We start from the raw sequence: 44,790 nt of genomic DNA on the forward strand, positions 1-44,790 counted from the left end.
TACGATATTTCCACCTACAATATCCAAATCTGGATATGTTCTTCTGATCTCAGAAATTTTATCTAAAACTCCTTTTGAATGTCCGTGAGCAGAATCGATACCGATGATATCTACTCCAGCCTGAACCAAAGCAGCAATTCTATCTAACGTATCTTCACCAACGCCAACTCCGGCTCCAACGATCAAACGACCGTTTTCGTCTTTGTTTGCATTCGGGTATTCTAATTGATTGTCAATATCTTTAATGGTAATTAAACCAACCAGTTTATTGTTTTTATCAACGATAGGAAGCTTTTCAATTCTGCTTTTCAGAAGAATTTCTTTTGCTTTTTCAAGATTGGTATCTTTATCAGAAGTGATCAGGTTTTCTTTCGTCATGATCTCCTCAACTTTCATATCAAGGTTTTCCTGATATTTCACGTCTCTGTTGGTGATGATACCGATTAATGTATTTTCAGCATCTACAACAGGAAGACCGGAGATTTTATATTTCGCCATTGTTTCTTTAGCCTGAGCCAAAGTATGATCTTTAGAAAGCGTAACAGGATCTGAAATCATTCCGTTTTCTGAACGCTTTACACGATTAACCTGTGCAGCCTGTTCAGCGATCGTCATGTTTTTATGAATAAATCCTAAACCGCCGACTCTTGCCAATGCAATCGCCAATTCAGCTTCCGTCACCGTGTCCATCGCAGCAGAAACTATGGGAACATTAAGCGTAATTTTGTCGGTAAGTCTTGATTTTAATGAAACCTGGTTAGGTAAAACTTCAGAATAAGAAGGAACTAGAAGCACGTCATCGAAAGTGATGGCTGTCTCTACAATTTTGTTATGAATAGACATCTTTACTTTCTTGCAAAATTAAGACATTTTGGCGAGATACGAAAATCGATTTTGATAGTTTAAATAAAACTTAATAATCAATAACTTAAATCGAAAAACCGCCCTTAATTCAGGAACGGTCTTCTTGTACAAAATAAAATTTAGTATATGATTTGAATATGAATGTGCTTATTTGTCTGTTGCCGAAGCAATCATTTTTGAGATATCATCTGCCGTGAAACTGCCCTTTACATCTACAAAAACCAACTCTTTGTCTGAGTTTACAGTGATGAGCATATTTTTGATCTCGTCCCCTTTTTGCTTTACCCGAATATTTACATTATCGCCGTCATGTTTTATGGTTGCCCAATCTTCGTAATTGTTGTCATTTAAATAATTAGCAAAATCTTTCAACATTGTTCGATCCCCATTTTCTACTGTCAAGACCTTAATTTTCGAAATTTTTCTAATCATCTGAATAATTTCCTCATTATCTTTCCCATCTTCCCGCAATGCTTTTTTAATAACAGGCTTTGCTAAAAACATCGGAACATTGATGCTAGTAAATCTTGCTCCTTTAAAATCGTTTCCCGAGTCTGAAAAGTAAGCCATATTCGGTCTTCCGGAAACAATGCAAGACTGCATCAGAAACATCGTACACACGATTAGAAAAATGTTTTTAAATATTTTCATAGCAAGTTGGATTTAGTGTTAAAAATTTTTAATCAATTTGTTTTAAAGATCCGCCAGACATTTTGCTGATATCAGAACTGATTTCCGGATTTCCTTTATATCTAATCAAACCTCCTGAAGATGCTTTTGCCTTTAATTTTTGAACTGCATTTACAGAAATACTTCCTCCTGAAGTAGATTCTACTTCCACCTGATTCACGGTGAAGTTTTCCCCTTTAAAAGCTGCGCCGCTGCTGATTTCGAAAATCGCTGTTCCGGCTTGTCCTCCAATGTTTGTATTTGATCCGCTTGAACCTTTGAACACAAAACTCTTAGAATTCACCTCAACTTTTACGTTCGTTCCCGAAGTCGCTTCAACATTGGTATTATTTGAAATATTGAATTTCCCTTTCACCACAGAAACCTGAAGAGGCATCGATTGTAAGATTATTTTCATTTACAGAATTAACTGTTGTAAAAGTCGCTCCCGAAGATGCTTTAAGATTATCCATTCTTGGCGAAGAAACATTAACGCTGATATTTTTGAACTTCAAATTTTTCTGTCCTTTATTATCAACATACACCTTCAAAACTCCGTTTTCCACTTTCGTGATGATATATTGAAGCTTGTCTGCATCAGCAATTACTTTCACATTGGTCGGGCTTTCCTGTTTGAAAACCAGATTCACACCCGTACTCACTTGAATTCCCGAGAATTCGCCAACACTTCTAGATTCACCATTCAGATAAGATGGATTATTTTCTGACGTGATGTTGTTTCTTATGTTGGTAACAGGATTAATCTTTGTCTCAGAAGAATTCACAATTCTGCTGATATCATCCATCGACAGTTTCCCGTCTAGTTTTACCAGAATACTTTCTTCACCGCCACTGTCAATACTTAACAACACATCATCCAAAATCCCGTTTTTTTCTTCTGCAGAAAGGAATTTTATTTTCGCACCACCGCTGTTCATAGTCATGATTTCGCTGTAGTTCAGATGACTCAGGTAAGAAGAAATATCTTTGTTGATTTGTGCTAATTTCTGACCTTTAACAGATTTTCCGTCTGTAGATTTTTCAGCAATTAAAACTTTCAAACCCGTAATTTTTGCTAATAAAGGCTTTATCTGATCCAATTCTGCATCTCCAAGATCCAAACTGCTCAACATTCCGAACATTGGTTTTGCAATTTTGATGGAGGTTACGCCTTCCACTTCCTGATATTTCTCAAAAAGCTGGTCTAGTTTATCCTTCTCCTGCCCATATACATTGAAAAAGGGGGAAAGAGCAAGTGCTAATATTATGATTATTTTTTTCATGAGTCAATTTTTATTTATTTGATTATTGCCTGATCAATGCATAATCTTTTTTTAAGGTTAATTAATAATCGTCGTCCACGACTGTAGGTTTTGCTAGTTTTTCACTTACGTTATTTGCAAATATTTGGAATGAATACTTAGTCACATTAATGGCTTCTTCTACATTTTCGATTTTTTTCCCGTTCACGATTACGTAAGAATCTTTGTAGCCTGTAGAATCTTTTGGAGCTTTATTATAAGAAGAATTGTACACAAATTTTGGTTTTCTTTCTTTCTTCAATCTTCCTCTTTTCGGTAAAATTTCATCTAAAACATCTCTTTCGGCAACCGTACTTTCCTGGAAGATTGAATCTTTTTTCGCTCCGGAAATAGAATCAGAAGCATGATTCAAAGCTACCTGTTCCTGATGATCGCTGTTTTCTTCAATGAAATTATTTTTCTGCTTTTTAATCTGATTTTCAACCAACTGCGCTTTATCTTCTACATCAGAATTTTTATTCTCATTAAAAATAAATCCTATACTCAGTAACAAAGCTACGCTTGCTGCCATCCAGAACCATTTCGGAAACGAAGGTTTTGTTTTCGTATCGATCGGGATAATCGGCGCTTCATTCTGAACCTCATCTTCTTTTCCTTCTGCTTTTTTCAGGAAATCTTCAAAATCCCAATCCATTTTTTCTTCCTTAATATTCTGGAAGATCTCATCGTATTTATTTTGAAATTTGTCGTTGCTCATAATTCATCAATTGTGAAATTTGTTCTTTTACTTTTTGTCTGGCTCGCATAAGATTTACTCTTACTGCATTTTCTTCCATTTCCAGCATTTCTGCTATTTCCGAGACTTCATATTCTTCTACATCTTTCAAATGGATCACTGTCTTTTGTTTTTCCGGAAGCTGATTGATGAAACCGATAATATGTTCCTTCAAATTATTCACTTCCATACTGTAAAGCTCTGAGCGATGAAGTTGCATATCTGCAAAACCCAACTTTACATCGTGATGCTTCAATCTGTTCAGGCATTCGTTCCGGACGGATTTCAAAGCATAGGATTTCAAATTCCCGAACTGCTCCAGCTCTTCCCTTTTCTGCCAGAATTTTATCATCAGATCCTGCACCACATCTTCTGCTTCATCACTGCTCATGACAAACCTTTTCGCAAAGCGATACATCTCATTTTTGAGAATAAATACCGTATTCTTGAAAATTTCCTGAGTCATAAGTTTTGTTTCTATTAGTAAGACAATCAGTTTTTACATTTCATTACATCAAAAACAAAAAAACTTCAAAAAATATTGAAGTTTCTTTTATCATTACGTTAATATGTATCAAAAATATATTTAAAAATAGCCTTATCATCGTCTGTTAAAGGCACTTTTCTTCTTGCCATTGCTTTTTCTGCAACTTCGTAGGCTTTGTCTAATTTAAATCTTTCATCATCTTTAAATCCGCCCCACGAAAAATTTTCAATCAGATTAGGAGGAAAACCTTCTTTAAAAACATTGGAAGCGACGCCTATTACCGTTCCCGTATTTAATTGAGTATTAATCGCCGTTTTAGAATGATCTCCCATAATTAACCCTGCAAATTGCAACCCTGTATCTTCAAAAGATTTCGTTCTGTAATTCCAAAGTTTTACGTGACCATAATTATTTTTAAGATTGGAAGAATTGGTATCTGCTCCGAGATTACACCATTCTCCGATCACAGAATTTCCTACAAAACCGTCGTGACCTTTATTAGAATAGCCGAAAATAATGATATTATTAACCTCTCCCCCAACTTTACAATGAGGACCAATGGTCGTTGCGCCATAAATTTTTGCGCCTAAATTAAATTTAGATTCTTCACACAGCGCGATCGGACCACGAAGATTACAGCCTTCCATCACCTCAGCATTTTTGCCGATGTAGATCTTCCCGGTTTTGGTATTGATGGTTGAAAACTCAATTTGAGCGCCTTCTTCTATAAATAAATCTTTTTTATCTCCCAAGAATCCGTTGGTTGAAGAAAGTTCCTGCGATGTTTTTCCTTTTGTTAATAATTCAAAATCAAAATCGATAGCTTTATCATTATAAGTGAAAAGGTCGGTCGGCTTTTTAAAGAAAACAAGCTCTTCCTTAATATCAGTCATTTTTTCAATCTGATTCAAAGAAAAACCATCCATATTAATTTTTGCAGCCACTAATTCATCTTCATAAACCAACGCTTCTCCTTGTTTCAGGTCTTTTATCTGTTGGATAATATTTTCCGTCGGTAAAAAATTCGTCACCAAAAAAAGGCTTTCTTTCTTTTCAGGTTCTTGGAATTTGTTTTGAAGATAAGCTTCTGTGAAAAAAGAAATTTCTGTGTTTTCTAAAATTTTCTGCCATCTTTCGGAGAAAGTAAGAATTCCGCATCGCATTTCTGCAACAGGACGGGTAAATGTAAGCGGAAGAAAATCTTCCCAATATTGTGCATCTGAGAATACAAGTTGCATTTGAGTAAAGTTTTAGGTTTGCAAGCTGGATGATGGAAGCCGGGAGTTTACAATCCCCATATATTTCCAAAATCTGCTTTTTACAAAAATACAAATACTAGGATTAATTCAAATTTTAATTATGATTAAATCCACAAAAAAAGTCTCCCAAAAAATTGGAAGACTTTTATTATTTTTAATAGCAAAAAATTACTTAGCGAATTTTTTGTATTTGTTCATGAACTTATCAACTCTACCTGCAGTGTCAACTAATTTAGTTTTTCCTGTGTAGAAAGGGTGAGAAGTTGAAGAGATTTCCATTTTGATCAATGGGTACTCTTGTCCTTCGTACTCGATACTGTCTTTTGTTTCTGCAGTAGATTTGCAAAGAAACACCTCGTCGTTACTCATATCTTTGAAAACAACAAGTCTATAATTTTCTGGGTGAATTCCGTTTTTCATAATACAATTTTTTAAAAAATTAAGGTTTGCTTTCGAAATAGTAATGGATATTTCTCTGCTAATTTTAGGGTGCAAAAATACAATTTTTTTTTTAATTTCCAAATATGCTTCCAATATTTTTTTCTAGATAAGAAATTCAAAGTATTTTCGTTAAATTTGAAATCTATTTAAACTTTAATTTCGATGAAATTCAAATTATTACTGGCTTTTTCTTTTTGGATGCTTCTCATGGCTGTATCTTGTAATAAGGACGACATTAATTTTGATGCGCCTTCTCAAGAGTTAAGCTTTTCAAGAGACACGGTTTTTTGTGACACGGTTTATCATCAGGTTCGCTCTGAAACATATGCTGTAAAGGTATATAACAATGAAGACAAGGATATTCTGATCCCGAGAATTCAGCTTGCAAAAGGGGCAACTTCTTTATACAAGATCAATGTAGACGGAAAACCGGGCTATGATTTTAAAGATATTCCTTTAAGAAAAAAAGACAGTTTGTATATTTTCGTGGAAATTGCTCCGGAAGCTACAGGTCCGGAAGCGATTGCGGAAGATAAAATTCTGTTCCAAAGTCCTTTCGGGCAACAACAGGTGGTTTTATTCTCTGTCGTTCAGGATGCAGAATTCTTTATCCAAACTCCTTCAAACCCGAATGTTATTACTTCTAATACAACATGGACGAATAATAAAGCCAAAATCATTTACGGGAATTTGACGATTGATCAAAATGTTAACTTAAATATTCAGGCGGGAACAAAAGTTTATTTCCATAAAAACAGCGGAATGAAGGTCTCGACCGGAGCTACTTTAAATATCAACGGAACGTTGGCAAATAACGTAACTCTGCGAGGTGACAGAAACGATCCGGCTTATGATACGATTCCTAAAAACTGGAATTCTATTAAAATGGATGCAGGTTCTACCTTAAATATGAATTACGCAAGGCTTTTCGGAGGTACAAAAGGTCTGGACATGAAACAGGCGAATGCTACAATCAATAATTCTTTCATCCATACTTTTCAGGAATATGGAATTTATGCAGTTGCTTCAACAGTTACTGCTAAAAATTTAGTCATGAACAACTGTGGCGAATCTGCGATTGGCATTTTCAAAGGCGGAAACTCACAATTATACCCATTCAACAATTGCCAATTATTCTGATCTTCTGAACTCATACAACAGAAACGGGATTTTCGCCACCAATGAATGGAAAAACGAAACCAACCAGACAGAACAAGGTGCTTTGATTCTTAATGTAAGAAACAGTATCGTCTATTCTGATCGTGATAATGCTGTAAGTTTTGAACAGACTCCCGGACAATTATTTAATTTTACGATTCAAAACTGTTTAATAAAATATTCCAACACTTCAGAAGCAGGCTTCGATTTTGACACCAATACAAGTGTAACGCAGTCGCTTAAAAATCAGGATCCGTTGTTTGTTAATTATTTTGCGGCTCAGATGAATTTGAGGGTGAAACAAAATTCTCCTGCAATCGGAAAAGGAAGTACAACCGTTGCTGCAACAGTTCCTACAGACATTGCGAATGTTTCGAGAACTTCAAATCCGACCATCGGAGCTTATCAGTATTTTTAAAAATTTATATTTAAAAAATGGATTTTAATATTACAAAAATCGGAGGTTTTATTGTATTGATTTTAATTTATCTTCTTGTCAGAAAGTTTTTCAAAAAGGTTGCTGATGTTACTGAAAAGATAGGAGAATCAACCGAAAATACAGAAGAATTGAATAGATTAAAGACAAAAATCATCCTTCTGGAACAAAAGATCAACAACAACCCATAATGGAAATTACAAATCTGCAGCAGCAAGTCGATGAATGGATAAAAACCATTGGTGTTCGTTATTTCAATGAACTGACCAATATGGCAATGTTGACGGAGGAAGTCGGTGAAGTTGCAAGAATTATTGCAAGAAGATATGGCGAACAAAGTGAAAAGGAAAGTGATAAAAGCAAAGATCTGGGTGAAGAATTGGCAGATGTACTGTTTGTAACTTTATGTTTAGCCAATCAAACCGGAGTGAATCTGCAGGAAGCTTTCGACAAAAAAATGAAGATAAAAACTGATCGCGATAAAGATCGTCATCAAAATAATGAAAAATTAAAATAATGCAGGAAGATGGATGACAGAAGCCGGAAGTTTAGAATATTTAAAAACTTCCAGCTTCCTACCTCCAACTTCCCGACTTAGAAGAAAACAATGAAGAAGCTAGAAAAATCAAAATTAACAGGAAATAAAACCATACAAATCAGCGGTTCGAAAAGTATTTCGAATCGTTTGTTGATTTTAGAAAGTTTGTTTGCAACCATACAAATCGGGAATCTTTCCAATTCTCAGGATACGCAATTGCTAAAAAAAGCATTGTCGGAGAACACAGAAACGGTCGATATTCACCATGCGGGAACGGCGATGCGTTTCCTTACGTCTTATTATTCTATTCAGGAAGGAAAAACTACGATTCTTACCGGCTCAAAAAGGATGAAAGAAAGACCGATTAAAAATCTGGTCACTGCTTTACAAAATCTGGGCGTAGAAATTGAATATATGGAAAATGAAGGTTTTCCACCTTTGAAAATTAAAGGAAGAAAAATCACTGAAACCAAAGTGGATGTTCCGGCAAATATTTCGAGCCAGTTCATCACTTCTCTCCTACTTATTGCCGGAAAATTAGAAAACGGATTAGAGATAAATCTTGTTGGCGAAGTCACTTCACGGTCTTATATTGAAATGACTTTGAGCATTTTAACTAATTTTGGAATTAAAAGCAGTTTCATTGGAAATACCATCAAAGTTGAACCTTTTACCAACAATCACTCATCGATTGTGAATTACGAAGTGGAAAGTGACTGGAGTTCTGCATCATACTTCTACTCTTTTGCCGCATTGGGAAGAGAAACCATGCATCTGAAAAGTTTTTACAAAGAATCAACTCAGGGAGATTCTGCGATTGCAAAAATTTATGATGAATTCTTCGGAATTAAAACAACTTTCACAGAAGACGAACATCAATTAACGCTTCAACCGGTTGAAAATTTTCAGTTTCCGGAAAAGATTGTCTTGGACATGAATGATTGTCCAGACATCGCTCAAACGCTTTGCGTAACGGCTGCAGCGTTGAAAATTCCGTTTGAAATTTCAGGGCTGGGAACTTTACGCGTCAAAGAAACCGACAGATTGTTGGCTTTATACAACGAATTAAAAAAGCTCGGAACAGAGACTGAAATCACAGATTTAACGATTAAATCCATCAGTTTTAATGATCCGGAAGATAATATTTCAATTAAAACCTATCAGGATCACAGAATGGCGATGAGTTTTGCGCCGTTTTGTTTAATTAAAGAATTGAATATTGAAGAGGAAGATGTTGTGGAAAAATCTTATCCGATGTTTTGGGAGGATTTGGAAAATTTATTAATTAAAGAATAAATGAAAAAGTTTTCCATTTTAATCTGTTTTTTAATTCCACTGTCATTTTGGGCACAATATCTTTTGCCTAATGAGGAAATCATTTATTCATTCGACACAAAAAACGGAAAAAGAATGTCTTTGGTTAAAGACAAAACGAATAAATATATTCAATATCGTTTTGGAACTAAAAACAAAATTGAAATCGAATTTCCTAAAGAACGAACAAAAGAAAGCTGGAAAAAATTTCATTACAATTCATATTGGCGAGGCGGAGGTGTACAGAATGCGGGAATGGAAATAGATAATCTTCAATTTAAAAATAATGGTTTTGAGTATTTATTGTTCAGAACATATCATGCAGAAGGGGAAATTTATTCTGCCGGAATCATAATTACAGACAGCAAAGGAAAAGAAACCAGAATTTCGGGAAATTATAACACAGTAAAAGGTTGTATTTGTGATCTTCAAGACACAAAAATGATTGAAAAAGAAGACATCGGCTTAAGTTTTTAAATTAAAATAAAAAAAATTGAATAAAACTATAATCATCACAGGAAACCTCATCAGGAATCGGTTTCGTATTAGCAGAATATTTTGGGAAGAAAGGTCATAAAGTGTACGGTTTGAGCCGAAAACACACCGAAAGTCAGTATTTTAAATCTATTCCGACGGATGTTACGGATAATGATGCGGTACAACATGCGATCGCAGAAGTTTTGAAAACAGAAACCAGAATCGATGTGCTAATCAACAATGCAGGAATGGGAATGGTAGGTTCTGTGGAAGATTCTTCAAAAGAAGATATTTTAAAATTATTCAACCTTAATTTGGTTGGTGCCGTTCAAATGATGAGTGCGGTGATGCCAAAAATGCGTGAAAATAAATTCGGACAAATCATCAATGTTTCCAGTATCGGAAGCGAAATGGGATTGCCTTTCCGTGGATTTTATTCGGCTTCAAAATCGGCTTTAGATAAAGTAACTGAAGCGATGAGATATGAAGTCTATCCTTGGAACATCAATGTTTGTTCGCTGCATTTAGGTGATATAAAAACCAATATTGCAGAAAACAGAGTACGAACAAAAGTTTCTGAGCCGTATAAAAATGTCTTCGACAAAGTGTATGGTTTGATGAATTCTCATGTTGGTGACGGAACCGAACCGTTGGAAGTTGCAGAATACGTAGATCAACTTTTAACTAAAAATAAATGGAAAGCTCATTATTATTTTGGTAAATTCGGGCAGAAAATCGGAGTGCCTTTGAAATGGATTCTTCCGCAGGGAACTTACGAGAATTTAATGAAGAAATATAATAAACTGGCTTAGTTTCAGTTAAACTTATTAAACTTTTTATTTTTAATTACAAATCTTCTTAAATAAAACAGCATTTTTGTCATTCCGTAGGAATCTATGCAAAATTTAACGTAAATAGTTAATATTCCTACGGAATGACAAGCAACCGGATTTTTTTAAACTCTGTATTAATTGAAGTTAATTTTAAAAATATTTTTTGTCCTGTTTTGCGTTTTTGTACAAGCGCAGAAGAAACATTATTTTCTTATCGACTCTGAAACTAAGGTCAGAAAAAAGGTGAAGGATTCTACTTCTGCCGTGAAATTTCTGGATTCTCTGGCTCAGAATAATTACTTTTTCACTCAGCTGAAAGAGGTGAAGAAAATTGGCGACAGCACGGAAATCATTTATGATAAAGGAAAAAATTTCAACGAAACGTACGTGAATCTTTCCGATTCAATTTCTCAGAGAACTAAAATTCAGAAGGAGTTTTTTACTAAAAATTTAGATTCGACCAAGAAAACAATTAATAAGACTTATATTGATGACGGTTTTGCGTTCAGCAGGATTAAGACGAAATATAAAGGTCAGAAAAAAGGCTATCCGATCGTAGAACTCGAGATTAATAAAAATGATAAGAGAACGATCGATAATTTCGTAGTAAAAGGCTACACCAGTGTTCCTAAAAGGTTTATGAAAAATCTTGAAAAAGAATTCAAAGGAAAAACTTACGACGACAAAAACCTTATTGCTATTAATAAATCTTTCCAGGGTCATCAGTTCGTCACGTTGGAAAGACCTCCGCAAACGCTCTTTACGAAAGATTCTACGAGTATTTTTCTGTTTATGGAAAAGAAGAAAACAAACAGTTTTGACGGGGTAATTGGTTTCGGAAATGATAAAACGGATAAATTCACGTTAAACGGAACGCTGAATGTGAATTTCAGAAATATCTTCAACAGTTTTGAAACGGTGAATTTATATTGGCAGAGAAACCCGGATAAAGGGCAGACTTTTGATCTTCAGGCTGATGTTCCTTATCTTTTTAAATCTAATGTCGGTTTGAATATGAAGGTGAATATTTTCAGACAAGATTCTACGTATGCCAACGTGAAAGCGCTTCCTGCTTTCTATTATCACATTAATTCGAGAAATAAGATTGGTTTTAGAGGAACCTTCGAAAGTTCAACCATCATCGATACGCTGTATGTTCAGGGGAAAGATTACAACAAAAAAGGGCTTGGAATCTGGTATGAAATGGTAGAAACCGACTGATATTGATCTTTTCCTCTACAAAACAAAGATCAGTGCAGGATATGACTATCTTACAACAACTTACACGAAAGACAATATAAAATCTCCGCAAAATCAGTTTTATTTTTTCGGGGAACATAATTATCATATCAACGGAAATCATTTCCTCAACATAAAAGCGGAAGGCGCAATGATGGACTCAAAGATTGATTTCTCCGCCAACGAACTCTACCGTTTTGGAGGCTGGAATTCTATGCGGGGTTTCAATGAAAATTCCCTCGCCGCCGACTTTTATTACTACGGAAGTTTAGAATACCGATACCTTATAGGAAATCAGGCTTTCTTTGATGTTTTCGGACAATACGGACAACTCAACAACAAATCTCTGAATGTAAAACCCAAGCTCTACAGTGTCGGACTCGGTTTCAATTTCTTCATTCCGATCGGGTTGATGAGCTTCCAGCTTTCCAATGGTAACGAATTTGGAAATCCTTTTAAATTTAATGATATAAAAATACACTGGGGAATTCTCAGTAGATTCTAGCTTAAAAAGTATCATCAATCCTATATAATAATACCTTTTAAAAAACTAAAAATTTGTGAACCTACCACAGTTTTTTCCTTTATACTTGTATTAACTTTTCTTATTGTCTCACCATGAAATGATATATTTATCGTAATATCCTATTAAAACTGAGGTAACAAAGCCGGGCTAAATTTGTATTCAAAAAAATGAAGAAGACTTTAGCTACTTTTGCAATTCTATTGCTCCCCCTCTATCTTACCGCTCAGGAAGTCAATATTTCCGGAAATGTAAAATCAGAAAATGGCGACACTGTTTCGGGCGTAAACATTACTGATAAAAACACGGGAAAGACCGCCATTACTGATGAAAGCGGTAATTTTACAATTTCAGCAAATCCAAAAGACATTCTTGAGTTTTTTTCACCGGAGTTTTCTTCCTACACGATTGAAATTTCAAACAGAAGAAATTATTCGGTTGTTCTAAAAAAGGTTAACGAAAAACAGATTGAAGGCGTTGTAATTACCGCTCTTGGTATCGCGAAAAAGAAAGAAAAAATAGGATATTCTACGCAGGAAGTCGGGACAAAACAATTTGAAACCATCACTACACCGAGTATAGGAAATTTATTTTCAGGACAGGTTGCCGGTCTTAATGTCTCCAATCCTACGGGAATGCAGCAGGCTCCGGAATTTACGTTAAGAGGAAATTCAAATTTGGTTTTCGTTATTGATGGCGTCATTGTTGAGAAAACGGTTTTCCAGAATTTAGATCCTAATAATATCGACAATATCAATGTGTTGAAAGGAGCGACAGCTTCTGCTCTTTACGGTTCGAGAGGTCGATACGGAGCTGTTTTAATTACTACAAAAAGTGCTAAAAAGAAAGGTTTCACGGTTGAGTTTTCTCAAAATACAATGGTGACAGCCGGATTTACCAACCTTCCGAAAACACAGACCGAATACGGAAACGGTTCGCACGGAAAATACGAATTCTGGGACGGAGCCGATGGTGGAGTAAATGATGGAGATATGATTTGGGGACCAAAATTTGTTCCCGGTTTAAAAATCGCTCAATGGAACAGCCCGATCAGAGATAAAGTTACCGGACAGGTCATTCCTTGGTATGGAGGTGTGACTGGAAGTCAGTACAATGATAAATCGAGGTATGAAAGAGTTCCCATTGACTGGCAATATCACGATAATCTTGCTACTTTCCTGAAACCTGCGGTCATTAATAATAACAATTTCTCGATCAGTTATAAAAATAATAAAGATGTTTACAGGCTTTCGGGGAATTTCATGAATTATGACGACAGAGTTCCTGATTCTTATTTACAGCGTTATGGAATGAATTTTTCTTCTGAAAATCATTTTGGCGAAAAATTTATTTTTGATACTAAATTTAATTTTACCCAGACTTTTACTCCGAATATTCCTAATTACGACTATAATCCGAGTGGTCACATGTACACGATTTTGATTTGGATGGGAGGTGATGTAGACGGAAGAGATCTTAAAAACCACATGTGGATTCCCGGACAACAGGGAACTGCGCAAGCCAACTGGAAACTATGCTTGGTACAACAACCCATGGTTCGGAGCTGAATATTACAAAAATAAAAACAGAACCAATGTTCTCAATGCGCAAACAGGTTTAGAATATAAAGCAACGAACGATCTTTCGGTAAAAGGAAAAATCTCTCTTGTCGAAAATCACAACAAGCAGGAAATCCTGAGTCCGTATTCTTACTTCAACTATAGCGCACCAAGAAGTGGCGGATATATTTTGAACGATACCAAAACATGGAATCTTAACTACGATGTTTTAGCAACCTATAAAAAGAAAATTTCTGACAATTTCGATTTTGCGATCAACGCCGGAGCTTCCGCTTTTTACTATAAAAATGATGTTGATAATGCTTCAACAGACGGGTTGAAAATTCCTGAATTATACACATTAGACAATTCGGTCGGAGCTGTAAAATATTATGATTATTTAAAAGAAAAATTAATTTACAGTGCCTATACAACGATTGACATTGGTTTGTACAACGCATTTTTCCTGAACGTTTCAGGGCGTAACGACTGGTCTTCCACCTTACCGAAAGCCAACAGATCGTACTTCTACCCTTCTGCTTCATTAAGTGCCGTGATTTCAAACCTGGTTAAAATGCCGGAAGCGGTCAACATGTTAAAATTATCTGCTTCCTGGGCAAAAGTAGCGTATGATTTTCAGCCTTATTCGACCAGAAATTATTATGTAAACAATAGCGGAATTACATTTAACGGAAATCCAACGTATTATTATCCGACTACTTTAAATGTTGAAAACTCTTTAAAACCTGAACAGACAAAATCTTATGAATTGGGTTTGAGCGCAGGATTATTCAACAACAGAATTACTTTTGATGCGACGTATTTCAGAACGTTGGATTATAATAATATTCTTCAGTTTCCTGCGGCACAATCTTCAGGTTTCACGTCTCAATATGTAAACGGAAACGAATATACAACGCAAGGTCTTGAGATTTCATTAGGTTTAACACCGATTAAAACAAATGATTTCACTTGGAAATCGTTAATCAACTGGAGTACGTACGAACAAAAACTGACTTCCATTTATGCCGACATGCCGAATTACAACAACATCAAATTGGGCGAAAGAATGGACAGTTATTATGATATAACGTGGCAAAAATCTCCCGATGGAAAAGTAATTCTGAACGCCAATACAGGAATGCCAACAAAGTCAAATACTCCTACAAACTTAGGACATTTCAATCCGGACTGGACGTTTGGTTTTACCAACACCTTTAAATATAAAAAGTTTACGTTAAATGTAGGAATCGACGGAAGTGTCGGTGGTGTCATGAGATCGCAGGTCGTGGAAAAAATGTGGTGGGGCGGAAAACATCCGAATTCTACAGCCTACAGAGATCAGGAGTATGCAAATCCGGGTACTTATTATTTCGTACCGGATGGTGTGAATTATAATTCTGCAACAGGAACGTACACTCCACACACAAAAGCAATCAGCTTCCAGGATTGGGCACAAAATTATCCTTATCAGGCGAGAGTAACAGAAGATGAAAGCGAATTATTTGCCAACGTTTTCGACAGAACCTTCGTAAAATTAAGATCCGTAGTGCTGGAATACGACTTCTCTTATCTCTTAAATCCAAAAGGAATGGTAAAAAGTTTCACCGCCAATATTTCAGGATATAATTTAGCAATATGGAAAAAATCTAAAAACCTGTATTCAGATCCGGATTATAAAATCGGAACAGGGAATGATATTCAGGATCCTTCAAGCAGATGGATCGGAGTTGGATTTAATCTTAAATTTTAATTAAAAACAGAAAATCAAAATGAAAAATATTATAAAAGCAGTTTTTGTAGTCGGATTATTGGCATTGACTTCTTGTGAATCCGATCTTGATAAAATCAATGAAAACCCAAATGATCAGGCAAGTGTAGATCCAAAATTTCTATTGACTTACGTTTCTTCCAATGCTTTTCAGGTGAATGGTGACAATATGTACGCTTCCAGAATGATGATCGGGACAGACGGAGAAAACACCTATCAATACATGAAATGGAGCGACGCTTCTTTCGATGTCTACACAAAAGGTCTTCTGAATACGGTAAAAATGATGCAGGAAGCCGAAAAGATCAACAATAAAAATTATCAGGCGATCGGTAAATTTTACAGAGCGTATTATTTCTTTAATTTAAGTTTAAAATTCGGAAGCATTCCTTATTCTGAAGCGGTGAAAGGTGAATCAGGAGTTACGCAACCCAAATACGATTCCCAGGAAACCGTAATGGCAGGAATTTTATCTGAATTAAAAGAAGCGAACGATTTAATAAACTCAAACGATAAAATCGAAGGCGACATTATCTACAACGGCGACGCGACAAAATGGAAAAAACTAATCAATTCTTTCCGTTTAAAAATATTAATGACGATGTCAAAAAAAACGACAATCGGAAGCTATAATGTGGCTACGGAATTTGCATCCATCGCAGGAAGCCAGACTTTGATGACTTCGATTACAGACAACGGAGAATTGAAATTTGCAGATGCTGCAGACAGCCGATACACGATGTTCAACAACAGTGGTTACGGTTCGAGTTTGTATATGGCGAATTATTTTATTGATTTATTTAAAGCCAGACAAGATCCGCGATTGTTCACTTTTGCAGCACAAACGACAGGTGCGAAAGAAGCCGGAAAACCGTTGACCGATTTCACAGGCTACAACGGAGGAAATCCTACATCCCCTTATTCTGACAACGCGGCTTTGATTACGGCAAAAAATATTTCAAAAGTGAATGACCGTTTCTACAAAGATGCGACGAACGAACCTTCATCGGTTTTAAGTTATTCGGAATTAGAATTTATTTTGGCAGAAGCTACCGCAAGAGGCTGGATTTCGGGATCTGCAAAGACCCATTATGATAATGCCGTTAAAGCAAGTTTCAGTTTTTATCAGACGTATGTTAAAAATCCGAATCAGTATTTCGCAGGATTTGATGTGAATAATTATCTGGGAACGCCTTTGGTAGTTTATAATAATTCTGCTCCTTTGGCAACACAATTAGAACAAATCATGACGCAAAAATACATGACGATGTTCCACCAATCACAATGGACTTCTTATTATGACTATCTGAGAACAGGTTACCCAAATTATCCTTTACAGACAGGAGTTTCTGCACCGTTCAGATTCAGATATCCGCAAGCTGAGTACAATTATAACAGTGCCAATCTTCAGGCTGCGTTGGTGGCACAATACGGAGGAAGCGATAATATCAATTCTAAACCGTGGTGGCTGCAGTAAAAAATCTAATTAATTTTTAACAATAATTAAAAGAAATCGCAGGAAAAAACCTCTTAACTTGCGATTTCTTTGTATTACAATATAAAATGGACAGAAGAGAATTTTTAGAAAAATCAAGCATTTTATTGGCTGGTCTGGGAACTTCAGGCGTTTTGCATCCTGCAATTTTAAAGGCTTTAACGATAGATCCAGCTGCAGAATCTACATTTTATGATGCTGAACATGTGGTTATTTTAATGCAGGAAAACCGCTCTTTCGATCATGCTTTCGGAGCTTTGAAAGGCGTAAGAGGATTTTTAGATCAAAGAACTTTTAAAAAGCAGGACGGTCATTCTGCTTTTTTTCAAAAAAATGATTCCGGAAAATATGCAGCTCCTGCCCGTTTGGATTTAAGAAATACAAAATCTACGTGGATGAGCTCGCTTCCGCATTCTTGGGACAATCAGCAAAAGGCGTTGAATAAAGGAAAATACGATCAATGGCTTCAGTCGAAAGCTTCGGGAAATAAAGATTACAAAGATATTCCGTTGACATTGGGATATTACAACCGTGAAGATTTACCGTTTTATTATCAATTGGCAGATGCATTTACGATTTTCGACCAGTATTTTTGTTCATCATTAACGGGAACGACTCCCAACCGACTTTTTCATTGGTCGGGAACGTTGCGCGAGCAGAAAAACGGTAAAGTAAAAGCCAATGTTTATAATGAAAATATAGATTACGATAAAAATCATCAGGCAAAATGGAAAAGTTTTCCTGAAATTTTAGAAGAGCAAAATGTTTCTTGGAAAATTTATCAGAACGAAATAAGTCTTCCGAAAGGAATGTCGGGTGAACAGGAAGCTTGGCTGAGTAATTTCACCGATAATCCGATTGAATGGTTTTCGAAATTTAATGTAAAATTTTCTAAAGGATATCATCAGAATATTCCGAATATCATTGCTTATTTAAAGTCGGAAATTGAAAAAAATCCGAAGCAAAAGGAAAGATTCGAAGGAATGATTGCTGAATTGGAAGAAGATAAAATTAAATATCATCCTGATCATTACGCTAAACTTTCGCAGGCAGAAAAAAATCTGCATGAAAAAGCATTTACCACCAATTCTAATGATCCCGATTTTTGGAATTTAGAAATAGGAACAGACGAAAAAGGAGAAAAATTAGTTGTTCCGAAAAGTGATGTTTTATTTCAGTTCCGAAAAGATGTTGAGGATAAAAAATTACCATTGGTTTCATGGTTGGTCGCTCCGGAACATTTTTCCGATCATCCCGGTTCGCCTTGGTACGGAGCGTGGTATATTTCTGAGGTTTTAAATATTTTGACCAAAGATCCTGAAACATGGAAAAAGACAATTTTCATTATTAATTATGATGAAAATGATGGGTATTTCGATCATGTTTTACCTTTTGCACCACCGATGAATCCGAGTCAGCCTGTTGATATGAACGGAAAAGACGGTGTGGAATACGTAGACAAAAATCAGGAATATATGTCGACGCAAAAGCTGAAAGATCATGAAAGAATTGAAGGAACCGTTGGTTTGGGCTTCAGAGTTTCCTATGATTATCGCTTCTCCGTGGACGAAAGGCGGTTTTGTGAATTCTGAGGTTTCAGATCATACTTCTGTGTTGCAGTTTCTGGAAAATTTCATTAAGATAAAATTTAATAAAGACCTTACGATTGATAATATCAGCGATTGGAGAAGGGCAATTTGCGGAGATCTGACTTCAGCATTTAATTCATCTACTGTCAAAATTCCTAAGATGGATTATCTTGATCAGAAAGAGTATGCTAAAGCCATTAATTCAGCGAAAAATAAGCCTGTCCCGAATCTGAAATGGTATGCAGAAAATGAATTGAATAGCCATTTACTGGAAATCCAAGAAAGAGGTTTGAAACCATCGAACCCGCTTCCTTATCATTATCATGTAAATTTTGAGGAGGGAAAAATTAAAATGGTGAATGCAAAAGAAAGAGCTGTTCCTTTATTAATCTATGACAGAACGAATTTTAATAATGATAATTTTCATTTTTCTTATGCTTTATATTCAAAACAGGAATTATCGCACGCTGTAAATTTAGGAAAATATGACTGTGAAGTTTTCGGTCCGAATGGTTTTTACAGAAACTTCAAAGGAGAAAATAAGCCTGAACTAGAAATTTCGTTGAATGGAAATCCTTCAAACAATGAAATGGAATTAATTATTAAAAAGAATACTAAAAATAATATTTCGATCACGTTAGAAGATTTCTATAAAAAAAATAAGGAAGAAATTTTATTACAGAAAGACGAACAAAATGTGACGATTAATATCAACAAAATGAAAGGTTGGTACGATCTGAAAATCACGTCAGGAAATAACATCTGGCATTTTGCAGGCAGGCTGGAAACAGGAAAACCTACCGTTTCGGATCCTCATTGGGCTTAATATCATTGATAAAACAAAAAAAATAAAGTCTTATACATAATTTGTATAAGACTTTTCTATTTTCCTGCGTAAAATCATAAAATATTAATATAATTTTTGATTACTTTGCAAAAAAAATTCAAACACACATATTGCAATATTATTAACGAAATAATAAGTATAAAAATATATTGTTAAAAATATTTCATACTATGTTGAATTTTATTAACTTCACTCAACTTAATACCTCACCATGAAAAAAACTAAATTCACTTTAGCTTTGTCTTTAATTGCGTTAGCTGTATCTGCAAATATAAGCGCACAAGACACCAACACCGACAATCACACGATAACGATTTCTGTACCGGAAGTAGCGTTGGTAGATATTGAACCTGCTGCTACCAAAAACATTACTTTGGGATTCACCGCTCCTACAGAAGCTGGTAATCCGATCGTGGCAAACGCTTCTAATAATACGCTTTGGCTTAATTATTCTTCTATTAAATCTGTTGCCGATCCTACCCGTAATGTATCTGTAAAACTGAATGCAATCCTTCCGGGAATTGATATCCATGTGACAGCTGCTGCTGCTACAGGATCAGGAGGTGGTACATTGGGAACTCCGGCTGCTCAGCTTACATTGAGTGCTGCAGACCAAACCATTATCTCAGGAATTGGTAGTGCTTACACAGGTAACGGTGCCAACAATGGTCATAATCTTACTTATGCATTAGCTCCGGGAAGTGGTCCTGGTGGAGTTGCAGTATATGCAGACTTACAGGCAACTGCTACTACTGTAGCTACAGTTACCTATACTATTTCGGACAACTAATCTCGTCCGCTTTCACATTAAATACAGGCAAGAAGAAATTGCAAATCTGTTTCTTCTTGGTCTTGTATTATTACCATTTTAAACACTAAACTTTACATATATATGATAAAGCGTATTCTTTTATTGTTAATTTTCATCCTTCAATTCGGTTTTTTGAAAGCAAGTATCGTTATTCTTAATGGTCTTTCTCATAATTATAAAGTAGAAAACGGAAAAGTATACAAGGGGAAAATTGAAATAGAAAATACAGGGAATAAACCACAAAATGTAAAATTATTTCTTCAGGATTTTAGTTATAAATCTGATGGTACAATTAATTATTCGGTTCCGCATACCAATAACAGGACGAATATCGACTGGATAAAATTCAATACCAATTTCGTTACTCTTAAAGCCAAGCAAAAAACCGAAGTCTATTATGAAATAACGATTCCCAATAAAATTTCTGATCCGGGAAGTTATTGGAGTGTCATCATGGTAGAACCCGTAGAAGACGTAAAACCAAGCGACAGCAAACAAGGAATAAACATTACATCGATCGTACGATACGCTATTCAGGTTATTACAGATTATGATTCTGAAAAAGCAAAGCCGGATCTTAAATTTGAGAGTGTAAAAATTGATAGAGAAGAAGGAATGAAACTGGCGAAAATTGCCATCGCCAATAATGGTAATTTATATTGCAAACCAAGCGCCACCATTGAAATCTATAACCGCAAAACCGGAGAAAAGATCGGAACTTTTTCCAGTCTTGAGATGGGACTGCTGCCTTATACTTCCAAATCATTCCCTATTGACATCAGTAGAATACCACCCGATCATTACAATGCCGTCATCATAGCAACTGACGAAAACGAAAATGCCTTCGCCCTTAATGTGGAACTAGAAGTAAAAAATGATTAAAATTTGGTACATATATATTTTCTTATTATTCCCTGTACTTATTTTTTCCCAACAACAATCCAGAGAAATTGTTACTAAAAAAGATAGTCTGCTACCGGGAACATCTTCTTCTATTTCCTTTATTTTAGAAAATCCTACCTCAGAAAACAAAAAATATACGATTGAAGTCACCACTTCCAATCCGAACATCATCCCGATTTTATCTAAGGGAGAATTCAGCATTTCGGCTGGTGAAAACAAATCTTACATTGTCCCGTTACGTATTGCTACAGAAACCCCACAGGGAAAATATTCGATCGTCATTAATGGAAACTGATCAATATGACGGCAGCCGTTTTACAAAAAAAACAGATGTTATCGTTTCAGGAAGCAGAAAACTTTCTCTTACAGCTTTGGAAGCTCCGGAATTCATCAGAGCCGGAGAAACAATTAAAGCTTCTTTTCTTTTAAAAAACAGCGGAAATGTAGTTGAAAATCTTATTCTTGAAAGTAAAAATGCGATAGTAGATCAGGATACTTACTTAAGCATGCAGCCCGGTGAAGCAAAAGTAATTACCATCCATAAAATAACGAGCGCCGAACTTGGGCAAAATGAATATCAGAATCTAAATCTTTCAGTTTATTCCAAAGAAAGTCCGACGGAAAATCAGTCTGCTTATGTCAGTATAAAAATCATTTCTGTAAAACCTGTTGAAGACGATATTTACCACAGACTTTCCGTTGCCACTTCCTTATCTTTCATCGGAATGCAAAATATGGGTGTTTATCAGGACGGTTTTCAGGGAGAAGTTTACGGTAAAGGAAGTCTTGATAAAGAAAATAAAAACAATATTGAATTTCATGCGGTCACAGAAAATCCGGTAGAATTCAATTCGTTTACACAATATGAAGAATATTTTATCAATTATAAAAGAGATGATTTTTTCGTTCATTTAGGAGACAAAAATTATTCTGCGTCCTACCTTACAGAATTTGCAAGATACGGAAGAGGTGCAGAAGTACGATATGATTTCAAAAAAGTAAGTTTGGGTGGATTTTATAATCATCCGAGATTTTTTCGTGATATAAAAGATGAATTTAATATGTATTCCACTTTTAAAATCAGAAAAGAATCAGAAATTACGGCAGGATATCTTTATAAAATTCCTCGAAAAGGCGAAATGAATTTCGGAAATATCAGACTCGATTCTGAAGCCCATCTTCCTTACACCACAGCAAAATTTAAAATATCAAAAAACATCACAGTTTCGGGTGAATTGGCCTACAGTAAAACCGACACGATGGAAGGCAGCGCTTATATGCTGCAGACTCAGGCTACTTTTGAAAGGCTTAACGGAAGCGTTTTGTACATGAGAGCAAGTCCGCAGTTTGCAGGTTATTTTACGAATACCAGTACTTTTAATGGAAACCTTCAATATCGAATTTCTAATAGGCTTAATGTGTTTGCGAATTATATGCGTGACGCCAAAAATTTCCAGAGAGATACATTATTTCTGGCAGCGCCTTACAGAAACTATTTGCAATATGGTTTACAATATAAATATCTTTCGAATGGTTTCATCATGCTTTATAACGGGTTTCAAAAATATCAGGATCGTCTTGAGCCGAAACAATTTGATTATTACGAACGTTTTTTTAAAGTAAGCATCGACCAGAAAATAGGGATATTTCAGGTAAATCTTGAAAGTCAGTTTGGAAAAACAGAAAATTATCTTACAGGATTTTCAGGGAACTCAAGTTTTTATACGGCTAATTTATCTTTTGAAAGGCTTAAAACTTCATTTAATATTTATGCAAGTTATGCCATTACTTCGCGCTATCAGTTACAAAATCAAAAGCAGGTATATTACGGTGCGAGAATTATCAGCAGACTTTCAGACAAAACCAACTTCAGTCTTTTTTATCAGAATAATTATATGCCTGAAGAATATTTTAAGGACAGAAATCTTTTTGAACTCCTTTTTCATCAGCAGATTTTCCCGGGAAATGAACTGGATCTATCGGGAAGATATTCGCTTCAGAGAGGTGAACTGGGAAATAAAGACTTTATATTTTCGGTGAGATATACATTACGACTTCATGTTCCGGTACAGAAAATTGCCGATTACACTACATTATCAGGAAACATCAGCAATTTGGGAGTCCGTAAAACTGAAGGCATAAAATTGATGTTGGGAAGCTATCTTTCCGTTACCGATAAAAATGGAAATTATACATTTAAAAATATTATTCCTGGAAATTATTATCTTGAAATAGACCGTTCCACAACAGACATAAATGATATTTCGAGCATCTCTTTACCTGCTTCATTAAGTCTTAGCAACAAAGAAAATATTTTTAATTTAGGATTAATGACAGCATCCGGAATTGAAGGAACCATACAGCTTACTGAAAATGAAGGATCGTATAGTTTTGCTAAACTTCAGCTTAATAAAGACAAAAAGAAAAAAGAAAGCATCATTATTGAAGCAACCAATGGTGAACAGACATATCGAAAAATCGCCTTTATCGGAGATACTTTCGACTTTACTTATCTTCGTCCCGGAGACTGGAAAGTGAAAATCTACAGAAACGGTTTAGACAAACGATATAAAATCTCTGTAGAAAACTTTGATCTTACCTTAAAACCTTCGGAAAAACAAAACATAACCATTCATATTACAAAACAACAAAGCGAAATAAAATACCAACAGGAAAGTATAAAAGTAGGTTATAATGAAATAAAAAAGAAAAAATGAAAGTAATCACACCTATCATATTAATAGTTTCCTGTCTGATATACAATACAGCCTTTACCCAAACCACAATAAACAGAACAGTGGCGGTCACATTGCCCGTGGTTACTTTATTAGACATAGAACCCACAGGAACTATTGCGATGAATTTTACAGCTCCTACTGAAGCGGGACAGCCTTTAACAGCACCTACAGCAAATACCACAAAATGGATCAATTATACTTCAGCCATCGCTCCGGCAGGTCTTACCAGAAGAGTAACAGCATCCGTAAACCAAGTCATTCCCGGTGTTGACATCAAATTACAGGCAGCGACAGCTTCAGGTTCGGGCGGAGGAACATTAGGAACTCCAACAGCTCAGGTTACTCTTTCCACAACGGCAGTAAATATTATCACAGGAATAGGCGGAGCTTTTACCGGAAACGGAGCAAGTAACGGACATAGATTGACCATAAGTCTTGTCGTTAACAATTACGCCAATCTCAATACACGTACCAATACTCCTGTTATTATCACCTATACCATTACTGAATAAAAGAAAACCCAATGAAGTTCAAAAACATATATCATAAAAAATCAGTATATATCATTCTTTTGATGGTATTCAGTTGCTGTTTTAAAGCACAGACAATATCAGCCACAGGAAGCAATTGGGCGGTAACTGTTCCTTCAATTACAGAAGCAGGCAGCAATTATACAGGTCTATATGAAAGTGCAACCAATCAGGTGGTATTGTCAGTAAGTGTTCCTCTGTTATTAGGCAATGCAAAAGTATCCGTTCATTATGAAGTCAATCCCACTTGGCACAATTCCTTAATCTTATCTGCAAAAAGAACCAGTAACGGAACTACTCTTTGCGCTTTATGCAGCATAACTGGCGGAACCGCTTATCAGACGATTACCCTGACTGATCTTGAATTATTCAGAATACAAGCCGTTCTGGCTCTTGCTTCCTATACCGGGATCAATATACAGCTACAGCTAAGTGGAGTTTCTGTAACGATCCCTGCAACAGCTTATCAAAGCAGAATTGTATTTACTGTAAGTCCAATTTAAAACATAACAAGACTCATTATTTATTTTTATAAGGAGCTATTTCCCGCTATCCACTTTTACTCCTCGTTCCTCTGCTTTCTTTCAGAGCCTGTACTTACTGCGGGGTAACCGTTTCTATCGGGGCTAAAACTCTTGTCGGGATTAGAAATTAAGGCTTTCTTAAACATAAAAAATTATCTTTATAATAGCCAATAAACTCCTGTCTCTGTCATTGTGAAGAGCACAGCGAGTAAGCAATCTCAACATATTATTATTTACAATATAATTATCTTCTTAATTAAAAATACGCTCAAACATCTGTGCAGATCTGTGTCATCTGTGGGAAAATAAAAGACTAATGTACGGATTCATTGAGATTGCTTGGCTCGCAATGGCAACCCAACTATCAACGATCAACAAACTTACTGATTACGTATTACCTATTACCCATTACTAATTATTCATTACTCATGTATTTTTGGGGTATGAATGGTTGGGGTATGTGCATAAAAAAAGTCTCATACAAATACATGTATGAGACTTTTAAATAAAAACTGGCGGCGACCTACTCTCCCGCTTTCGCAGTACCATCGGCGCTGGTGGGCTTAACTTCTGTGTTCGGAATGGGAACAGGTGAGCCCCACCGCTAAAACCACCCTAAAGGTTGTATAGTAGGATATCAGAGCTTAGATTTCAGATTTCAGACTTTTAGGTCTTGTATCTGATGTCTTGTATCTGACATCTGTTTTATCGATAAAAACATTCACAAAGAGAGAACCTTGATTGCGCAATTAAGCGTTGCCAATTAGGCTATAAATCTACGGGTAATTAGTACTACTCGGCTATGCTGTTACCAACTTTACACCTATAGCCTATCAACGTTGTCATCTCCAACGACCCTTAAAAGATGTCTCATCTTGAGGCGAGTTTCGCACTTATATGCTTTCAGTGCTTATCTCTTCCAAACGTAGCTACTCAGCGGTGCTCCTGGCGGAACAACTGATACACCAGAGGTTTGTTCAAATCGGTCCTCTCGTACTAGATTCAAGCCCTCTCAAACATCTAACGCCCGCAATAGATAGAGACCGAACTGTCTCACGACGTTCTGAACCCAGCTCGCGTGCCACTTTAATGGGCGAACAGCCCAACCCTTGGGACCTTCTCCAGCCCCAGGATGTGACGAGCCGACATCGAGGTGCCGAACCTCCCCGTCGATGTGAGCTCTTGGGGGAGACTAGCCTGTTATCCCCGGAGTACCTTTTATCCTATGAGCGATGGCCCTTCCATACGGAACCACCGGATCACTATGTCCTGCTTTCGCACCTGATCGACTTGTAGGTCTCACAGTCAAGCACCCTTATGCCATTACACTCTACGCACGGTTACCAAGCGTGCTGAGGGTACCTTTGAAAGCCTCCGTTACTCTTTTGGAGGCGACCACCCCAGTCAAACTACCCACCACGCAATGTCCTTCTAAAAGAAGTTAGGCTCCAAGTAAGTAAAGGGTGGTATTTCAACGTTGACTCCACAAACACTAGCGTGCCTGCTTCAAAGTCTCCCACCTATCCTACACATTACTTACTCAAAGTCAATACGAAGTTATAGTAAAGGTTCACAGGGTCTTTTCGTCCCATTGCGGGTACTCGGCATCTTCACCGAGACTACAATTTCACAGAGCTCATGGTTGAGACAGTGCCCAGATCGTTACACCATTCGTGCAGGTCGGAACTTACCCGACAAGGAATTTCGCTACCTTAGGACCGTTATAGTTACGGCCGCCGTTTACTGGGGCTTCAGTCAAACGCTTCGCATTGCTGCTAACGCCCTTCCTTAACCTTCCAGCACCGGGCAGGTGTCAGACCCTATACAGCATCTTTCGATTTAGCAGAGTCCTGTGTTTTTGATAAACAGTCGCCTGGGCCTCTTCACTGCGGCCAGCATTGCTGCTGGCGTCTCTTCTTCCGAAGTTACGAGACTATTTTGCCTAGTTCCTTAACCATGATTCACTCTAGCACCTTAGGATTCTCTCCTCGACCACCTGTGTCGGTTTTGGTACGGGTTGCTTCACTTCGGCTTTTCTTGGAAGCACTTTCCTTACAACAACTTCGCCCGAAGGCTAGGTCTTGACTATTCCGTCAGTCTCCAGTAAGTACGGCACTCCGTCCCCTTTTTAGTGTGAGCAAGTATGGGAATATTAACCCATTGTCCATCCACTACCCCTTTCGGGTTCGCGTTAGGTCCCGACTAACCCTCAGCTGATTAGCATGGCTGAGGAAGCCTTAGTCTTTCGGTGAGCGGGTTTCTCGCCCGCTTTATCGTTACTTATGCCTACATTTTCTTTTCTATACGCTCCACAATACCTCACGATACTGCTTCCGTGCGAATAGAATGCTCTCCTACCAGATATAACCCAACGGTTATAAATCCATAGCTTCGGTATTCTGTTTATGCCCGATTATTATCCATGCCGGACCGCTCGACTAGTGAGCTGTTACGCACTCTTTAAATGAATGGCTGCTTCCAAGCCAACATCCTAGCTGTCAATGCAGTCCAACCGCGTTGCTTCAACTTAACAGAAATTTGGGGACCTTAGCTGTTGGTCTGGGTTCTTTCCCTCTCGGACATGGACCTTAGCACCCATGCCCTCACTGCCGTGGAACATTTATTAGCATTCGGAGTTTGTCAGGAATTGGTAGGATTTGACTCCCCCGCATCCAATCAGTAGCTCTACCTCTAATAAACTTATACACGACGCTGCACCTAAATGCATTTCGGAGAGTACGAGCTATCTCCCAGTTTGATTGGCCTTTCACCCCTACCCACAGGTCATCCGAAGACTTTTCAACGTCAACCGGTTCGGTCCTCCACTCTGTGTTACCAGAGCTTCAACCTGCCCATGGGTAGATCACAAGGTTTCGCGTCTAATCCTACTAACTAACCGCCCTATTCAGACTCGCTTTCGCTCCGGCTCCGGACCTGAAGTCCTTAACCTCGCTAGTAAAATTAACTCGTAGGCTCATTATGCAAAAGGCACGCCGTCACCCAACTTGTGGGCTCCGACCGCTTGTAGGCGTACGGTTTCAGGTTCTATTTCACCCTTCTATTCGAAGTGCTTTTCACCTTTCCTTCACAGTACTTGTTCACTATCGGTCTTTCAGGAGTATTTAGCCTTGGAGGATGGTCCCCCCATATTCAGACAGGATTTCACGTGTCCCGCCCTACTCATTTATCATCTAAATATACCTTTCAAATACGGGGCTATCACCCTCTATGGCTGTTCTTTCCAGAACATTCTTTTAAATATATAAAGACTTTTGGGCTAATCCGCGTTCGCTCGCCACTACTTACGGAATCTCTTCGATTTCTTTTCCTCCGGGTACTTAGATGTTTCAGTTCTCCGGGTTTGCTCTCTAATAAATTAGAGTGACTGGTCTTCAACCAGACGGGTTGCCCCATTCGGACATCTCGGGATCAATTCGTGTGTGCCAATCCCCCGAGCTTTTCGCAGCTTACCACGTCCTTCTTCGCCTCTGAAAGCCTAGGCATCCGCCATACGCCCTTAACGATTTCTTTCCTAATTATTAATTAGTTCAGTATTTTTTGTCTAATATTACTATTAAACTATTTTTGTAAACTCAAACGCTTAATTGCGCTCGGTTTTCTCTTTGTGATATTTTTACCGTTAATGTCAATGATCTTTATGCTTTCTCAGGCTTAATCCGCAAATATTGTTTTTGGCTCTATCTGCTTTTTTAATTCTAAACCTTCAAATTACTGTTAATTGAATAACAATGTGGAGAATAAGGGAGTCGAACCCTTGACCTTCCCGATTCATCGGGATGCTCTAGCCCCTATCGGCTAAAATCCTTTGTTTATTTTTTAAATAACTTCTATTCTTGTTACATCGCTGTAACTTTTTCATTACTTTTCAGTAATTGTGGAGAATAAGGGAGTCGAACCCTTGACCTCCTGCGTGCAAGGCAGGCGCTCTAGCCAGCTGAGCTAATTCCCCCTCTAGTTGAGTGTACGAGTCAGAGGGTCGGAGGGTTTGAGTGTTAACTCATCTTCTCTTATACTCTAAAACTCTCTTACTCAAAATTAGTAGTCTCGGGCAGGCTCGAACTGCCGACCTCTACATTATCAGTGTAGCGCTCTAACCAGCTGAGCTACGAGACTTCATTTTTTAGTTGTTGGTTGTTGGTTTTTAGTCATTAGTCTAAAACTAATTCCTAATAGCTAAACCTCGAACTTCTTTAACTAAAATCTCTCTTCCCTGTTACTAATTTCTAGTGGGTTTTGTATTTTTTAATATATCAACCAAATAAAAAACTAAAGCATGAACTTTAAGCAAGTACATGGTACATTGAAGTACCTTAATTTTGTTTATCGTCTAAAGACGCTCTAAAATGAGATGTTCCAGCCGCACCTTCCGGTACGGCTACCTTGTTACGACTTAGCCCTAGTTACCTGTTTTACCCTAGGCAGCTCCTATTACGGTCACCGACTTCAGGTACCCCAGACTTCCATGGCTTGACGGGCGGTGTGTACAAGGCCCGGGAACGTATTCACCGCGCCATGGCTGATGCGCGATTACTAGCGATTCCAGCTTCATAGAGTCGAGTTGCAGACTCCAATCCGAACTGAGACCAGCTTTCGAGATTCGCATCCAGTCGCCTGGTAGCTGCCCTCTGTACTGGCCATTGTATTACGTGTGTGGCCCAAGGCGTAAGGGCCGTGATGATTTGACGTCATCCCCACCTTCCTCTCTACTTGCGTAGGCAGTCTCACTAGAGTCCTCAACTTAATGCTAGCAACTAGTGACAGGGGTTGCGCTCGTTGCAGGACTTAACCTAACACCTCACGGCACGAGCTGACGACAACCATGCAGCACCTTGAAAATTGCCCGAAGGAAGGTCTATTTCTAAACCGATCAATTCCCATTTAAGCCTTGGTAAGGTTCCTCGCGTATCATCGAATTAAACCACATAATCCACCGCTTGTGCGGGCCCCCGTCAATTCCTTTGAGTTTCATTCTTGCGAACGTACTCCCCAGGTGGCTAACTTATCACTTTCGCTTAGTCTCTGAAACTTAAAGTCCCAAAAACGAGTTAGCATCGTTTACGGCGTGGACTACCAGGGTATCTAATCCTGTTCGCTCCCCACGCTTTCGTCCATCAGCGTCAGTTAAAACATAGTGACCTGCCTTCGCAATTGGTGTTCTAAGTAATATCTATGCATTTCACCGCTACACTACTTATTCCAGCCACTTCTACTTTACTCAAGACCCGCAGTATCAATGGCAGTTTCATAGTTAAGCTATGAGATTTCACCACTGACTTACGAGTCCGCCTACGGACCCTTTAAACCCAATAAATCCGGATAACGCTTGCACCCTCCGTATTACCGCGGCTGCTGGCACGGAGTTAGCCGGTGCTTATTCGTATAGTACCTTCAGCTTTCCACACGTGGAAAGGTTTATCCCTATACAAAAGAAGTTTACAACCCATAGGGCCGTCGTCCTTCACGCGGGATGGCTGGATCAGGCTCTCACCCATTGTCCAATATTCCTCACTGCTGCCTCCCGTAGGAGTCTGGTCCGTGTCTCAGTACCAGTGTGGGGGATCACCCTCTCAGGCCCCCTAAAGATCACAGACTTGGTGAGCCGTTACCTCACCAACTATCTAATCTTGCGCGTGCCCATCTCTATCCACCGGAGTTTTCAATAATAACTGATGCCAGTCATTATATTATGGGGTATTAATCTTCCTTTCGAAAGGCTATCCCCCTGATAAAGGTAGGTTGCACACGTGTTCCGCACCCGTACGCCGCTCTCAAGATTCCGAAGAATCTCTACCGCTCGGCTTGCATGTGTTAGGCCTCCCGCTAGCGTTCATCCTGAGCCAGGATCAAACTCTCCATTGTATGTTTGTCTGACTCACTCAAAGTTTTTTAATACGCTTTAGTTTTTCCTTACTTGGTTGTATATCTATTTTTCAATGATCTCTTTTCTTTCGCTTTTTACAATACCTAATGTTCTGTCGTTTTCAGTATCGATTTGCGTGTGCAAAAGTAAAACTTTTTTCCTAATTGACCAAATGTTTTTTGAAGATTTTTTAAAGTTTTTTAAATAACCCTAACCCCTCTATTCAACACCCAATCATCTACTCCTGCGCTCCCGTTTTACCGGACTGCAAAGATAAGAATCTTTTTTATATTACCAAATTTTATTTACTAAAATTTTGGATTATATTTTCAAGCTAATATCCTATAACAATTATATAATAGTATACAATCATTATATAGTAGTGTCTTTAATTTTATGCCCATCTAAAGGCTCTTCTGCGCTACTGACATACTCTCGTTTTCAGTGGGGCAAAAGTACATCCTTTTACCCTCAATCTCCAAATATATTTAACATAATGTTTACTTTTAATTCATATTTAATCATAAGTCTCTGACTTTCTGAGAGAATAATTTTAAACTAATGTTTGTTTTTTTAGAGGTTAGGTCAGAGGTTGCAGCTTGAAGCGTTAGAGTGTTTGAGTGTGGGAGAGTTTTAGAGTTCGAGGATTGAAGAGTTGGAGGATTCGAGTTTGGGAGAGTCGGAGGATTTGAGATTATCAGAATGGAAGGATATAAAACTTCTTGTATTAAAGTTTGAGAGTTCAAGTGAAAAGAATTTGAATAAGAGAAGAATGATTATTTCCAGCGATATGATCCGGGGAATGATAATGAAAAATTGTTTGAAGTTTTTTAAGTTAAAGCAATTAAATATAAGTTTTGGCTAAAGCCTTTTGCTGAGTTCTTATTCAAAGCAGGCTGAAGCCCGCCCCTATTGATGGAACAGCAAGCGCTTCTTAAATTCTTGCTCTCTATTTATAAGGAAGTATTCTTATTCCTCTATAATCAAAAAGTATAACGTTATAAAGTATGAGTTTTTTTGTGGTATATTATATTTTTATTTTCCCACAGATGACACAGATCTGCACAGATGTTGGAGGATATTCTTTTATTAAAAAGATAATATATTGTAAAGAGCAATACTATTTTTAGCATTTAGCATTTAGCATTTAGCATTTAGCATTTAGCATTTAGCATTTAGCATTTAGCATTTAGCATTTAGCATTTAGCATTTAGCATTTAGCATTTAGCATTTAGCATTTAGCATTTAGCAAAAATAATTGAGTGGGTAAAAATCAACAAAGAAAAATCAATTTTTCTACAAGAGATTCATGTTTAAAGAAGAAAAAACTCTCGTAGATTATACGGATTAAGCAGATTTTCTATTGATTGGAAAATTATATTTTTTAGATAAATTTAAAAAGAGCTTATTCTTCGAAGTAAAATGCAAATACAAAAAAATGTAAAAAATTGCTTTAGATCCTTTCAGGCTCACAAACTTTGTGGAGATTTTGGAATGTGGAAAGATAGATATGGAAGTTAATATAAATATTCTGCTTTATATTGATCGTCATTAAATCTTGAGATCTTTTCATAATCGATACTAATGGCTGCGTTTTTCATTTTCCCACAGATGACACAGATTTGCACGGATTTTTGAGTCTATTTATTAGGAAGATACATATTGTAAAGAAAAAAGAGTTTTCGCAGATTATACGGATTAAGCGGATTTTCTATTGATTAAAAAATTATATTTTTAGATAAATTAAAAATATTCTCAAACATCTGTGCAGATCTGTGTCATCTGTGGGAAAATAAAAGACTAATGTACGGATTCATTGAGATTATTTTACTTCAACAAACTCAGTCTCGGTTTTGCTATACTCTTGCAATGACAACCCAACGATCAACTATCACCTATCAACGATCAACAAACTTACTGATTGCGTATTACCTATTACCCATTACTTATTATTCATTACTCATGCTTATGGTGTAAAACGAAAAAAGTCTCATACATTACTGTATGAGACTTTTAAATAAAAACTGGCGGCGACCTACTCTCCCGCTTTCGCAGTACCATCGGCGCTGGTGGGCTTAACTTCTGTGTTCGGAATGGGAACAGGTGAGCCCCACCGCTAAAACCACCCTAAAGGTTGTATAGTAGGATATCAGAGCTTAGATTTCAGATTTCAGACTTTTAGGTCTTGTATCTGATGTCTTGTATCTGACATCTGTTTTATCGATAAAAACATTCACAAAGAGAGAACCTTGATTGCGCAATTAAGCGTTGCCAATTAGGCTATAAATCTACGGGTAATTAGTACTACTCGGCTATGCTGTTACCAACTTTACACCTATAGCCTATCAACGTTGTCATCTCCAACGACCCTTAAAAGATGTCTCATCTTGAGGCGAGTTTCGCACTTATATGCTTTCAGTGCTTATCTCTTCCAAACGTAGCTACTCAGCGGTGCTCCTGGCGGAACAACTGATACACCAGAGGTTTGTTCAAATCGGTCCTCTCGTACTAGATTCAAGCCCTCTCAAACATCTAACGCCCGCAATAGATAGAGACCGAACTGTCTCACGACGTTCTGAACCCAGCTCGCGTGCCACTTTAATGGGCGAACAGCCCAACCCTTGGGACCTTCTCCAGCCCCAGGATGTGACGAGCCGACATCGAGGTGCCGAACCTCCCCGTCGATGTGAGCTCTTGGGGGAGACTAGCCTGTTATCCCCGGAGTACCTTTTATCCTATGAGCGATGGCCCTTCCATACGGAACCACCGGATCACTATGTCCTGCTTTCGCACCTGATCGACTTGTAGGTCTCACAGTCAAGCACCCTTATGCCATTACACTCTACGCACGGTTACCAAGCGTGCTGAGGGTACCTTTGAAAGCCTCCGTTACTCTTTTGGAGGCGACCACCCCAGTCAAACTACCCACCACGCAATGTCCTTCTAAAAGAAGTTAGGCTCCAAGTAAGTAAAGGGTGGTATTTCAACGTTGACTCCACAAACACTAGCGTGCCTGCTTCAAAGTCTCCCACCTATCCTACACATTACTTACTCAAAGTCAATACGAAGTTATAGTAAAGGTTCACAGGGTCTTTTCGTCCCATTGCGGGTACTCGGCATCTTCACCGAGACTACAATTTCACAGAGCTCATGGTTGAGACAGTGCCCAGATCGTTACACCATTCGTGCAGGTCGGAACTTACCCGACAAGGAATTTCGCTACCTTAGGACCGTTATAGTTACGGCCGCCGTTTACTGGGGCTTCAGTCAAACGCTTCGCATTGCTGCTAACGCCCTTCCTTAACCTTCCAGCACCGGGCAGGTGTCAGACCCTATACAGCATCTTTCGATTTAGCAGAGTCCTGTGTTTTTGATAAACAGTCGCCTGGGCCTCTTCACTGCGGCCAGCATTGCTGCTGGCGTCTCTTCTTCCGAAGTTACGAGACTATTTTGCCTAGTTCCTTAACCATGATTCACTCTAGCACCTTAGGATTCTCTCCTCGACCACCTGTGTCGGTTTTGGTACGGGTTGCTTCACTTCGGCTTTTCTTGGAAGCACTTTCCTTACAACAACTTCGCCCGAAGGCTAGGTCTTGACTATTCCGTCAGTCTCCAGTAAGTACGGCACTCCGTCCCCTTTTTAGTGTGAGCAAGTATGGGAATATTAACCCATTGTCCATCCACTACCCCTTTCGGGTTCGCGTTAGGTCCCGACTAACCCTCAGCTGATTAGCATGGCTGAGGAAGCCTTAGTCTTTCGGTGAGCGGGTTTCTCGCCCGCTTTATCGTTACTTATGCCTACATTTTCTTTTCTATACGCTCCACAATACCTCACGATACTGCTTCCGTGCGAATAGAATGCTCTCCTACCAGATATAACCCAACGGTTATAAATCCATAGCTTCGGTATTCTGTTTATGCCCGATTATTATCCATGCCGGACCGCTCGACTAGTGAGCTGTTACGCACTCTTTAAATGAATGGCTGCTTCCAAGCCAACATCCTAGCTGTCAATGCAGTCCAACCGCGTTGCTTCAACTTAACAGAAATTTGGGGACCTTAGCTGTTGGTCTGGGTTCTTTCCCTCTCGGACATGGACCTTAGCACCCATGCCCTCACTGCCGTGGAACATTTATTAGCATTCGGAGTTTGTCAGGAATTGGTAGGATTTGACTCCCCCGCATCCAATCAGTAGCTCTACCTCTAATAAACTTATACACGACGCTGCACCTAAATGCATTTCGGAGAGTACGAGCTATCTCCCAGTTTGATTGGCCTTTCACCCCTACCCACAGGTCATCCGAAGACTTTTCAACGTCAACCGGTTCGGTCCTCCACTCTGTGTTACCAGAGCTTCAACCTGCCCATGGGTAGATCACAAGGTTTCGCGTCTAATCCTACTAACTAACCGCCCTATTCAGACTCGCTTTCGCTCCGGCTCCGGACCTGAAGTCCTTAACCTCGCTAGTAAAATTAACTCGTAGGCTCATTATGCAAAAGGCACGCCGTCACCCAACTTGTGGGCTCCGACCGCTTGTAGGCGTACGGTTTCAGGTTCTATTTCACCCTTCTATTCGAAGTGCTTTTCACCTTTCCTTCACAGTACTTGTTCACTATCGGTCTTTCAGGAGTATTTAGCCTTGGAGGATGGTCCCCCCATATTCAGACAGGATTTCACGTGTCCCGCCCTACTCATTTATCATCTAAATATACCTTTCAAATACGGGGCTATCACCCTCTATGGCTGTTCTTTCCAGAACATTCTTTTAAATATATAAAGACTTTTGGGCTAATCCGCGTTCGCTCGCCACTACTTACGGAATCTCTTCGATTTCTTTTCCTCCGGGTACTTAGATGTTTCAGTTCTCCGGGTTTGCTCTCCTTGCGGAGTGACAGGTCTTCAACCTGCCGGGTTGCCCCATTCGGACATCTCGGGATCAATTCGTGTGTGCCAATCCCCCGAGCTTTTCGCAGCTTACCACGTCCTTCTTCGCCTCTGAAAGCCTAGGCATCCGCCATACGCCCTTAACGATTTCTTTCCTAATTATTAATTAGTTCAGTATTTTTTTGCTCAGTATTACTACCAAGCTATTTTTTGTAAACTCAAACGCTTAATTGCGCTCGGTTTTCTCTTTGTGATATTTTTACCGTTAATGTCAATGATCTTTATGCTTTCTCAGGCTTAATCCGCAAATATTGTTTTTGGCTCTATCTGCTTTTTTAATTCTAAACCTTCAAATTACTGTTAATTGAATAACAATGTGGAGAATAAGGGAGTCGAACCCTTGACCTTCCCGATTCATCGGGATGCTCTAGCCCCTATCGGCTAAAATCCTTTGTTTATTTTTTAAATAACTTCTATTCTTGTTACATCGCTGTAACTTTTTCATTACTTTTCAGTAATTGTGGAGAATAAGGGAGTCGAACCCTTGACCTCCTGCGTGCAAGGCAGGCGCTCTAGCCAGCTGAGCTAATTCCCCCTCTAGTTGAGTGTACGAGTCAGAGGGTCGGAGGGTTTGAGTGTTAACTCATCTTCTCTTATACTCTAAAACTCTCTTACTCAAAATTAGTAGTCTCGGGCAGGCTCGAACTGCCGACCTCTACATTATCAGTGTAGCGCTCTAACCAGCTGAGCTACGAGACTTCATTTTTTAGTTGTTGGTTGTTGGTTTTTAGTCATTAGTCTAAAACTAATTCCTAATAGCTAAACCTCGAACTTCTTTAACTAAAATCTCTCTTCCCTGTTACTAATTTCTAGTGGGTTTTGTATTTTTTAATATATCAACCAAATAAAAAACTAAAGCATGAACTTTAAGCAAGTACATGGTACATTGAAGTACCTTAATTTTGTTTATCGTCTAAAGACGCTCTAAAATGAGATGTTCCAGCCGCACCTTCCGGTACGGCTACCTTGTTACGACTTAGCCCTAGTTACCTGTTTTACCCTAGGCAGCTCCTATTACGGTCACCGACTTCAGGTACCCCAGACTTCCATGGCTTGACGGGCGGTGTGTACAAGGCCCGGGAACGTATTCACCGCGCCATGGCTGATGCGCGATTACTAGCGATTCCAGCTTCATAGAGTCGAGTTGCAGACTCCAATCCGAACTGAGACCAGCTTTCGAGATTCGCATCCAGTCGCCTGGTAGCTGCCCTCTGTACTGGCCATTGTATTACGTGTGTGGCCCAAGGCGTAAGGGCCGTGATGATTTGACGTCATCCCCACCTTCCTCTCTACTTGCGTAGGCAGTCTCACTAGAGTCCTCAACTTAATGCTAGCAACTAGTGACAGGGGTTGCGCTCGTTGCAGGACTTAACCTAACACCTCACGGCACGAGCTGACGACAACCATGCAGCACCTTGAAAATTGCCCGAAGGAAGGTCTATTTCTAAACCGATCAATTCCCATTTAAGCCTTGGTAAGGTTCCTCGCGTATCATCGAATTAAACCACATAATCCACCGCTTGTGCGGGCCCCCGTCAATTCCTTTGAGTTTCATTCTTGCGAACGTACTCCCCAGGTGGCTAACTTATCACTTTCGCTTAGTCTCTGAAACTTAAAGTCCCAAAAACGAGTTAGCATCGTTTACGGCGTGGACTACCAGGGTATCTAATCCTGTTCGCTCCCCACGCTTTCGTCCATCAGCGTCAGTTAAAACATAGTGACCTGCCTTCGCAATTGGTGTTCTAAGTAATATCTATGCATTTCACCGCTACACTACTTATTCCAGCCACTTCTACTTTACTCAAGACCCGCAGTATCAATGGCAGTTTCATAGTTAAGCTATGAGATTTCACCACTGACTTACGAGTCCGCCTACGGACCCTTTAAACCCAATAAATCCGGATAACGCTTGCACCCTCCGTATTACCGCGGCTGCTGGCACGGAGTTAGCCGGTGCTTATTCGTATAGTACCTTCAGCTTTCCACACGTGGAAAGGTTTATCCCTATACAAAAGAAGTTTACAACCCATAGGGCCGTCGTCCTTCACGCGGGATGGCTGGATCAGGCTCTCACCCATTGTCCAATATTCCTCACTGCTGCCTCCCGTAGGAGTCTGGTCCGTGTCTCAGTACCAGTGTGGGGGATCACCCTCTCAGGCCCCCTAAAGATCACAGACTTGGTGAGCCGTTACCTCACCAACTATCTAATCTTGCGCGTGCCCATCTCTATCCACCGGAGTTTTCAATAATAACTGATGCCAGTCATTATATTATGGGGTATTAATCTTCCTTTCGAAAGGCTATCCCCCTGATAAAGGTAGGTTGCACACGTGTTCCGCACCCGTACGCCGCTCTCAAGATTCCGAAGAATCTCTACCGCTCGGCTTGCATGTGTTAGGCCTCCCGCTAGCGTTCATCCTGAGCCAGGATCAAACTCTCCATTGTATGTTTGTCTGACTCACTCAAAGTTTTTTAATACGCTTTAGTTTTTCCTTACTTGGTTGTATATCTATTTTTCAATGATCTCTTTTCTTTCGCTTTTTACAATACCTAATGTTCTGTCGTTTTCAGTATCGATTTGCGTGTGCAAAAGTAAAACTTTTTTCCTAATTGACCAAATGTTTTTTGAAGATTTTTTAAAGTTTTTTAAATAACCCTAACCCCTCTATTCAACACCTAATCATCTACTCCTGCGCTCCCGTTTTACCGGACTGCAAAGATAAGAATCTTTTTTATATTCGCAAATTTTATTTCTAAAAATTTTAAATATATTTTTCATCTAATATCTCATAACAATTATATAATATAACATAATCATTATATAGTAGTGTCTTTAATTTTATGCCTACCTAAAGGCTCTTCTACGCTACTGACATACTCTCGTTTTCAGTGGGGCAAAAGTACATCCTTTTACCCTCAATCTCCAAATATATTTAACATAATATATTGATCCGAATGCCAATTGTGGGAAAGTATCTCCCTTAAATAATTGATATATTATGGCTTATGTCTTTTTATATACTTATCCACATTATTCGAATTGGGTGGGGATGTTCTTGGAGATGGGTTGTAGGGTTGTAAAATAGGGGTTGGGAAGTTTGAGAGTTGGAGTGTCGGAGGGTTTGAAGATGTAAGGAGTGCCTCCAAGCAGGGAAATTATTTTGGATGTTTATTATTGTGGGTTTGTGAGAGGTTGATGTTGTTTTTGTGGAGAGAAAATGGGTAGAATAAATTCTGATGACTGTATTCTATATATTATACAATGTCATAGCCACGATAGAAACGGCATCCTTTTTTGTTGCGGGCGCAGCGAAGCGGAGACCGTGACAAAAAAGATATAGTGGAGAGCGGGAAATAGCTTCGGAGAAAATTATTAATTATTAATGATGAATTATTAATGGGTGGGTTTCTCCTGCGTCAAAATGACATGCTTTGTCGGAAAGTTTGATTGTAGATGTTTGGCTGTGAAAGTTTGAGATTGATTGGCTTTGGATAAGCTCAGTATAAAATTGATTTGATTCTCGCTATGAAAAGAAAAAAGCAGAGTTTAATTACTCTGCTTGTCTTTATTATAAATGGTAGTCAAAAATTCGGCGTAGGATTTTTCTAATCCGATGATATCGCCACTTTTTAGGTTCAACCCTCCTACTCCAGTTTCATCTGGTTTTACTTTTGTTGCTGAAATCTGAAAATAGTGATTCGTACTGGTTTCTTTCGGCTGAACTTTTATCGTTGAGCCCAAAAGCTTCTTCGTCGAAATTGTATACACTTCGCCCGGAGTTATTTTTAACCGTACATAAGATCTTGGAGGAATTACATAATCTTTTTTATTCACTGCTATTTTCTGGTCTTTTTCCGAAGATGCGAACAGATACAAATATCCGGTTTGCTCTAATAGTTTTTCTTTTGGTAAAAAGTACAAGCTTAGCTTATAATTTGCCGGATTGAAATTCTGCAGAGAAACCATCGACATTTTCAAAAGGTTTAAAGGTAAATGTATTTGCTCCGATTTCCTTTGCCTTCTTATATATTAATGAAAAAACTTCGTCGTCATATTTTGAAAAACCCTGAACTTCGATTTCTCCCAAATATTCGGCTTCTTTTACTTCTTCATTTATTCTATACAAAGTCTTGTCTGTATTTTCATTTGTTTTTTCAACTTTCGTTAAATACACGTTTTGTGCATTAAAAAAATGAATCAAAAAGACAAAAACAGCGATTATTATTTTTTTCATTCTATATATATTATTGTGCAAGAATAGATACACATTCTTCCAGACTGTTTTCCCAGTGTTTTGGTTCGATTTTATAGATTTCCTCAATTTTGTCGAGACACATTGTACTTCTCTTCGGTCTTTTTGCCGGAGTTGGATATTGCTCGGTCGTTAATTGATTTAATTTAATCTTAGATTTTGAAAACTCGGCGATTTTTTCTGCAAATTCAAACCATGTTGTTTCCGGATAGTTTGAGAAATGGAAAACTCCGAAAGTTTTTTGCTGAGCTTCGATGATGCTCATGATCGCTTCTGCCAAATCGTTAGCATTCGTCGGTTGACCAAACTGATCTCCTACAATTCCCAACTCGTCTTTTTGAGAGAAAAGGTTCAGCATTGTTTTCACAAAGTTTTTATTGAATTCAGAATATAGCCAAGAAGTTCTCAAAATAATCGTATTCGGATTTATTTCTAAAGCCAATTCTTCTCCTTTTAATTTTGATTCTCCATATACACCGATCGGACTTGTAAAATCATCTTCGGAATAACACAAGTTGGTTTCACCGTCGAAAACATAATCCGTAGAAACATGAATTAAAGTTGTTTTGAAATCCACACAAGCCTGAGCAAGATGAGCAACGCCTTCTGCATTTACGGCAAAAGCTTTTTCTTCTTCCTTTTCCGCAAGGTCGACTGCAGTGTATGCGGATGCATTGATGCAAAAATCGGGTTTGTTTTCTGAGAAGAAACTGTTTACCTGATCTGCATTGGTAATATCTAAAGTTTGAGAATCTGTAAAAGTAAATTCGTAATCCAGTTCAAAATCTGGAGCAATCTTTCTGATGCAATTTCCTAATTGTCCGTTTGCTCCTACTACTAGTATTTTTTTCATGAATTTTTGGCGTTTTGTGATCTTAAAAATTTAACTCTCGACTGGAAATCTTTCTGTTCCAAATCTACATAAAATTTGTTGAATGTTCCTTTGATATCTTCCGGATGAACTTCCGATTTTCTTGTTTTAATATTAAAATAGATCACCGTCACCCACAATACTGCATGAATTGCTTTTTCGTCTAAACTTTTCATTAAAATCTCAACCTTTGCCGTTCTTTCGCCAACTTCAATGGTTTTGCTGCTGATAACAACCGAGGTATTGTATCTTACTTCTTTTAAATAAGCAATTTCGTTTTGAATCGCGATCCAGGTGCAGCCTGTCAACTTTGTGTATTCTTCATACGTGAAACCATAAAATGTTTCCACATGATCTTCTCTGGCGTTGAACATATAATCCAGATATTTCACATTGTTTAAATGACCAATCGGATCACAGTCGCTGAATCTGACCTTAACCGTGGTTGATACTTCTCTTTCCATTGTGCAAAAATAAAAAAACCACCTCGATGAGAGATGGTTATTTTATAAATGTTTGTTAATTTCTAAAAATTATTGAACACCTAGTTCTTTTTTCACAGCTGGAGTCGCATCAGGACCACCTTTGAATACAAAAGCAGAAGAGTTTGCATCCATGATATAGTCATATCCGCTTGCTTTAGCAACTTTAGAAACCGCTTCGTTTAATTTCTTTTCGATTGGTTCGTAAGCTAAATCTTGTTTTGCAACAAAATCTTTCTGAGCTTTATCGTTCATCTGCTGAATTTCTTCCTGCATTTTTGCTAATTCACCTTCTCTAGCTTTGTTTTCTTCAGCAGATTTCTTAGGAGCTTCTTCAGAATATTGCTTTAACTTCGCTTGTCCAGCGTCAGCTTTTTTCTTGATTTCAGCTTGTTTAGTATCTAAGAAAGCTTTAAGATCAGTATCGGCTTTTTTCTTTTCAGGCATTGCATTAAGAACACCTATAACGTCTAAAGTAGCAATTTTTTGAGCTTTTGCCATACCTACCGATACAACCATCATTACCGCTGCAAATAATACACTTAATTTTTTCATAATTGGTAAATAAATAATTTAATTTGTTTTTAGATCTTTAAATGTAATAAAAGTTAAACTTTTATTTTTTTGTCTTAGTTTTTTCTTTTTTATCAGTATCCTTTAATAAAATATCTAATACTTTATCTGAATAATCGAATCTTTTCTGAAGAAACAAGACATTGTTACTCGTATTATCAAGAACTATGCCCACTCCGTTTTTCTCAGCCATTGTTTTAATTGCACCCCAGATTTGATCCTGGAAAGGCTGTACCAGATTTGTTCTCATCTTTTTGATCTCTCCGGTAGCTCCGAAACGTAAGCTTGTAGTGGTTTTGATGTTTTTTTCCAAATCCATTACTTCTTTTTCTCTAAGCTTTAATTGATCGCCAATTAAAAGTACTTTTTCACTTTCAAAAGCAGATCTTTTACGCTCATATTCCGACTGCAGATTCTGAAGTTCCGATTGCCAAGTGTCAATCTGTGAATTTAGCCTTGCTTCTGCTTCTTTATATTGAGGCATCTTATTCAAAATATAATCGGTATCTACAACCCCCACTTTCTGGGCATTACTAAGACCGAAAAGTAAGAATAATACGAACGAGAAAACAATTCTAAAGTTTTTCATATGCTGAATTATAATGATTGGTTCATCAAGAAGTGTGTCTTCCATCCTGAAGGATCAGTTCCTGTAACTGTTTTGTCGAATCCATAAGCGAAGTCAAATCCAATCAATCCGAATGCTCCCATATAAACTCTTACCCCAACACCTACTGATCTTTTCAACTGGAACGGATTATAAGTTCCCCAAGAATTCCACACGTTACCTCCTTCAGCAAACGTTAATGCATAAATTTTTGCAGTTTGGTTCAATGAAATCGGGTATCTTAATTCTAACGTAAATCTGTTATAAATAGTACCTCCACCTGTAGGAGTAATATCTTCAGAAGTTCCTCCGTATGTAGAAGCATTTTCATACCCTCTTAACGGAATTAATTCTCTACCATCATATCTACCTCCAAATAAACCGGTACCTCCTACATAGAATCTTTCAAATGGCGGAGCTCCTAATTTAGAGTTATATCCATCCATGAATCCCATTTCCGCAGAAGATCTCAATACTAATTTTCCAACGATTTCGTTGTAAACATCAGCTTTGAACTTCACTTTGTAGAATTCCATCCACTTATATTTTTCCGTTGCGCTTAGTGTAGAGTAATCTTTGTTATTAAACGCTGAATACGGAAGAGTGAATTTTACCGATAGATCCAAGTTTGAACCTGTTGTCGGGAAAATCGGGTCGATACCTGCAGAGTTTCTGCTTAATCCTAAGTTGATACTTAAGTTGTTTGCAGTACCGTAATATTCTGTAGTTCCTCCGAAATCGAAAGGATAGTTTTTAAAGTCGTACTTCTGATACTGAAGACCTGTGTATAATGAGAAATAATCATCCGGCCATCTCAATTGTCTGTTTAAACCAACCGAAGCGGAGAAAATATTCAACTTCTGAGAAGCGCCGTAAGCATCGGAATATTTTACTCTAGAGTTGTTTAAACTTATAGAAAGTGCTGTAGGCTTTGTTCCGAATAACCAAGGTTCAGTAAATGAAACTCCGTAGTTTTGGAAATATTGTCCTGCCTGAGCCTGAAGAGATAACGTTTGTCCGTCTCCTTGAGGAACAGGTTTAAAGTCTTTAAATTTAAGGAAATTCTTTAGCGAGAAGTTATTGAACGTTAATCCCAACGTTCCGATGAAACTGTTACCACCGTAACCCGCCTGCAACTGAACCTGAGAAGAACCTTTCTCCACCAATTTCCAATTAATATCTACCGTATTATCTTGTTGATTCGGCTGAATGTCTTGACCAACTTGTTGTGGATCAAAGAATGACATCCCTGCTAAATCGAAATACGTTCTTTTAATATCACTTTTAGCGAAAAGGTTACCCGGCTTAGTTCTCAAGGCTCTAAGAATTACGTGGTCATGAGTAGTGGTATTCCCTTCCCATGTTACTCTGTTCCAAGTTGCTTTTTCCCCTTCGTTGATACGGATTTCAAGATTGATTTTGTCTCCGCTTACAGATTTTTCAACCGGCGTTACATTTGAGAAAAGGTAACCGTTGTTCATGTAAACAGATTTGATATCAGAATCATCTTCTTTACCTCCGTCTTCACCAACTTTTTTGTTGAAACCTACTGCATCATAGATTTCCCCTTTTTTATATCCTAAAAGTCTTTGTAAATAATCTGTAGAGAAAACTGTATTTCCGGTAAATGTAATATCACCAATGTAATATTGTTTCCCTTCTTTCAGTTTTACATCGATTTGGTAATTATTTCTTTTGTTTCTCCAAACAGAATCAGAAACAATCGCTGCATCTCTATATCCCATAGAGTTGTAGTAATTAAGAAGGTTTTGCTTGTCTTCCTGATATTTTTCTTCAATGAATTTTGAAGATTTCAGGATTCCACCGATACCGAATCTTTTTTGTTTCGTTTCTTTAAAGGCTGATTTTCTAAGTTTTCTGTCGGAAACTGCATCATTTCCTTCAAACTCGATGTGATCGATCTTTATTCTTTTGCCTTTATCGACATTAATCGTCCAGTCTACCAAATTAGGATCACCTGCATTTACTTTATCCTGAATGGTGATTTTAGCATCTGCAAATCCTTTTTTAACAAAATCTTTAGGGACATTTGTTTTAAGACTTGAAATTAAATTTTGAGTAATTTTAGTTCCCGGCTTCAGATTGTTGTCTTTAGCCATCTTTTCGTTTTTGGAT

Annotated in this window: 34 protein-coding genes, 4 tRNA genes, 6 rRNA genes and 1 pseudogene (1 of these 45 only partly in view); 20 read left to right on the forward strand and 25 right to left on the reverse strand. The window is 38.0% G+C overall.

Features of this window, described 5'->3' with window-relative positions:
* From guaB to J3D55_RS22060, 8 genes are all read right to left on the reverse strand, one after another.
* Positions 1 to 843, reverse strand: partial view of an IMP dehydrogenase gene (gene guaB / locus J3D55_RS22025; protein ID WP_259134904.1) — the 5' portion only. 618 nt of this gene lie to the left of the window's left edge; only the first 843 of its 1,461 coding nucleotides appear in the window; it begins with the start codon at positions 841 to 843; its stop codon lies beyond the left edge, outside the window.
* Between the two features lie 168 nt (positions 844 to 1,011).
* The gene (locus J3D55_RS22030) at positions 1,012 to 1,515 is read right to left on the reverse strand and encodes a DUF4252 domain-containing protein (protein WP_259134906.1); all 504 of its coding nucleotides are present in this window, start codon (positions 1,513 to 1,515) and stop codon (positions 1,012 to 1,014) included.
* 28 nt (positions 1,516 to 1,543) lie between these two features.
* Entirely contained in the window at positions 1,544 to 1,951 is a 408-nt protein-coding gene (locus J3D55_RS22035; RefSeq protein WP_259134908.1) for a GIN domain-containing protein, read from the reverse strand.
* Complete coding sequence (locus J3D55_RS22040) at positions 1,881 to 2,816, reverse strand: DUF4252 domain-containing protein (RefSeq protein WP_259134910.1); 936 nt, start codon at positions 2,814 to 2,816, stop codon at positions 1,881 to 1,883. The genes J3D55_RS22035 and J3D55_RS22040 overlap by 71 nt, the downstream gene beginning before the upstream one ends.
* Before the next feature lie 61 nt (positions 2,817 to 2,877).
* The gene (locus J3D55_RS22045; protein WP_259134912.1) at positions 2,878 to 3,552 is read right to left on the reverse strand and encodes a hypothetical protein; all 675 of its coding nucleotides are present in this window, start codon (positions 3,550 to 3,552) and stop codon (positions 2,878 to 2,880) included.
* A complete protein-coding gene (locus tag J3D55_RS22050; RefSeq protein ID WP_259134916.1) occupies positions 3,527 to 4,036 on the reverse strand; it encodes a GFO_1088 family ECF-type sigma factor in 510 nt (169 codons plus the stop codon). Before J3D55_RS22050 ends, J3D55_RS22045 begins: the two co-directional genes overlap by 26 nt.
* 98 nt (positions 4,037 to 4,134) lie before the next feature.
* Positions 4,135 to 5,295 (reverse strand): GlmU family protein, encoded by a 1,161-nt coding sequence (locus J3D55_RS22055; RefSeq protein ID WP_259134918.1) that lies wholly within the window; start codon positions 5,293 to 5,295, stop codon positions 4,135 to 4,137.
* A gap of 189 nt (positions 5,296 to 5,484) precedes the next feature.
* A complete protein-coding gene (locus tag J3D55_RS22060) occupies positions 5,485 to 5,736 on the reverse strand; it encodes a type B 50S ribosomal protein L31 (RefSeq protein ID WP_259134920.1) in 252 nt (83 codons plus the stop codon).
* A 183-nt stretch (positions 5,737 to 5,919) separates the two neighbouring features.
* Between J3D55_RS22060 and J3D55_RS22065 the strand changes: the two genes are divergently transcribed.
* The 20 genes and pseudogenes from J3D55_RS22065 to J3D55_RS22160 all read left to right on the forward strand — a co-directional run bounded on the left by J3D55_RS22065 (position 5,920) and on the right by J3D55_RS22160 (position 25,021).
* A complete protein-coding gene (locus J3D55_RS22065) occupies positions 5,920 to 6,897 on the forward strand; it encodes a hypothetical protein (RefSeq protein WP_259134922.1) in 978 nt (325 codons plus the stop codon).
* Positions 6,836 to 7,333, forward strand: coding sequence for a hypothetical protein (locus J3D55_RS22070; RefSeq protein ID WP_259134924.1), 498 nt, complete (start codon positions 6,836 to 6,838; stop codon positions 7,331 to 7,333). The genes J3D55_RS22065 and J3D55_RS22070 overlap by 62 nt, the downstream gene beginning before the upstream one ends.
* A 17-nt stretch (positions 7,334 to 7,350) precedes the next feature.
* Positions 7,351 to 7,542, forward strand: coding sequence for a hypothetical protein (locus J3D55_RS22075; RefSeq protein WP_259134926.1), 192 nt, complete (start codon positions 7,351 to 7,353; stop codon positions 7,540 to 7,542).
* A complete protein-coding gene (locus J3D55_RS22080; RefSeq protein WP_034678907.1) occupies positions 7,542 to 7,868 on the forward strand; it encodes a nucleotide pyrophosphohydrolase in 327 nt (108 codons plus the stop codon). The genes J3D55_RS22075 and J3D55_RS22080 overlap by 1 nt, the downstream gene beginning before the upstream one ends.
* 90 nt (positions 7,869 to 7,958) lie before the next feature.
* Complete coding sequence (locus tag J3D55_RS22085; protein WP_259134929.1) at positions 7,959 to 9,185, forward strand: carboxyvinyltransferase; 1,227 nt, start codon at positions 7,959 to 7,961, stop codon at positions 9,183 to 9,185.
* Positions 9,186 to 9,680, forward strand: coding sequence for a hypothetical protein (locus J3D55_RS22090; RefSeq protein ID WP_259134931.1), 495 nt, complete (start codon positions 9,186 to 9,188; stop codon positions 9,678 to 9,680).
* A 16-nt stretch (positions 9,681 to 9,696) separates the two neighbouring features.
* A pseudogene (locus J3D55_RS22095) lies at positions 9,697 to 10,492 on the forward strand (SDR family oxidoreductase).
* A 264-nt stretch (positions 10,493 to 10,756) separates the two neighbouring features.
* The gene (locus J3D55_RS22100) at positions 10,757 to 11,734 is read left to right on the forward strand and encodes a BamA/TamA family outer membrane protein (RefSeq protein ID WP_259134933.1); all 978 of its coding nucleotides are present in this window, start codon (positions 10,757 to 10,759) and stop codon (positions 11,732 to 11,734) included.
* Positions 11,735 to 11,885: 151 nt separating this feature from the next.
* Entirely contained in the window at positions 11,886 to 12,257 is a 372-nt protein-coding gene (locus J3D55_RS22105; protein WP_259135220.1) for a BamA/TamA family outer membrane protein, read from the forward strand.
* 188 nt (positions 12,258 to 12,445) lie between these two features.
* Positions 12,446 to 13,843 (forward strand): TonB-dependent receptor plug domain-containing protein, encoded by a 1,398-nt coding sequence (locus J3D55_RS22110; RefSeq protein WP_259134935.1) that lies wholly within the window; start codon positions 12,446 to 12,448, stop codon positions 13,841 to 13,843.
* A 181-nt stretch (positions 13,844 to 14,024) separates the two neighbouring features.
* Positions 14,025 to 15,587: a SusC/RagA family TonB-linked outer membrane protein gene (locus tag J3D55_RS22115; protein WP_374759514.1), complete on the forward strand. Its 1,563-nt coding sequence runs from the start codon at positions 14,025 to 14,027 to the stop codon at positions 15,585 to 15,587.
* 19 nt (positions 15,588 to 15,606) lie between these two features.
* Positions 15,607 to 17,082 carry a SusD/RagB family nutrient-binding outer membrane lipoprotein gene (locus tag J3D55_RS22120; RefSeq protein ID WP_259134937.1) on the forward strand — a complete coding sequence of 492 codons (1,476 nt, stop codon included), beginning with the start codon at positions 15,607 to 15,609 and terminating at the stop codon, positions 17,080 to 17,082.
* Positions 17,083 to 17,168: 86 nt separating this feature from the next.
* Complete coding sequence (locus J3D55_RS22125) at positions 17,169 to 18,692, forward strand: alkaline phosphatase family protein (protein WP_259134939.1); 1,524 nt, start codon at positions 17,169 to 17,171, stop codon at positions 18,690 to 18,692.
* Entirely contained in the window at positions 18,601 to 19,515 is a 915-nt protein-coding gene (locus J3D55_RS22130; protein ID WP_259134941.1) for a phospholipase domain-containing protein, read from the forward strand. Before J3D55_RS22125 ends, J3D55_RS22130 begins: the two co-directional genes overlap by 92 nt.
* A 232-nt stretch (positions 19,516 to 19,747) precedes the next feature.
* Positions 19,748 to 20,326 carry a hypothetical protein gene (locus tag J3D55_RS22135; protein ID WP_259134943.1) on the forward strand — a complete coding sequence of 193 codons (579 nt, stop codon included), beginning with the start codon at positions 19,748 to 19,750 and terminating at the stop codon, positions 20,324 to 20,326.
* A gap of 102 nt (positions 20,327 to 20,428) precedes the next feature.
* A complete protein-coding gene (locus tag J3D55_RS22140; protein ID WP_259134953.1) occupies positions 20,429 to 21,229 on the forward strand; it encodes a DUF3324 domain-containing protein in 801 nt (266 codons plus the stop codon).
* Positions 21,222 to 21,545 (forward strand): hypothetical protein, encoded by a 324-nt coding sequence (locus J3D55_RS22145; protein ID WP_259134955.1) that lies wholly within the window; start codon positions 21,222 to 21,224, stop codon positions 21,543 to 21,545. Before J3D55_RS22140 ends, J3D55_RS22145 begins: the two co-directional genes overlap by 8 nt.
* A complete protein-coding gene (locus J3D55_RS22150; protein WP_259134957.1) occupies positions 21,535 to 23,967 on the forward strand; it encodes a hypothetical protein in 2,433 nt (810 codons plus the stop codon). Before J3D55_RS22145 ends, J3D55_RS22150 begins: the two co-directional genes overlap by 11 nt.
* On the forward strand, positions 23,964 to 24,500 hold the full coding sequence (locus J3D55_RS22155) for a hypothetical protein (RefSeq protein ID WP_259134959.1): 537 nt from the start codon (positions 23,964 to 23,966) through the stop codon (positions 24,498 to 24,500). The genes J3D55_RS22150 and J3D55_RS22155 overlap by 4 nt, the downstream gene beginning before the upstream one ends.
* An 11-nt stretch (positions 24,501 to 24,511) precedes the next feature.
* Positions 24,512 to 25,021, forward strand: coding sequence for a hypothetical protein (locus J3D55_RS22160; protein ID WP_259134961.1), 510 nt, complete (start codon positions 24,512 to 24,514; stop codon positions 25,019 to 25,021).
* Between the two features lie 531 nt (positions 25,022 to 25,552).
* Here the strand turns inward: J3D55_RS22160 and rrf (J3D55_RS22165) are convergent.
* The 17 genes from rrf (J3D55_RS22165) to J3D55_RS22245 all read right to left on the reverse strand — a co-directional run.
* Positions 25,553 to 25,660: ribosomal RNA gene (gene rrf, locus J3D55_RS22165) — 5S ribosomal RNA — on the reverse strand.
* 148 nt (positions 25,661 to 25,808) lie between these two features.
* Positions 25,809 to 28,573 (reverse strand): 23S ribosomal RNA (locus tag J3D55_RS22170).
* 365 nt (positions 28,574 to 28,938) lie between these two features.
* A tRNA-Ala gene (locus tag J3D55_RS22175) sits at positions 28,939 to 29,012 on the reverse strand.
* A gap of 90 nt (positions 29,013 to 29,102) precedes the next feature.
* Positions 29,103 to 29,176: transfer RNA gene (locus J3D55_RS22180), tRNA-Ile, on the reverse strand.
* Positions 29,177 to 29,404: 228 nt separating this feature from the next.
* Positions 29,405 to 30,922: ribosomal RNA gene (locus J3D55_RS22185) — 16S ribosomal RNA — on the reverse strand.
* The 16S, 23S and 5S rRNA genes sit together here with 2 tRNA genes alongside, the layout of an rRNA operon.
* A 2,023-nt stretch (positions 30,923 to 32,945) precedes the next feature.
* A 5S ribosomal RNA gene (rrf, locus tag J3D55_RS22190) occupies positions 32,946 to 33,053 on the reverse strand.
* A 148-nt stretch (positions 33,054 to 33,201) separates the two neighbouring features.
* Positions 33,202 to 35,962, reverse strand: a 23S ribosomal RNA gene (locus J3D55_RS22195).
* Between the two features lie 367 nt (positions 35,963 to 36,329).
* Positions 36,330 to 36,403, reverse strand: a tRNA-Ala gene (locus J3D55_RS22200).
* Between the two features lie 90 nt (positions 36,404 to 36,493).
* Positions 36,494 to 36,567: transfer RNA gene (locus J3D55_RS22205), tRNA-Ile, on the reverse strand.
* A 228-nt stretch (positions 36,568 to 36,795) separates the two neighbouring features.
* A 16S ribosomal RNA gene (locus J3D55_RS22210) occupies positions 36,796 to 38,313 on the reverse strand.
* A 1,102-nt stretch (positions 38,314 to 39,415) separates the two neighbouring features.
* Positions 39,416 to 39,841 (reverse strand): hypothetical protein, encoded by a 426-nt coding sequence (locus tag J3D55_RS22215; protein WP_259134963.1) that lies wholly within the window; start codon positions 39,839 to 39,841, stop codon positions 39,416 to 39,418.
* The gene (locus tag J3D55_RS22220; protein WP_259134965.1) at positions 39,798 to 40,103 is read right to left on the reverse strand and encodes a hypothetical protein; all 306 of its coding nucleotides are present in this window, start codon (positions 40,101 to 40,103) and stop codon (positions 39,798 to 39,800) included. Before J3D55_RS22220 ends, J3D55_RS22215 begins: the two co-directional genes overlap by 44 nt.
* A gap of 10 nt (positions 40,104 to 40,113) precedes the next feature.
* Complete coding sequence (gene rfbD, locus J3D55_RS22225) at positions 40,114 to 40,974, reverse strand: dTDP-4-dehydrorhamnose reductase (RefSeq protein WP_259134967.1); 861 nt, start codon at positions 40,972 to 40,974, stop codon at positions 40,114 to 40,116.
* On the reverse strand, positions 40,971 to 41,456 hold the full coding sequence (locus J3D55_RS22230; RefSeq protein ID WP_259134968.1) for an acyl-CoA thioesterase: 486 nt from the start codon (positions 41,454 to 41,456) through the stop codon (positions 40,971 to 40,973). The genes rfbD and J3D55_RS22230 overlap by 4 nt, the downstream gene beginning before the upstream one ends.
* Before the next feature lie 69 nt (positions 41,457 to 41,525).
* Positions 41,526 to 42,029, reverse strand: coding sequence for an OmpH/Skp family outer membrane protein (locus tag J3D55_RS22235; RefSeq protein WP_259134970.1), 504 nt, complete (start codon positions 42,027 to 42,029; stop codon positions 41,526 to 41,528).
* A 61-nt stretch (positions 42,030 to 42,090) separates the two neighbouring features.
* Entirely contained in the window at positions 42,091 to 42,636 is a 546-nt protein-coding gene (locus J3D55_RS22240; protein ID WP_259134972.1) for an OmpH/Skp family outer membrane protein, read from the reverse strand.
* An 8-nt stretch (positions 42,637 to 42,644) separates the two neighbouring features.
* Positions 42,645 to 44,790 (reverse strand): BamA/OMP85 family outer membrane protein (locus tag J3D55_RS22245; protein WP_259134980.1); only part of this gene is annotated, 2,146 nt, incomplete at its 5' end.

Source organism: Chryseobacterium ginsenosidimutans (assembly GCF_024807225.1).
Lineage (GTDB): Bacteria > Bacteroidota > Bacteroidia > Flavobacteriales > Weeksellaceae > Chryseobacterium > Chryseobacterium ginsenosidimutans.

Coding starts and splice junctions, on each gene's coding strand:
- J3D55_RS22130 (WP_259134941.1), top strand. CDS start 18,601: ATGAAAGAATTGAAGGAACCGTTGGTTTGGGCTTCAGAGTTTCCTATG.
- J3D55_RS22150 (WP_259134957.1), top strand. CDS start 21,535: ATGGAAACTGATCAATATGACGGCAGCCGTTTTACAAAAAAAACAGAT.
- J3D55_RS22090 (WP_259134931.1), top strand. CDS start 9,186: ATGAAAAAGTTTTCCATTTTAATCTGTTTTTTAATTCCACTGTCATTT.
- rfbD (WP_259134967.1), bottom strand. CDS start 40,974: ATGAAAAAAATACTAGTAGTAGGAGCAAACGGACAATTAGGAAATTGC.
- J3D55_RS22035 (WP_259134908.1), bottom strand. CDS start 1,951: ATGAAAATAATCTTACAATCGATGCCTCTTCAGGTTTCTGTGGTGAAA.
- J3D55_RS22220 (WP_259134965.1), bottom strand. CDS start 40,103: ATGAAAAAAATAATAATCGCTGTTTTTGTCTTTTTGATTCATTTTTTT.
- J3D55_RS22085 (WP_259134929.1), top strand. CDS start 7,959: ATGAAGAAGCTAGAAAAATCAAAATTAACAGGAAATAAAACCATACAA.
- J3D55_RS22160 (WP_259134961.1), top strand. CDS start 24,512: ATGAAGTTCAAAAACATATATCATAAAAAATCAGTATATATCATTCTT.
- J3D55_RS22110 (WP_259134935.1), top strand. CDS start 12,446: ATGAAGAAGACTTTAGCTACTTTTGCAATTCTATTGCTCCCCCTCTAT.
- J3D55_RS22030 (WP_259134906.1), bottom strand. CDS start 1,515: ATGAAAATATTTAAAAACATTTTTCTAATCGTGTGTACGATGTTTCTG.
- J3D55_RS22235 (WP_259134970.1), bottom strand. CDS start 42,029: ATGAAAAAATTAAGTGTATTATTTGCAGCGGTAATGATGGTTGTATCG.
- J3D55_RS22135 (WP_259134943.1), top strand. CDS start 19,748: ATGAAAAAAACTAAATTCACTTTAGCTTTGTCTTTAATTGCGTTAGCT.
- J3D55_RS22075 (WP_259134926.1), top strand. CDS start 7,351: ATGGATTTTAATATTACAAAAATCGGAGGTTTTATTGTATTGATTTTA.
- J3D55_RS22240 (WP_259134972.1), bottom strand. CDS start 42,636: ATGAAAAACTTTAGAATTGTTTTCTCGTTCGTATTATTCTTACTTTTC.
- J3D55_RS22215 (WP_259134963.1), bottom strand. CDS start 39,841: ATGTCGATGGTTTCTCTGCAGAATTTCAATCCGGCAAATTATAAGCTA.
- J3D55_RS22050 (WP_259134916.1), bottom strand. CDS start 4,036: ATGACTCAGGAAATTTTCAAGAATACGGTATTTATTCTCAAAAATGAG.
- J3D55_RS22120 (WP_259134937.1), top strand. CDS start 15,607: ATGAAAAATATTATAAAAGCAGTTTTTGTAGTCGGATTATTGGCATTG.
- J3D55_RS22230 (WP_259134968.1), bottom strand. CDS start 41,456: ATGGAAAGAGAAGTATCAACCACGGTTAAGGTCAGATTCAGCGACTGT.
- J3D55_RS22040 (WP_259134910.1), bottom strand. CDS start 2,816: ATGAAAAAAATAATCATAATATTAGCACTTGCTCTTTCCCCCTTTTTC.
- J3D55_RS22140 (WP_259134953.1), top strand. CDS start 20,429: ATGATAAAGCGTATTCTTTTATTGTTAATTTTCATCCTTCAATTCGGT.
- J3D55_RS22155 (WP_259134959.1), top strand. CDS start 23,964: ATGAAAGTAATCACACCTATCATATTAATAGTTTCCTGTCTGATATAC.
- J3D55_RS22080 (WP_034678907.1), top strand. CDS start 7,542: ATGGAAATTACAAATCTGCAGCAGCAAGTCGATGAATGGATAAAAACC.
- J3D55_RS22045 (WP_259134912.1), bottom strand. CDS start 3,552: ATGAGCAACGACAAATTTCAAAATAAATACGATGAGATCTTCCAGAAT.
- J3D55_RS22055 (WP_259134918.1), bottom strand. CDS start 5,295: ATGCAACTTGTATTCTCAGATGCACAATATTGGGAAGATTTTCTTCCG.
- J3D55_RS22060 (WP_259134920.1), bottom strand. CDS start 5,736: ATGAAAAACGGAATTCACCCAGAAAATTATAGACTTGTTGTTTTCAAA.
- J3D55_RS22145 (WP_259134955.1), top strand. CDS start 21,222: ATGATTAAAATTTGGTACATATATATTTTCTTATTATTCCCTGTACTT.
- J3D55_RS22065 (WP_259134922.1), top strand. CDS start 5,920: ATGAAATTCAAATTATTACTGGCTTTTTCTTTTTGGATGCTTCTCATG.
- J3D55_RS22125 (WP_259134939.1), top strand. CDS start 17,169: ATGGACAGAAGAGAATTTTTAGAAAAATCAAGCATTTTATTGGCTGGT.